We start from the raw sequence: 56552 nt of genomic DNA on the forward strand, positions 1-56552 counted from the left end.
CCACGCCCTGCTGCGCCGCCACACCGCCATCAAGCTGCTGCGCAACGACGCGGACGGCCACGGCCTGGAGCGCTTCGAGCGCGAGGTGCAGCTCACCAGCCAGCTCACCCATCCCAACACCATCGCTATCTACGACTACGGCCGCACCGCGGACGGGCTCTTCTACTACGTGATGGAGTACCTGGAGGGCGTGGACCTGGACGGGTTGCTCATGGTGGACGGGCCGCAGCCTCCCGCGCGGGTCATCCACATGCTGCGCCAGGTGTGCGGTGCGCTCGAGGAGGCGCACGGGCTGGGGCTGCTCCACCGCGACATCAAGCCCGCCAACCTGTTCCTGTGCCGGCGGCGCGGCATGCCGGACCTGGTGAAGGTGCTCGACTTCGGGTTGGTGAAGGAGGTGGGCAGCGATGACCTGTCCGCCTCGCGGGTGCACATGGTCGTCGGCACGCCGCTCTACCTGGCTCCCGAGGCCATCGTCACCCCGGGGCGGGTGGATGCGCGCGCGGACCTGTACTCGCTGGGCGCGGTGGGCTACGCGCTGCTCACCGGCAGCCACGTCTTCGAGGGCCGCACCTCGGTGGAGATCTGCTCGCACCACCTGCACACGGCGCCCACGCCGCCGGGCGCGCGGCTCGGCCGGGAGCTGCCGAAGGACCTGTGCGACATCCTCATGCGCTGTCTGTCCAAGCACCCGGATGACCGGTACGCCAGTGCCCGGGAGCTGCGCCTGGCGCTGGATGCGTGCGCGGACGCGGGACGGTGGACGGAGGAGGACGCCGAGCGCTGGTGGATGATGAACGGCTCCAACATGGAGACGGCCCGGCCCCGGAGAGACCCCTCGGGCCTCACCGGGACGCAGACGTTGGTGACGCAGTTGGTGGACCGCGTGGCGTAGTGCCGCCGCTCACTGCTCGGCGGTGAATTCGCGCCACAGCTCGAGGAAGTCTCGCGGCGTCTCCAGGTTGGGCGAGTGCCCCACGTTCTTCATGACGTGGTGACGGGCTCCCAGGAGGCTGGCGCAGCGCTTGCCCATGTCCACGGTGGAGAGGGGATCCGTCTCGCCGCTCACCACGAGGGAGGGGAGGGCGTGCAGGGCCTCGAGGCGCTTGCCGGGGGCCCAGTCCACCAGGGCCTGGATCGTGGCGAGCGAGGCGTCCCGGTGCTGCTGGTGGCCCTCGTCGAGGAGCTGCTGCCACAGGGAGTCGTCCGGGGCGCCCGGGGCCATGCCTCGCATGGCGGCCGCGAAGTAGTCGCGGTTGTCGTGGAGGGAGAGCTGGTGCGCGGGCAGGTTGTACGCCGCGGGCATTCCATCCACCCAGGCGGGGGCCAGCACGGTGAGGGTGTGCACGCGCTCCGGATGCTCGAGCGCGAGCTGCATCGCCACCGCGCTGCCGAGGGAATGGCCGATCAGGTGCACCCGCATCAGTCCGAGGGCATCGAGCAGCCCGTGCAGGTCCGCCGCGTGCGTGGGGATGCTCTGCGGGAGCGCGGGCCCACGGGTGAGACCGCGTCCGCGCAGGTCAGGGGCGATGGCGCGCAGCCCGGGCGGGAGCAGCTCCATGAAGGGCTGCCACCACAGGCTCGTGGTCCAGTTGCCGGAAATCAGCACCAGGGGAGCGCCCTGACCGCGCTCCCGGTAGTGCACCTCGAGGTCTCCAACACGCTGCATGGGCATGGTGGAGGCGAGCCTAATGGAGCGTCCACGAAGTTCGAAGATGTCCTCGTGTTGCGCATGCTCCCTCTCCCTTTGGGAGAGGGAGTAGGGCTCACAGCTCCTCGAGGAACTCGTCGTTGTACGTGTAGCGGCTGAGCCGCTTGACGAGCGCCTCCATGGCCTCCACGGGCTTCACCGCGAAGAGCATCTGGCGCATCTTCTTCACCTTCTCGTACTCCTTGTGGGTGAAGAGCTTCTCCTCCTTGCGCGTGCCGGACTGGCCGATGTTGATGGCCGGGAAGATGCGCTTCTCCGCCAGGAACCGGTCCAGCGTCACCTCGGAGTTACCGGTGCCCTTGAACTCCTCGAAGATGACCTCGTCCATGCGGCTGCCCGTGTCGATGAGCGCCGTGCCCACGATGGTCAGGCTGCCGGCCTCCTCGGTGGCGCGCGCCGCGCCGAAGATGCGCTTGGGCCGCTCCAGCGCGCGGCTGTCCACGCCGCCCGACAGCGTCCGGCCCGAGTTGTCCACTTCCTTGTTGTAGGCGCGCGCCAGCCGCGTGATGGAGTCCAGGAGGATCATCACGTCCTTGCCGCTCTCCACCAGCCGCCGCGCCCGCTCCAGCGCCAGCTCGGCCACCTTGAGGTGATCTCCCGTCGGCCGGTCCGAGCTCGAGGCCAGCACCTCGGCCTTGATGCTGCGGCGCATGTCCGTCACCTCTTCCGGGCGCTCGTCGATGAGCAGCACCATGAGGTGGATCTCCGGGTGGTTGGACACCACCGCCTGGGCAATCCGCTGCAGCATGATCGTCTTGCCCGTCTTCGGCGGCGCGACGATGAGGGCGCGCTGGCCCTTGCCGATGGGGGCGATGAGATCCAACACCCGCGTCACCATCTCGCGGTGGCCGTTCTCCATCTTGATGCGCTCCACTGGATCCACGGAGGTGAGGTCCGCGAAGTGGGGCAGCCGGCCCACCTGCTCCAGCGGGCGGCCGTCCACCTGCTCCACGCGCTGGATGAGACCCTTGTTGCCCTTGGTCTGCGCGAGCGCGTTGAGGTACTGGCCCGGACGCAGCCGGAGCTTCTGCACCAGGTTCTTCGGAATCTCCGCGTCGTCCGGCGAGGGTAGCAGGTTGCGCTTGAGCTGCCGCAGGTAGGCGTTGGGGCCCTTCACCTCGGTGTCGAGCACGCCCTCCACCGGCGCCAGCGAGGGCTGGGGCGCCGGCTGATGCTGCCTCGGCTGCCCACCCCCCGGGTGGTGCGCGTGCGCGTGCTGTGGCGGGCCTTGCGGCGGCGGCGGCTGCTGGGCCTGCTGCTGCTGCGCCATCCGCTGCTGGTACTGCTGCAGCTCCTGGGGCGTGAGGAACACCTGCTGCTGCTGGCCGTCCGGGCCGGCCACCATGCGGTAGGCCTGCCCTTCCGGGGTGAACTGCACCTGGGCACCCCGGCGGCGGCGGCGGCGGCGGCGGCGGCGGCCTCCACCCTGGCCGGGCGGGCCACCCGCGGGCTGTCCCGCTCCGGGGGCCGAGCCTTCGCCCTCGTCGGGGCCGTCATCGCCCTCGTCATCGCCTTCGTCCATGTCCGGGGGTGACTCGGCACGGGCGGCCATGGGGGTCGGGAGGTCTCGGGGATCGCGGTTGTCGGTTTCGCTCATGGTCTACGGAGTTCGGCGCGTCCCCTGGGAAGAAGTCCCCGGCCGGAGGCGCACGAGGTACGGCGGTCTGTGGGACAGAAGCCCGACGCGGGGTCTTGGGGACAGCTCGCGCCTGGCACGAGCCACCCGCCGACCGAACCGCCGGCCCCTGGAGCGTCCCGGCGGCCTGATGGCCCACCGGAAAGCGCTCCACAACATTAACAGAGGACCCGCCGGGTGCCCGGAGAATTTCGCTTCCCGTGTCCTCCTGGAGACGTCAGCGGACCCTCAGCGTGTAGGGCTGGACGGCCTTCAGTCCCGGCTCCAGCACCCAGGCCCCGTCCAGGCCCGCCTCGCGCACGAGCGCCTGCACCCCTGGCGGGAGGGCGGGTTGCACCACCGGCCCCAGGTTCAGCTCCGGAAGGGCCTCCGCGTCCACCCCGGGCTCTCCCCCCAGCGAGGAGAACAGCCCGTGCGCCTCGCCCTCCACCACCAGGTCCAACTCCTCTCCGGTGGGCACTCCGGCCCGCTTGCGCGCCGCCTCCACCGCGTCCACCAGGCCCCCCAGCCCGTCCACCAGTCCGCGCTCCTTCGCCGCGGAGCCCGCCCACACCCGTCCCCGGGCGATGGCATCCACCCTGGCCTTGTCCAGCTTCCGCTCCACGGAGACCTGGGTGATGAAGTCGTCGTAGGCCGAGTCCACCCAGGCCTGCACCGCCTTCTGTTCCGCCTCCGTCCACGGCCGCCACGAGTCGAGCACGTCGGCCATGGGCGAGCGGCTGATGGTCTCCTGGTTCACCCCCAGCTTGTCGCCCAGCAGGCCGCGCAGCGCGGGCTTGAAGTAGAAGACGCCGATGCTCCCCGTCAGGGTGGTGGGCGAGGCCCAGATCTCATCCGCGGCCATGGCGGCGTAGTAGCCGCCCGAGGCCGCCACGTCCCCCATGGAGGCGATGACGGGCTTGTGCTTCTTCGCCTCCAACACGGCGCGGTACATCAACTCCGAGGCCAGGATGTCCCCGCCGCCCGAGTCCACCCGCAGCACGATGGCGGCCACCTTCGGATCCCTCTGGGCCCGCTCCAGGGCGAGCGCCACCGTCTCCGCGCCGGCGATCGCCTCGCCCCCCACCAACGGCGGCTTGCGGCTCTTGCCTCCGGAGATGGTGCCCACCACCGGCACCACGGCGATGCGGCGGCGCCCCGTCCAGCGGCGCTCCCGCTCGTCCTTCGGCGAGTAGGTGGGATCGTACGCGGCCCCGGGCATCAGCTTCTTCAGCTTGTCCTCCAGCTCCTCGGGCAGCAGCACCCCGTCCACCAGTCCGAAATCCCTGGCCCGGGTGGCGGTGAGGATGCCGGCGCCCCAGGCCTCCCGGAGGCGCTCGGGGGTGATGCGGCGCGCCTTCGTCACCGCCGCCACGTCATGCGCCATCTGGTTGTCCAGGTAGGCCTCGACGGTCTCCCGCTGGGCGGGGCTCATGTCGCTGCGGGTGAGCTGCTCGGGGGCCGTCTTGTACTCGCCCACGCGCGCCACGTCCCAGGTGACGCCCAGCTTCTCCATCGTCCCGCCCAGGGACACGACGTGGACGGCCAGGCCGTTGATGAGCAGGGACGAGGAGGGCAGCGCGTACACCTCGTCCGCCGCCGAGCCCACGAAGTACTCCAGGTCATTCACGCTGTAGAGCACCGTCAGCACCTTCTTGCCGGCCGCGCGCATCCGCAGCACCGCCTGGTGCAGCTCCTCGGCCTTGCCCCAGTCCACGCCGGGCAGGCCGGACACCTTCAGCACCACGCCCTTCAGCCGGGGATCCTTCGTGGCCTCGTCCATCCACCGCGCCAGCCGCAGGTACGGGTCCGGCTCGGAGAAGCCGAGCAGCGACAGGGTTCCGCCCCGCTCTCTCAGCTCGTCATCCAGGTCCAGCATGGCCACCGTGCCCCCGCCGAAGTCCAGGGCCGGGTACTTCTGGCTGGAGAGCCGCACCGCCACCACATGGTCCATCCCGCCGCCCTCGGCGCCGCCACCCGCGTAGGTGAGGCCGAAGCGCGAGCTGTCCAGCGTGGCGGCCAGTTGCAGCGCCAGGGTGCGGTCGCCCCCGAGCCCATGCGACAGGCCCGCGCCCAGTCCGAAGCCGGGCACGACGGCGGCCTGCACCGTGTACGTGAGGCGCCCTTCGTCCCAGGCGCCCTCGGAAGCGAGGTAGTCCGCGCCCAACGTCACGCGCTCGCCGAAGGGCCGTACGCCCACGGCGAGGTTGTAGCGGCGGGGCAGGGTGAAGGGCCCCTCCATGGGGGCGTTCACATCCTTCACCACCGCAGCCACGGAGAGGAAGCGCGTGGGACGCACCGTGAGGCCCAGGTCGAAGCCGGACAGCCTGTCCAGCGAGGCGTCGCGCGAGGAGAGGGTGTGGTAGCCCACGCCCAGCGACAGCCTCCGCGAGCCGAGCGCCAGGCCGAAGGACGTCTTGCGGTAGTCCGGCAGCCCGCGTCCGCGCATCCACTCCATGCTGACGCCGGCACCCAGTCCGCCCAGCGTCGTGCCCAGGTAGACGCCGTCACCCAACTGGTCCCGCACCAGGTTGCGCTCGTGCAGGTAGAAGAGCTGCGCGGGCCCGACGAAGCGCAGGCCCGCCGGGTTGACGGAGAGCGCGGTGGCCTCGTCCACCAGCGCGGCGGAGGTGGGCGGCAGCGTCACCCCGCGCGGCGGCGAGGCGGGTTGGACGATGAGCCCCGTCTGTGCGAGCGCGAGGCCGGGGAGCAACAGCATCAGCGAGAGGGCACGCATGGCCCTCCGACTCTAGGCGCCGCGCTCCCGGGTACAAGCGCCGTGACTCACCAATCTTCGGTACCGTTCACTCCCTCCAGCGGATCGCCTTTCTTGGCCTTCTTCTCCTGGTCGCGCCGCTTGCCGCCACGGTCCTCGCGGTTCCACTCCTCCATGCCGTGGTTGTTCTCCAGTGGATCCGAGGACTTCACCCGCTTCTCCGTGCCGCCCTCGGCATTGTTCAGCAGGTGATTGACCAGCCGGGCCATCTCCGACTTGAGCTGGCCGAACTCGTCGCCCTGCAGCACCACGCGCCGCACGCCGAGCCGCTTGCCGTCCTTCATGTCGAAGAAGCCCAGCACCAGCTCCGTGGTGCCGCTGTCCGGAATGTCGCGCACCGTGCCCACGAAGCCCCGCTCCAGCCCGAGCGCCTTGCCCAGCCCGGCCACCGCCTGGCTGGAGGTCACGTTGGCGCGCATCACCTCGCTGGCCACCGAGTCCAGCCGGGCGTCATAGGCCTTGTAGTCGTCCGTGGGCTGCAGCGCGGCGCTCGCCTCCACGTCTTCCGGGCTCACCTCGAGCAGCTGCCCGTAGATGCGGAAGCCGGGGCGCTCCAGGCGCAGCAGGTGCTTGCCCACCGGCAGCGTGGACACCGTCAGCGGCGTGTAGCCCTTGAACTCGTTGTCGATGTAGACGCGCGCCCCGGCCGGGCGGGACTTCACCGTGGCCCCTCCGCGCAGCGCCGCGTGCACGCCCGTGGCCACCTGCACCCGGAGCGAGATGAAGTCGCGGCTGTAGCGCTTGGTGTCCAGCTCGTAGGTGGGGTTGAGCGCCATCAGATCCAACAGCGCCAGCTTCGTCTCCTCCACGTCACCGCGCTGGTACATCACCGCGGCGTAGAGCGCGGTGGCGTCACACAGCGGATTGCAGGAGGCCGTCATCGCCGGAGCCGCCTTCTGCAGCTCCTTCAGCGTGGCGCGGATCTTCAGCTCCGCCTCCTCGTACTGCTTCTTGTCGAAGGCGGCGAGGCTCTCCTCGTACCCCTGCTTGCCGCGCTTGAGCGCGACGAGCGCCTCGTCATCCTGCGGCAGGCCGAAGAGATCCTCGGGCTTGCGCAGGGTGTAGCCCTGGAACTCGGCCAGGGCCTCGTTCATGTAGCTCTCCATCTTCGGGCCGCTCGACTCGGCCGTGGGGTCCATGGGGACGAGGAGCGAGGTGATGCGCTGGGGCTTGGGAGGCGGGGGAGCCGCCAGCGCGAGGGAGGGGAGCAGCAGAAGCACAAGGGCTTTCATGACGTGGTCCTCGAGGAAGGGCCGTGGGGAGCGCTACCAACCAGCACCGAAGTTGCCGAGCCGGGCGCCCAGGGGTTTCTGGGGCTGGGATGCCAGCAGGATGCCCGCCGTGGTGGCCGCCGCCACGCCGCCCACCGCCGCCCAGAACCAGGGCTTCTTCATCACCGCGGGCAGCGCCACGGGCAGTGAGGGGCCGGGCACGTGTTGGCCGGTGAGGAAGGCATGCACCTGACGCACGGCGTCCTCGCGGCTACGGGGATCCTCTGGATGGAGCTTCACGCCGCGCAGGCGGTTCTTCTGCCGCACGTCCCAGGCATACAGCACGGCCTCGGCGCGGCCCCGGCGATCCTGCTCCACCCGGGCGAGCACCACATAGCGCGCGCCGAGCTTCTCGCCGAGCTCCGCCACTCCGGCTGGGAGCGTGTCGGACGTGAGGGCGCGGGAGGTGGACACGTCGGCGGCCAGGCGCCGTGCCTCGGCCAGGGCGGGGGTGGGCTCCAGCGTGGGGCGCAGCTCGCCGCGCTGGGAGGGCGCCACCGGCTGGAAGACGCCGAAGGGGACGTAACCGGGAAGGGTGAGCACCACGGGGTGGGGGCCGGGCGCGAGCTCCACGTCCTTCAGCGGCGTGGTGCCGAGGTTCTCGCCCTTCATCAACACCTGCGCACCGGAGGGCACCGAGTCGATGGTGAGCGTGCCGCGCGGCTGTTGGGAGAGGGCCACCTTCGCGGCGTCGAAGGCCTCGTGCACGTCCTGCCCGAAGAGCTCGGACTCGGGCTGGAGGGAGGGCGCCACGAGCTGTGCCCGGGTGAAGGCTTCCTGGGCCCCGGTGGTGTCTCCGTTGAGCAGCCGCGAGGCACCCAGGAACACGTAGACGCGGGCCAGCCGCTCCGGCTTCGTCTCCACCGGGTAGCGCTCGTAGAAGGCCGCCGCCTCGGTGAACTTCTTCGCCGCGGCCTCCGGGTCCAGGTTGTCGTAGAAGCCCTTGCCCTCATCGAAGAGGGCGTCGCCCTGCTGAAGGGACGCGGGGGGCGGAGGCGGGAAGAGGGCCGCGAGGTCCACCAGCCGCACCTCCGTCCGGGCGCCGAGCGCGGCACGCAGGTCGGTCTCGACGCGGGCGGCGGACGGGGTGGCGTCCGGCTTCGAGGGGACGGCCAGCACCGCGACGCTGCCCGACCAGGTGGGGGGCGCGGGCTGGAGGGCGGGCGCCGGAGCCGGAGCCGCGGGAGCGGCTTCCACGGGAGCGGCGGGGGCCGGTGCGAGCGTCGTCCGGGGGGCCACGGGCGCATCCGCGGCCGGAGGGGGCTCCTCGCTGGCGGGAGTCTCGGTGGACTCCCCGGCGGGGGCGCTCTGCTCGGCGGCGGGCGTCTTCTTCTTCTTCGCCTTGCGGGCCGAGGCGGACGAACCACGGCGGGGCGCGGCCTCGGTGATACCGGAGGCCGTGCCCAGCAGCAGCGCGAGCGAAAGGGCGAGGGGGGTCTTCAGTCGCACGGGGCACGATGCTAACCGAGCCAGGGGCCCGTGCACCATGCCCCGGCCGGGGCCCCTCGGCTCCTACACGTCCAGGTCCTCGACCTCGTTGGCGCTCTCCATGATGAACTTGAAGCGCGCGCTGACGTCCCGGCCCATCAAGTCATTGATGACCTGATCGGTGAGGAGCGGGTTGTCGATGGTCACCTTCAGGCTCTGGCGGAGCTTCGGATCCAGCGTGGTCTCCTTCAGCTCGTCCGGCGTCATCTCGCCCAGACCCTTGAAGCGCATGACGCTGGGCTTGGCGTTGCCCTTGGTCTTCTCGCGGATGATCCGATCCCGGTGGACCTCGTCGAGCGCCCAGTACGTCTCCTTGCCGATGTCCACCCGGAAGAGGGGCGGCTGGGCGAGGTAGATGTGGCCGTGCTCGATGAGCGGGCGCAGGTGCCGGTAGAAGAAGGTGAGCAGCAGCGTGGCGATGTGGTTGCCGTCGCTGTCGGCGTCCATCATCAGGAAGATGCGGCCGTAGCGCAGCTTGGTGATGTCGAAGTCACTGCCGATGCCACAGCCCAGGGCGCTGACGATGTCCGTGAGCTCCTTGTTGCCCACCACCTTGTCGGTGGATGCCTGCTCGGCGTTGAGCACCTTGCCGCGCAGCGGCAGCACGGCCTGGGTGCGCCGGTCGCGGCCCTGCTTGGCGCTGCCACCTGCGGAGTCACCTTCCACGAGGAACAGCTCACTCTGTGCCGGATCGGTCGAGGAGCAGTCCGCCAGCTTGCCCGGCAGGTTGAGCCGGTGGCTGACGGCCGTCTTGCGGCTGATGGCCTGGGAGGCGGCCCGGCTGGCCTCGCGGGCGCGGGCGGCCAGCGTGATGCGGGCCACCACCGACTCGGCGATGGACTTGTTGTCGTTGAGCCACTTCTCCAGCGCGGGGCGGATGACGCCGTCCACCTGGGCCGAGGTCTCCGGGTTGTTGAGGCGCCCCTTCGTCTGGCCCTGGAACTGCGGCTCCACCACGTACGTGGAGAGGATGGCCGTCACGCCCTCGCGGATGTCTTCCGCGGTGAGCGTGACGCCCTTGGGCGTGATTTCGTGCGTCTCCATGTAGTTGCGCACCGCCTTCACCACGGCGCTGCGCAGCCCCGCCTCGTGCGTACCGCCCAGGGGCGTGGGGATGCCGTTGACGTACGAGCGGATGTGCTCGTCCGTGGCCTCCGTCCACACCAGCGCGGCCTCCAGGCGCACCCCGTTGTCACGCGAGTGGTAGAAGATGGCCGTGCTGCCCGAGGGCACCACCGGCTTGCCGCGCTCGCCCACCACCTTGGACAGGTACTCGGCGATGCCGCCGTCGTGCTTGAACTCCTCCTTCACGTGCGGGGTGGCCGTCTCGTCCTTCCAGATGACGGTCATGCCCTTGTGGAGGTAGCTCTTCGCCTCGAGCCGCTCGCGGATGAGCTTCGCGTCGAACTTGAGCTTCTCGCCGAAGATCTCCGGATCCGGCTCGAAGGTCGTCGACGTGCCGGTGCCCCGGGCGGGCCCTTCCGGCTTGAGCTGGCTGGTGGGCTTGCCCTTGCTGTACGTCTGCACGTGGCGCTTGCCGTCGCGCTTGATCTCCACGACGAGCTTGCGCGAGAGGGCGTTCACCACCGAGCTGCCCACGCCGTGCAGACCGCCCGAGTGGATGTAGTTGCCCTGCTCGAACTTACCGCCCGCGTGCAGCGTGGTGAGGATGATCTCCACCGCGGGCTTCTTGAACTTGGGCATGATGTCGATGGGGATGCCTCGCCCATCGTCCACCACCGTGATGGTGCGGCTGTCCTTGTGGAGCGTGACTTCCACGGTGGACGCATAGCCGTTGATGACCTCGTCCACCGAGTTGTCGAGGATCTCCCACAGCAGGTGGTGATAGCCCGTGCCGTCGGTGCCGCCGATGTACATCGCCGGGCGCTTGCGGACCGGCTCCAGGCCCTCGAGGACCTGGATGTCCGCGCCCGTATAGGTCGTCTTCTTGGTCGTCGCCATGACAGTCTCCGGCTAGTCCTTCTTCTGCTCCGGCAGCGGGATGTAGAGGGGCGCACGCGCCACCTCCTTCACCGCGTCCTTGCGCGACATCTCGTGGCCCTTGCCACCGCGGCCCGTCACTTCGAAGCGGCCCGTGTGGAGGACGAGCTTGCGGCCCTTCTGGGTCTCGAAGGCGACCCCCGCCTCCTTGTTGCCCTGGGGGGCCACCACGAAGTCCACCACCCGGTCGCCCTCGTCCACCTTGATGACGGTGACGCCCTTGCCCGGGCCGGCCAGCTCGTTGATCTCCGCCACCTTGCACACCAGGGCGGCGGTCCGCTCGGTAAGCACGCCCACCAGGTCCTTGTCCTCCACCGGCTGCACGCCGACGATCTCATCGCCCTCGCCCGTCTTGGCGTAGCGGCGCCCGGCGCGGGTGGAGAGCTCCAGGTGCGGGGCCAGCGGGAAGCGCATGCCCATGCCCAGCTTCGTGACTCCCAGCAGCTTCTCCGGGCGCCACAGGCGGGTGTCGAGCGACAGCGCGGCGACAATCCGCTCGCCGTCGTCGAACTTGAACAGCTTCTGCACCGGGTCGCCGTACCCCGTGGAGGCCGGCACGTCGTTGAAGCGCGTGACGTAGGCGGTGCCGAAGTTGCTGAAGAGCACCAGGTTCGCCCTCAGGCTGCCGGCGAGCACCGTCATCACCGCATCGCCCTCGCGCAGACGGGTGGAGGCGGGATCCTTCACCTCGCGCACGCGCTTGATCCACCCATCGCGGGTGATGACGACGTGGGCGTCCTCGTCCGCGATGAGCGCCTCGGCGTCGAAGGTCATCTCCTCGGCGCCGCCGCGGCTCACCTTGGTGCGGCGCTTCTGCATGCCGTAGGCGGCCTTCACCTCGGCCAGCTCGTCCTTCACCGTGCCCCACAGCCGCGACTCGCTCTTGAGCAGCGACTCCAGGTCCTTGATCTGCTTGCGCTTCTCCTTCAGCTCGTTCTGGACCACGAGGATTTCCAGGCGGGCCAGCTTGTAGAGCTTCATCTCCAGGATGGCGTCCACCTGGATCTCATCGAGCTTGAAGCGGGCAATCAGCTTCTTGGCGGCGTCCTGCTTGCCCTCGGAGGCGCGGATGATGCGGATCATCTCGTCCAGGGCGTCGTAGACCTTCTCGAAGCCCTCGAGGATGTGGACGCGCTTCTTCAGCTCGTCGAGCTGGTACTGGATGCGCCGCTTGATGACCAGCAGGCGGAAGTCCAGGAAGTACTGGAGGATCTCCTTGAGCCCCAGGCGCTTGGGGGTGCCGACCTCGGGGTTCTCCGGGTTGGGCACGAGGCAGGTGAGGTTGACGTTGAAGTTCGTCTGGAGCGGCGTGTTCTTGTACAGGTACGCCATGGCCAGCTCGTGGCTGGCGTCCTTCTTGAGCTCCAGGACGATGCGCACGTCCTTGGTGGACTCGTCGCGCACGTCCACGATGAGCGGCAGCTTGCGCTCGCGGACGATCTCCCCGAACTTGGCCACCAGCGTGGACTTGTTCACCGTGTAGGGGATGGACGTGATGACGATCTGCTGGCCACCGCGCTTGAGCTCCTCCAACTCGTACTCGCCGCGCAGACGCACGCTGCCCTGGCCGGTCTCGTAGATCTCCTGCAGCTCCTTCTGGGAGTTGAGGATTTCACCGCCGGTGGGGAAGTCGGGACCCTTGACCCACTTGAGCAGCTGCTTGACGGTGAGGTTGCTGTCGTCCACGAGCGCGGTGAGCGCGTCGCACAGCTCCGCCAGGTGATGGGGCGGGATGTTGGTGGCCATGCCCACGGCGATGCCCGTGGTGCCGTTCATCAGCAGGTGGGGAACGCGCGAGGGAAGGACGATGGGCTCGGTGCGCGTGCCGTCGTAGTTGGGCCGGAAGTCCACCGTCTTCTGGCTCAGCTCGTTGAGGAGCTCGTCGGAGAGCTTCTCGAGGCGGCACTCGGTGTAACGGTAGGCGGCGGCGGCGTCGCCATCGAGCGAGCCGAAGTTGCCGTGGCCGTCCACGAGGGGGTAGCGCAGGGAGAAGTCCTGCGCCATGCGCACGAGTGCATCGTAGATGGCGGTGTCGCCGTGCGGGTGGTAGGGGCCCATGATGGCGCCGACGACCTGGGCGCACTTCTTGTACTTGGCGTCGTGCGTGAGGTTCAGGTCGTTCCACATGCCGTAGAGGATGCGGCGCTGAACCGGCTTGAGGCCGTCACGCACGTCGGGCAGGGCGCGCGAGGTGATGACGGAGAGGGCGTAGTTGAGGTAGCGGCGGCGGGCCTCATCGGCGAGCGCGGCGGGCGTGGCACCACCGCCACCGCCTCCCGCGGCCGAGGCGGTGCCATCGCCACCGCCACCCGAGGCCCCCTGCTTCTTCCGCGTCTTGTTATCCGCTTGTGCGAGCATGCTCATGTGTTCAGGTCAGGACCGTCCGTATCCCTCTGGAACGCGGGGCGCGGCTCGCGCACTCCGGGCCCGGGACGGAAGGTGATGAGCCGGCGGGAGTAGCACGGCCCACTGTGAAAGGGAACAAATTCGAGGGGTTGCGACGCCTCGGGGGTGGGGTTTCTATACATATGTTCAGGTTTTGGGGCCAGGAAATCGGGTCATGGAGGGCCTCGAAGGTGGGGTCGCCGCGCTCGCCTGCCTGGGTTGGGACCGGGACGACGGGTGGGCTCGGAGCCGTACGGAGGGTGGGAGGAGGAACCCGCCTGGAGGGCATGGACCCGCCTCCCACGGCATGGGCGGATACTGCCTCGGGGGTCTGACACAACCTGCGTGGTTCACCCACCCGGCAGGACATCAGGCGAGCGGAAGAGCGTGAGCATGGGCCTTCCGCCCTCCTGCCGAGGATGTGTGCTCCGTCTCCCTTCCGTCTCCCTGAGAGCTCGCCGCGCGCCTACTTGCTCTCGCCCCCGACGCGCCGACCGCCCTGGCGTGCCGTTCCCCAGCCGCCGCGGCGGAAGATCATCACCTTGCTGTTCGCACTGCCGCTGAGCATGCCGGGGAGGGTGGCCTGGACCGCCTTGCCGCCGGGCGGGTGATACACGACGCGCGCCTTGCGTCCCGAGGGCACGTTGTTGCTCGCGTCGATGAGCAGGAACACGGTGTTGTCCTCGATGTGGACGCGGTCCGGGTCGCGCAGGTGATCCAACTCGGCGATCAACTCCCCCTGCTCGAGGGTGCGGGCTCCGTCCGCGAGCTGCCTCACCTTCACGCGCACGTAATGGTCCGAGCTCGCGCCGGACATGTCGCGCGTGCCCTGGACGATGATGGCCAGGTCCGCGCCATTCTCGGGGGCCTTGTCGGAGAGCTTCAGGCCCGAGCGGGGGTTGGCATCCGTGTCGAGCAGGAGGGTCGCGTTGGCGCAGCGCGAGCCGCACTCCTGGCCGAACGGGGGCTTCTGGAAGCGCAGCCGCAGCGCGAAGTCACCGCCCTGGGGGCCCACCGTCGCGTCCACCACGACGGGACGCTCCTCGTCCGCCGAGGGCGTATGGCGGAAGGTGGCCCGGTCCTTGGCCATGGCGCTCGTGGCGAGCAGGGTGAGGGCCAGGGGGAGCAGCGGTCTCTTCAAGGGCGTCTCCTCGACGGGGGAAGGGGGCCGCATTCAAATGCGAAGCGCTGTTCCTCCTCAAGGGCTGCCCCCCGGCCCGCCCGTGGCGCATAGAATGGAGGGCCGGACGCCGTGATGCAGTGCGCCGCCTGGAGGATGCCGATGGAAGCTCTGTACGTGCGCCAGTTGAAGCTCGGGACGATGGACAACTTCGTGTACCTGGTGGGCCCGAAGGACTCGGACGAGGTGTTGGTGGTGGACCCCGCGTGGGACGTGCCCGCCATCGAGAAGGCCCTCGTGGAGGACGGCAAGCGCCTGGTGGGCGCCTTCGTCTCGCACTGCCACGGAGACCACACCAACGGCATCCCCGAGCTGCTCTCGAAGCATGACGTCCCCGTGTACGCCCAGCGCGCGGAGGTGGACTTCTCGGCGGACCTGCGCGATCTGGCGTCGGGGGCGCTGCGGCCGCTCGGGCCGGGGGACACCCTCACGGTGGGCGGACGGAACTTCCAGGCCCTGCACACCCCCGGGCATACCCCGGGCTCGCACTGCCTGCTGGCCCAGGACGCGCTGGTGTCGGGCGACACCGTCTTCATCAACGGCTGCGGGCGGTGTGACATGCGCGGGGGAGACCCGGAGGCGATGTACCGCTCGCTGTCCCAGGTGCTGCTCAAGGTGCCGGACAGCACCCGGCTCTTCCCCGGGCATGACTACGCGAGCGTGCCGGTGGCGGCCATGAGCGACGTGCGCCAGCACAACCCGTACTTCGCCTTCCCGGACGTGGCCTCCTTCGTGGCCTACCGGATGCGCCCGAGGCGCTGAGCGCCCCTAGCGGCGGCCGGAGAGCAGCGAGCTGCCCAGGCCCTCGGGTTTCGCGGCGCGCAGGGACCAGCGGGCGAAGAGGCCGAGCAGCGCGAGCGAGGCGAACGACCAGATCGCGGCCCAAGCCCACGAGGGCAGGGGAGTGAGGTGGGCGAGCCGGGCCGCGTCGCTGACGGAGTGGGCGGCGCCCTTCCACAGCTCCGAGCGCAGATCGACCGCCACGTAGAGGGCGGAGAAGGCGGCGAGCAGGAGGTTGAGCATGTCCACGCCCCCATCCGGGAGGTACTTCGCCGCGAGCCCCAGCACGAGCGCGGTGCCCAGGCAGAAGGCCAGGGTGATGCCGTCGCCCGCGTAGAGGACGCCCATGACGGCGAGGCCCCCGCACGCGGTGACGAGCACGAGGCGGCGCATCCGGAAGCGGTAGGTGGCCAGCAGCAGGAAGGCTCCGGCGAGCGCGCTGCCCACGTAGCCGGCGGAGTACACGGCCACCTGCGCCATCAGGCCCTGGGGCAGGTGGGACAGGCAGGCCCCCGAATCGGCCGCCGCCAGCGTGACGCGGTCCACCGCGCCTCCGGCCAGCAGGGTGGCGAGTGCGTGACCGCCCTCGTGCATCATCACCACCAGCAACTTCAGGGGCCACACCACGGGGGAGTCCCAGAAGTACCAGCCCGCGCCCAGGAGCACGAGCAGAAGGGCCACCCGGCCAGAGTCCAACTTGGAGCCGCTCGAGGTCTGCATGCGGGTCCCAGAACACGCCTGCCCCCGGGTTCTTCCAGGGGTCCACGCACTCGGACTGGGACGGCAGGAGGGTGGGCAGGCGTCACGGATGTCCAAGACGGTCGCCTGCGGGCGGAAGACGCGGTAGGGAGGGGAGCACGATGAAGAAGACGCTCCTGCTCCTTTCACTCGTGGCTGCCCCGGCCCTGGCCGGGGAAGGGAAGTGGACCCCCCAACAGGTCCTCGAACTCGACCCGGCGTGGCTCAAGGCCCAGGGGCTCCAGGTGCCGCCCGAGCGGCTGTGGGATCCCAAGCGCGGCACGGGCCTGCTGGCCGGCACGGTGAACGTGGGCGGCTGCACGGGCGCCTTCATCGCCGAGACGGGCCTGGTCATCACCAACCACCACTGCGTCTTCTCCATCATCCAGGAGCACAGCACCACCCAGCGCGACCTCATCACCCAGGGCTTCCTCGCGAAGAGCCGCGAGGAGGAGCTGCCGGGCAAGGGCTCGCGCATCCAGGTGCCGCGCAGCTTCAAGGACGTGACGAAGGAGATGTACGCCGCGGTGCCCGCGGGCGCGGATGATCTCACGCGTCAGAAGGCGCTGGAGCGCAAGGAGAAGGAGCTGGTCGCCGAGTGCGAGAAGCGTCCGGCCACGCGCTGCCGGGTGGCCAGCTTCGACGGCGGGGTGCAGTTCGTGCTGAGCGACTCGGTGGAGCTGGCGGACGTGCGGCTGGTGTACGCGCCGCCGCGCGCCGTGGGCGAGTACGGGGGCGAGGAGGACAACTGGATGTGGCCGCGCCACACCGGTGACTTCTCCATCGTCCGGGCCTACTCGGCGCCGGATGGCTCGGCGGCGAAGTACGACACGAAGAACGTGCCCTACAAGGCCGAGTTCTTCTTCCCGCTGGCCACCGAGGGCGTGAAGCCGGACGACTTCGTGATGGTGCTGGGCTACCCGGGCACCACCTACCGCACGCTGCTGGCCGAGGAGATGGCCGAGCGCCAGGCGCGCTTCTACCCGCGCGTCATCGACGTGTACGGCGAGCTCATCCGCATCCTCGAGGAGGAGGGCGAGAAGGATCCGGCGGGGAAGATCGCCGTGGCCTCGCACCTCAAGGGCATGCACAACCGCTACAAGAACTCGGGCGGGCAGCTCGCGGGGCTCAAGCGTGGGCGCATCGTGGAGAAGCAGCGCGAGTCCGAGGCGGCGGTGGTGGCCTGGGCGGAGAAGCGCAAGGAGTACGCGGGTGCACTCGCGGCCCGCTCGGAGCTGCTGTCCCTGCAGGCGGCGCGGGCGAAGACGTTCGAGCGCGAGTTCCTCCTCGACACGGTGCGCGGCGCGGTGAAGGCGCCGGCCCTGGCGGTGCTGCTGGCGCGGCTGTCTCAGGAGCGGGTGAAGCCGGACCTCGAGCGCCGGCCCGAGTTCATGGAGCGCGAGCTGCCCCGGCTGGCGGACCGGCTGGAGCGCGAGCAGAAGAACCTCTTCACGGCCGCGGACAAGCGGATGTTCCTCGCGCTGGTGCGGCGGGCGCAGGGGCTCGGCGAGGGCGAGCGCATCGCGGCGATCGACAAGCACTTCGGCAAGACGTACGACGCGAAGAAGGTGTCCGCGAAGCTCGACACCCTGTACGCGAAGACGAAGGTGCTGAACCTGGCCGAGCGCCAGAAGATGGCCGGTGAGACGGAGGCGCAGCTCCGGGCGCGGAAGGATGCGCTGCTGGACTTCGGGTTGGATCTGTCGGCGGAGGTGGTGGCGCTGGAGGAGCAGCGGGATCGGCGCGCGGGCGCGACCACGCGGCTGATGCCCGAGTGGCGCCGGGCGGTGATGGCGCACGCGGGCAAGCCCATTGCTCCGGATGCCAACAGCACGCTGCGGGTGTCGTTCGCGAAGGTGAAGGGCTACACGCCTCGGGATGGGGCCTTCTACACGCCGCAGACGACGCTGGCGGGCGTGATGGAGAAGCACACGGGCCAGGAGCCCTTCGACGTGCCGGCCAAGGTGGCCGCCGCGGCCGAGGCGAAGAAGTACGGGCCCTGGGTGGACGCGCAGTTGAAGGACGTGCCGGTGAACTTCCTGGCGGACGCGGACACCACGGGCGGCAACTCGGGCAGCCCCACGGTGAACGGCAAGGGCCAGCTGGTGGGCGTCAACTTCGATCGCGTGTGGGAGAACGTGGCGAACGACTTCGGCTACAACCCGGACGTGGCGCGCAACGTGAACGTGGACGTGCGCTACGTGCTGTGGCTGTTGGATCAGGTCGAGGATGCGGACGGGCTGTTGCGCGAGCTGGGCGTGCGCAAGGACCCCAAGGCCCAGGAGCGCCGCTGATGACGGACGGGGCCGGGAGCAACCCGCCGCCCCTGCCGGTCTTCGGACCGGAGGAGAAGGTGTGCGGCAACTGCAAGCTGTGGGCGGCGCACTCGGTGGATCACCGGGGCTGGGTGGGCGTCTGCCGGTTGCAGGCGGAGCGGGGGTTGTTCCCGCCCTCGGCGCCGCTGTGCAACAAGTTCCTGCCGCGGGGCGTGGCGGCCAAGGCGCTGCCCCCGGACTCGTCGCGGCGCGAGCGGACGGTGCGCGGCGTGGGGCCGGTGGTGCGGCGGCGGGAGCGGGACCCGAACGAAGTGGTGGACCTGGAAGGCCTGGAGCTGAACATGACGCGCGCGGAGTTGATGGAGCTGATCCGGGAGGCGGTGGGCGAGGGCGGTGAGGCGCCGCCGCTGGCCAACAAGTGGGAGGGTGGCAGCATCAAGCTGGTGCCCGGCAAGTCGGACGTGCAGGGCAAGGACCTGCCCATCGACGCCTTCTTCCACAAGATCGTCATGGTGCGCGACAAGCTGCGGGTGATGGAGCAGAAGCTCAACGCGCACCCGAAGCTGACGGACGCCGAGAAGGTGGAGATGCAGAGCTACATCACCCGCATCTACGGCTCACTGACGAGCTTCAACCTGCTGTTCCGCGACAAGGAAGACCACTTCGTGGGCTCCAAGTCGGAGGACTGATGGGGTGAGGGTGCCACGCATCCCGGGTTGCGGACCGTGGCACCCCCCCGTACTTTCACCACCGCGGCTTCACGGCTGCTGACCGCGCTCCTCCAGCTCGGCGAGGGCGCGCTGCCGGCCCCGGTGCAGGGCGCTCTTCACGGTGCCCTCCGGGATGCGCAGCATGGCGGCGATCTCCGGGTAGCTGTAGCCGCGCATCTCGCGCAGCCACAGCACCTGGCGCTGCTGTTCACTGACCTTGTCCAGGGCCTCCTCGAAGTGACGCTGCATCTCGGAGCCCACGGCCTGGGCCTCCGGGGAGGCCGGGCTCTCGGGCTCGTGCTGCAACCGCTCGCGGCGCCTGCGGGCCCGCAACCAGTTGATGCTGCTGTTCACCATCACACGGTGCAACCACGTGGAGCACGACGAGCGGCCGTCGAAGCCGCTGGGGCGTTGGGCCAGCCGGGTGAAAACGTCCTGCACCACATCCTCCGCCTCGTCCGCATCCCCCACGATGCGGCGTGCGATGGCCAGTGCCCGTGTGCGGTACTGGCGGTACAGCTCGGCGAAGGGAGGAAGGGCGATGACCGCGGCATCCATCATGTATGCCTCCTGAACACCCTCATCGGATGTCTGGAGGTGGGAACGAATGGGCCGCGAAAAGGATCTAAAGGGTATGAAAAGCGGGAGCGGACCTACTCCGTCTCTTCTTCCTGGCGGGTGAGGCCCCACTCCTTGAGCCGTTTGAACAAGGTGGAGCGTGCGACTCCCAGTTCACGCGCCACACGCTCGCGGTTGTTGTTGCAGCGGCGCAGGGCGGCCTCGACGATCTGCCGCTCCAGCTTGAGGAGCATCTGCTCCAGCGTCATGCCGGGGGGCAGCTCGGGCACGGACACGCCCGTCTCGCGGTTCACCTCCTGGTCGAAGGTGATGTCCGGGGCGTCGATGGCGTCGCCCTTGCGCAGCAGCAGGGCGCGGTGCACCACGTTGCGCAGCTCGCGGATGTTGCCGGGCCAGCCGTGCTGCTGGAGCCGCTCCATGGCGGCGGGGGTGAGGCGCACCGTCTGGCCCCGGGGCGAGTACATGCGCAGGAAGTGCTCGGCCAGACCGAGGATGTCACTGCGCCGGTTGCGCAGCGGCGGCAGGTGCAGGGGCACCACGCACAGGCGGTAGTACAGGTCCTCGCGGAAGCGGCCGTCGCGGGAGGCCGCCATCAGGTCGCGGTTGGTGGCGGCCACCACGCGCACGTCCACGTTGGACGGCTTGCTGGCGCCCACGCGTTTGATCTCCCCGCTCTCCAGGGCGCGCAGCAGCTTGGCCTGCAGGTCCACGGGCAGCTCGCCGATCTCGTCGAGGAAGAGGGTGCCGCCATCGGCCTCCTCGAAGGCGCCCTTGCGCGCGTTGGTGGCGCCGGTGAACGAGCCCTTCTCGTGGCCGAACAGCTCGCTTTCGATCAGCTCCTTGGAGATGGCGGCGCAGTTGACGGGGATGAAGGGCTTGTCGGCGCGCTGGGAGCACGCGTGGATGGCGCGGGCCACCAGCTCCTTGCCGGTGCCGGACTCGCCGAGGATGGCCACCGCGGCGGAGGACGGGGCCACGCGCTCGATGAGGTCCACGAGCTGCTTCACGGACGGATCCGCGCCGATGATGCCGTGGAAGGACAGCTCCTTGCGGGCCGGGGTGATGGGCTCGAGGACGAGGTCCGTCTGGCCCAGGCGCAGCGTGGTGGGCAGCCCCACCTGCACCTCGAAGACGCGCACCGGCCCCAACCAGGTGCCGTTGGTGGAGTTGGTGTCCAGCACGTGGAAGTGGCCATCGCGCCGGGTCACCTTGAGGTGGCGGCTGGAGATGAACGAGTCCTGGATGACGAGATCGCAGGACGCATCCTTCCCCACGGTGAAGCTGTCGGCGTTGAGCTTCTGGACGGTCTCGTTGCCACCCTGCCGGATGCGCACCTGGGCGGGCTGCCAGCGCGACGCGGAGTCGCGGGGCTGGAGCTCCGTGCGGTCGCCCACCTCGGTGGCGGCGTCGGACTGGCCGCTGCCGTGGAGCCGGAACACGGCGCGCCACTGGCCGAGCGTGATGTCCGCGCCATCGGCCAGCTCGCCCTTCTTCATGGAGGCGCCGGCCACCTGGGTGCCCTTACCGGACAGGTCCTCCAGGGTGCAGCGCTGACCGTCGAAGACGAGGGCCACCTGCCGGCGGCTCACCTCGGGGTCGGGGATGACGACGTCGCTCTTCTCGCCGCGGCCGAGCACCATCCGCTCGCGCCCCAACCCCACCCGCAGCACCTCCTCGCCTCGACGAAAGAACACCAGCTCCGGCATCGACGAACCCTCCCTCAGAAGTCAGTTGCGGGGACACTCCTAATCCGTGGAGCGACCGGCGTGCAACCCTCCGGGATGATTTTTGAGGTAGTGTTCTGGGAGATGACTCGCGGCGTCGTCCACCTGGGAGACCCGGACCGTCTCCCGGTCCGGGTCCGCCAGCGCGGGGGACTAACGCATCGGCGACTGCTGGCGCGAGGGGCCGAAGTTGGGACGGTTGAAGAAGCCGCCCAGGTGCGCCACGCGGTACTTCGGATCGCTCTTGTCCGGGGGCAGGATGGACAGGCCCGCGCCCATGATGCCCAGCCGCTTCACGAACTCCGGCTCGGCCTTCAGCTTGAACTCCATGTCCGGCTGGCTCACGTCCAGCCGCTGGCCGAACTTCACCGTGCCCGAGCCGAGGATCTCCAGGTCCTCGCTCCGGGCCTGCAGTGCCTCCACGGTGCCCAGGCCCTTGTCGATCTTGATGCGCGCGTCGATGTCACCCAGCGCGATCTTCGGCAGGTCCATGGGGGTGGGGGTGCCGTACATGGGCACCATCACGTTGCCGCCCTGGATGAGCAGGCCCTTGGTGTCCAGCGCGATCTGTCCGTTGGCCTGGCTCAGGTCCGGCTGGCCGCGCGTCTTGGGCAGGGTGAGGTCGAGCGAGCCGTTGAGCTTGCCCGTCAGGTCCACCCCGCTGAAGCCCTTGAGGTTGCCCTCGGAGGTGTCCAGGTCCGACAGCTTCACCGCCACGCGCATGTCGCCCAGGGCGCCCACGTTGCCGCTGAGGCTGCCGCCCAGCAGGTCCGCGTGGAACGCCACCCCGAGCGGCAGCAGCGCGGGCCGCACCGCCACGGAGTCGACGATGAGCGGCTCGCCCAGCTCCTCGGGGCCGGGCAGCATGGGGGTGTTGCTGGCCAGCATGCCGTGCAGCTCGGGCGTCATGCCGTTGGGCACCTTGCTGATGCGCACCTGGGTGGCCGTCAGCCCGCGCAGTCCCGGCCGCAGCGAGCCGATGCGCAGCGCGTACCCCGCGTCCGCCGCCGCGTCCACGGCGCGCTTGCGCAACGTATCGTACGGGAACGTGAGGAACAGACAGACGATGAAGGCCACGAGCGAGAACGCACCGTAGCCAAGGGCGAGCTTCCAGCGGGCGATCTTGGTCGTCTCGGCAGCCATGGTCATTGCTTCATCTTGTAGGTGGCGACGGTCGTCCAGGCCGTCAGGGTTTCCGAGGCGTCGCGCGGCTCGAGGCGCAGGCTCTTCACCTTCACCACGCCGGGCCCGCGCTCCACCGAGGACAGGAAGTCATGCAGCTTGCGCAGATCCACGTCGGTGAACGTCAGCTCCACCGAGCTCTCGACGATCTTCCCGTCCCCGATGCCCACGTCGTTCTTGGGCGTCATGTTGGGCACGGTCAGCCCCGCCTGGGTGGCCTTCTCCTCGATGTACGTCATCAGCCGCACGTCGCTGCCGGTGAGCTGCTGCTCCACGACCTGACGCTCCTGGGTGGCCTCGCGGTAGCTGGCCGCCAGCGCCTGCACCTCGCGCAGCTTGGCCAGCTTCTGGTCCGTGCGCTTGCGGTAGCCGTCCGCGCTGTTGGCGAAGGAGAAGATGATGACGAACAGGACGAAGGCCAGCACCGCGCCTCCGGTTCCCATCACCATCTGGCGCTCCCGGCCGCTCAGCCGATCGAACCAGGCCTTGGCGTCGTTGAGGAGTCCTCGAAGCTTTTCCATGTGCTAACCCTCCCCGCCCTGGGCCTGCTCGGGGCACTCCACCTGGATGTCCAGGCGGAAGGAGACCTTGCTGCCATCCTTCGTCTTCTCCACCTTGCCCTCCTTCACTTCCTTGAAGCAGCGGTGGCCGCGCAGCGCGGTGGCGATGGTGTCGATCTGCTTGGAGCTGTCGGTGAGGCCGCGCACGCTGATGCGCTCGAAGTCGATGTCGATGCGGTCGAACGTCACCTGGATGTCCGTGGGCACCCGCTGCGACATCTCCGCCAGGAGGTTGACGGCGGACATCTTCGGCAGCGCGGCGGCCGGGCTCTCCACGCCCTTGAGGCGGTTGAGCGCGATGTCGTAGTTCTTCTCGCAGGAGCCGAGGATGCGCTGGGTGACGTCGCACAGCACGGCGTCCACCTGGGCCTCGCGGCGCGCGAGCACCGAGTTGCGCACCACGCCGCTGGCGATGAGCAGCAGCAGCAGGGTGGCGGCGAAGGAGGCCAGCAGCCCCAGCTTGTCCTTCACGTAGTCGTAGTCACCCTTGAAGGCGAACTCGCCGCGGCGCAGGTTGAAGCGCGGCGCCTTGGGGCCCGAGGCCTGGCCGCGCAGCGCGAGCGAGTACGCCTGCAGCGCCGCCGGCTGCTCCGAGGCGGGCACCACCGTGGACGCCTCCTGCGGCAGCGCCAGCACGCGCACGGGCATGCCCAGGTCCTTGCTCAGCTGCTCGGCGAGGCCGGGCATGCGCGCGGAGCCGCCGCACAGCAGCACGGCGCCCACCTGCCGGCGGGTGCGCGCGGTGAAGGCCTTGAAGGACGGGCGCAGCTCGCGCAGCACCGGCTGCAGGCCGCGCACGAAGGCCGCCGCCGCCCGCTCACCATCCGGCCCCTGGGCCGTGGCCGCGCTCGCCAGCGCTCCGTGCTGCTCCTTCCAGTGGTGCGCCTCCGGCTGCGGCGTCTGGAACTCGGCGGCCAGCGCGCGGCTGAGGTTCTGCCCGCCACCGGCGAAGGTCCGGGCGAACTCCACGCCACCGCCGGGCCGGCCGATGGCCAGCGTCGAGCGCTCGTGGCCGATGTCCACGATGGCCACCGCCTCCGCGTCCGTGCCCGCGAACAGGGCCGGCTGCTGCAGCAGCAGGTTCTGGTAGGTGATGCCCGGGTGCGTCACCACGCGCGGGTCCACGCCCACCTCGTTGAGCACCTGCAGCAGCGTGGCCAGCTCCTCGCGGCGCACCACGCCCACCAGCAGCTCGCTGCCCTTGTCCTTCACCTGCGAGGCGACCTGGTAGTCGAAGACGGCCTCGCCCAGGTCGAAGGGAATCTGGCTCTCCACCTCGAAGGGGATGGTGGCCTCGATCCGCTTGGGATCCGTGAAGGGCAGGGCGAGCTGGTGGGTGACCAGCGCGGGGCCGGGCAGCGCCACCACCACCTGATCCGGGTGGTGGAACTCCGGGCGCGCCAGCAGCTCGCGCAGCGCCGTGCGCAGCGTGTCCTGCCGCTCGCCCTCATGATTGCGGCGCACCTCGGCCCAGGCCCTCACGGCCGGGTTGCGGCTATTCGCGTCGAGGAGCAGCCCCTTCACCGAGTGGCTGCCCAGGTCCAGACCTAGAATCCGGGCCATCGTTATTCCTCTCTCCAATACAGGAGCTTGCCGAGCCCATCGTCGAGCCGGACCACGGCGGTGATCGTCTTCTGGACGGACCCCGCCTCTCCCACGGACTTGATGCTGAAGGTGTTGCTCTTGTCGCCCAGCAGGCGGTTGCCGGCCACGTTGGCCTTGAGCTGGGGATTGACGGCGATGCCAGCGGACTCGATGGCGGTCACGAAGTCCGCCACGCCCATGCCGAAGAAGCTGAAGGCCCGCGCCGCGCGGATGCGGGTGATGAGCTCCTGGACGAAAACAGGGTCCCTCAACCGGGGGTCCGGCCGCGCGGGATCCGCCGCCGACAGGATGGCCATGTACATCATCATCGGGTCATCCGTGTTGACGTTGGGCTTGGAGTTGACGTCCGGGTACACCGTGAGGCGGTCCCGGAAGGCGGCCATGAAGCGGTCATTCACCCCATGCACCCGGTACAGCTCGTCCATGCTGTCGAAGCGCGCGTTCTTCGACTCGTAGCGGGGATCGAAACGGCTGTAGGGCCCGTTTTCATCCGAGAAGCCGGCGGCGAACGGGTTGACGGTGTTGTTGGGGTCGAACGCGGACTGCGTCTTGTCCTCGTCCACCCAGTCCTTGATGGCGATGACGACGTCCTGCGGCAGGACGCGCACCCCGTTGGCGTCCTCCTTGGAGAACAGGAACTCGAAGCGCTTGTCTCCCAGCAGGTCCATCAACCGCAGGGCGGTGGGCAGCGCATCACCCGTGCCCGCGTTGAGCCGGTGCAGGTTGAGCTTCTCCTCCTCGTCCTGGATGGTGGCGAGGAAGCAGCCCGAGAAGCCGCCGAAGGAGCGCCGGGAGGGACCCAGGGACAGCTCACCGCCCGCCTTGTCGTCCTCCTCGTCGAGGGGCGGCAGGGCAGGGGGGTCGTCCTTCTCCTCCTCGCCCTCGGCACCACCACCGGCGACCAGGCCCTTGAGCATGTGGCAGTCCACACGCGCCAGCTTCCACAGCTGGATGTTGAGCGAGGAGGCCGGCTGCTGTCCGCCCGCGCCCGCCCCCGCGCCCGCGCCACCGCCACCCGTCAGCTGGGAGAGCATCCCGCCGATGTTGGGGATGGGCGTCTGGTCCACCTGCTTCTGGAAGCGCAGCAGCAGCCGGGAGAGCGCCACGCCGGAGCGGGCCATGTACATGGCCTGCACCTCGTCGCGCTGGTTGGCCGCCAGCTGGAGGTCCACGCGGGTGTTGTAGGCGAACTCCGTGGCCACGACGGTGAGGATGGTGATGGCCACGACGGCGATGATGAGCGCCACGCCTCGGCGGCGGCGGTTTCCCCGCGCATCGCGGCGGGCGTTGGCCGGCCGGGCCTCTGTGTGGTGGGGGCTCGTCATCTCAGTACCTGGGTAGCTCCGTGTTGAGCATCACACGGGTCTGGGTGGTGTAGCGCGTCTCCTTGCCATTCTCGTCGAGCGCCACCAGGGTGATGCGAACACGCGTGGGCAGCTTGGACTTCAGCTCCGTGCGGCGCGTGTCCCACTCGTCCTCCCACTCCTTGCGCTCGGAGTCCCAGTAGGCGAACTCCAGCTTCTTCACTCCCTCGAAGAGCACATCCTTGGTTCCGCCCCGGTCCATCCGGCCTTCAACATTCGGATTCACCCGGCGCATCAGGTCCATGCGGCCGTTGGCCCCTCGCTCCGAGGACGTCTCGACGGAGTACTCCACGATGGCCTGGTCGGACTCCTTGGCGTCCGTGTACAGGCGCTGGTGGGCGAAGGTGGTGATCGTCAGCTTGTCCTCCTCGCCGATGAAGTTGGTGGGCCGGTCGTTCTGGTCGCGGTAGCGCTGGGCGTCGTAGCGGTCGCTCACGTACGCGGAGCCGATCTCCCGCGCCATGCGGTTCATGGCCGCGCGCAGCATGCGGTAGTGGTCGGCCTCTTCCTCCACCACTTCCTTGGCGTTGAAGCCCGTCTGGAAGGCCATGCCCACCATGGCGCCCATGAGCGCGGTGATGGCCACGGCGATCATGATCTCCATCAGCGTGAAGCCACGACGCGCGGAGCGCTTCATCGCGTGCCTCCCTGGATGGCGCCGAGCGGGTTGCTGCCCATGCGCTGCTGCAGCCAGTCCGAGCGACGCATCAGCGGCTGCCCCGTCTGCGGATTCGTCATCTGCCCGTTGGGGCCGGGCACGCCCGAGACGATCATCCCGCTGGCGGGGTCCACCCACTGGTTGTTGGCCTCGGCGGGCTGCTGGCCGCCCTGCGGCGTGAAGGCGCTGTTGCCATTGCGGTCCGAGCCGGGCCCCAGCGACACCACGTGGGTGACGAGGTCCAGGCTCTCCACCTGCGTGCCATCCCTCCAGTAGACGGTGAGGTGCACCTCGCGCACCGTCTGGGTGATCTGCTGGATCATCTGCGTGAACATGGGCTGGGCCATGCCCATCGCCGCGCCCGCCATGGGGTTGGAGGTGGCCTGCGAGGGACCGCTCTTGCCGTCCTTGCCGCCGGCCGCGCCGCCCCCGCCGAACATGGCGGCCAGGCCGCCCATGTCTCCGCCCTCGCCGATGGGCAGGTTGAAGATGGCGCCGATGAGCTGCTCGGGGGACACGCCGTCCGTCTTCGGGGCGATGATCTTCGCCCGCCACTTGAAGTTGTCCCACCCCTCCTGGGAGAAGTCGCCGGACTCCTCGTCGTCGTCGTTGGAGAAGCCCTCGTCGTAGAGCTTCTGCTCCAGGTCCGTCATCTTCGAGCGGGCCAGGAGCGTGGCCACGGTGAGCTTCTTGGAGTAGGCGTGGTTGGAGACCGCGCCGGAGTTGATGTCGAAGATGGCCATCAGCGCCAGCGCCAGGATGGCGAGCGCCACCACCGTCTCCAACAAGGTGAAGCCACGGGAGCGTCTCATGACTTGGGCACCTCCAGTGCCTCGCCGACGATCTCCACCTTACCCGTCAGCGGCGACACGGCGAGCGTCCAGACGTTGTCACCCTGGCGCACGTAGACCTGGGCCTTCTCGGTGAAGCCCTGGGGGAAGAAGTAGAGGTAGGCCACGCCCTTCTCGGCGGGCTCGCGCTGGTGCCGCGTCCACACGGACACGTTGACGCCCGCGGGCAGCTCGCGGGGCCGGACCTCCTCGGCGGTGTACTCGGAGAAGCGCGCGGCGTTCTCCACGCGGCCCTCCTCCTGGGCGAGGATCTCATCCAGGCCGGGCATGTCGTCGCTGCCGCGGGTGAAGTTGCGGCGCGGATCGCTCCGCTTCTGGCCCTTCCTCTCGTCCTCGCGGGCGCGGCTCTCCTCGCGCAGCATGTCGTCGCGGTCGCGCGAGGTGGTGACGTTGCCCGCGGCGCACTCGGCGCGGTAGCGCGTGATGCCGTCCTCGTCCTTGGGGTCGGGCAGGTCGAAGACGAGCCGGCACGTCTTCCCGCTGAGCGCGGCGGTGTCGTAGATGGAGCGGATGGTGCCCGCCAGCTCGGCGGCGGACGCCTTGGCCTTGGAGCCGGTGATGGCGCCGATGGAGATGGTGACGGCGGCGAACAGCACCGCGGCGATGCCGATCGCGATGGACACCTCGATGAGTGTCAACCCGCGCTCCCGGGCCCTGCGCCGCGCGATGCTTCCCTGTGCGGTCATTGCTCTCCCCCCTGCGCCGCCTCCTGCTGCTGAGGCGTCCCGACGATGGCGTTGTTCAGCACGCCACCGCTGATGAGATCCGAGGCGTCGCCGGTGCCGCCGGGCACTCCGTCCGAGCCGTAGGACACGATGTAGCCCTTGCCCTGATCCGACATCCGGTACTGGTAGGTGCGCCCCCAGGGATCGTTGGGGATTTCCTTGATGAGGCCCACCTGCAGGAGCGGATAGAAGTTCTCCGCCTGCGAGGGGAAGCGTCCGGTGATGCGGTGGTAGGACTTGAAGTAACCCTCCAGCCCGCGGATCTCCGCGCGGGCCTGGCGCTGCAGGGGGCTGAGCGTCCTGTCGAAGGTCAGGCTGGCGATGGCGAAGGCGCCCGCCGTGGCCAGGAGGATGACGGCGGCGACCAGGAGCCGCCCCACGCGGGACGGGCGCGCCGTCTCTTCATGCTGCTGCTGCGTGGGAGCGTGCTCGGGGGTCATGGTGCCGTCTCCTGACTACTTCTTGCCCGCGTCGCGCGAGGAGATGTCCGCGTCGGGACCCTCGCCGCCCTGCGTGCCGTCGGCGCCGTAGGACATGAGCACGGGCTTGCCGCCCTCGTTCATGTACACGTACTCGTTGCCCCAGGGATCCGTGGGGATCTTCTCCAGGTTCTGCGTGTCCACCAGCGCCTTCAGGCCGGTGCCCGTGTCGGGGTACTTGCCCTTCTTCGTGTAGTAGAGCTTCAGCGCGTTGTGGATGTTGGCGATGTCCAGCCGGGCCGTGTCCTGCTTGGCCTCGTCCAGCTTGGGAATCACCGCCACGCCCACGGCGGCCATGATGAGACCGAGGATGGTGATCACCACCATGATCTCGATGAGGGTCATGCCGCGGCGGCGGCGCTGCTGCTTCGTCTTCTTGTCGCTCATGGTCATTCCTCTCGTGACTTTTCGGCAAGCCACCGGGCCGTTATCGGGTTGTCTCTGTCAAAATGTCGTGCGGCGGGGAGGTGCCGCCGGCCGTGTCGGCCTGGGAGTCGGAGGCGTACAGGGTCACCCCCACGGTGAGCAGCGCCGCCGTCAGGGCGAGCAGCGCCACGAGGGTGACGCGCTGGATCCACCGGTCGAGCGTGTGGTTCATCGGGAAGCCTCCGTTACCGGATGGCCGAGTTCACCTGCAGAATCGGCATCAGGACCGAGAAGGCCACGAATGCAATGATTACGCCCATGAACACGGTGAGCAGCGGCTCGAGCATGGAGGTGAGGGCGCCGATGCGCACGTTCACCTGGTTCTCGTAGCTGTCCGCCACGGACAGGAGCATGTCCTCCAGCTGGCCGGAGCGCTCGCCGATGGCGATCATGTGGTACACGAGCGGCGGAAACTCGCCCGAGCGCTTGATGGGGGTGGCGATGCTCTCGCCCTCGCGGATGGCGTCGCGGGCCTTCTCCACCACGTTGGCCAGGATGGAGTTGGTGATGACGGCCCGGGTGATGTCCATGGCCGTGAGCAGCGGCACGCCGCTCTTGAGGAGCGTGGCGAGCGTGCGGGCGAAGCGCGAGATGGCCAGCAGGCGCAAGAGGCTGCCGAAGATGGGCGCCTTGAGGGCGAAGCGGTCCCACGCCGGCTTGCCCTTGGGGCTGCGGAAGTAGGTGGTGGCCGCGAAGATGATGCCGAAGATGGCGGGGAAGATGATGAACCACCAGTCCCGCAGGAAGTTGCTGCCCCAGATGAGCATGCGGGTGGTGATGGGCAGGGTGGCCTTCATCGTGGTGAAGATCTTCGTGACCTTCGGGATGACGACCACCATCAGCATGGTGAGGATGCCGGCGCCCACCAGCATCATGATGGCGGGGTAGGTCATCGTGCCGATGATCTTCTGCTGCAGCTTGGACTGGCTCTCGGTGAAGTCGGCCAGCCGCAGCAGCACGGCATCGAGCGCGCCCGAGTGCTCACCGGCGCGAATCATGTTCACGTAGAGCGAGCCGAAGACCTTCTGGTGCACCGCGAGCGCGTCCGCCAGGGAGGCGCCCTCGTTCACGCGGCTCTTCACCTCGGAGAGGATGATCTTCAACCGCTCCTTCTCCACCTGGTCCACCAGGGCGGAGAGGGACTCGACCAGCGTCACGCCAGCGCCCAGCAGGGTGGCGAGCTGGCGCGTGGTGATGGCGATGTCGTCGGTGGTGATGCGGCCGCGGGCCATCTTGCCGAAGTTGACCTCGCGGTCCGCCTGGGCCGCGTTGGCGCCCTTGCGCACGGCGGCACGGCCGCCCTCGGCCTGGCCGAGGACCTCCGTGAGGAACTTGCCGTCCTTGCGCAGCTGCGAGCGCAGGGTCTTCGGCGAGTCCGCCTCCAGCATTCCACGGATGGGTTTTCCGGCCTGATCAAGGGCCTTGTACTCGAAGACTGGCATGGTGGGTCGCGGAGTAGAACCGCGCCCCGGGCCTCTCCCTTCCGGGATAGGTGGGGCGCGAGTCCGTTAGAGGTCTTCCTGCGTGATGCTGAGCACTTCGGCGATGGTGGTCTCGCCCAGGGCGATCTTGCGCGCGCCATCGTCCAGCAGGGTGAGCATGCCGTGGCTCATGGCGGCCTTCTTGATGGTGGAGGCGTCCACGTTCTTCAGGGCCAGCTGGCGCACGCTGTCATCCACCAGCAGCAGCTCGTAGATACCGGTGCGGCCGCGGTAGCCGTTCTGGTTGCACGAGGGGCAACCGGCGGCCTTGTAGATCTTCTCCACCCCGTAGCGCTCCTTGAGCAGCGCCCGGTTGAGGGTGAGCTCCTTGAGCTCCTCGTCGGTGGGCGAGTACTGCACCCGGCAGTCCGGGCACACGCGGCGCACCAGACGCTGGGCGAGCACGGCCGTGAGCGAGGAGGCCACGAGGAAGGGCTCCACGCCCATGTCCACCAGACGGGTGATGGCACTGGCCGCGTCGTTGGTGTGCACCGTGGAGAACACCAGGTGGCCCGTGAGCGAGGCCTGGATGGCGATCTCCGCCGTCTCCTTGTCGCGGATTTCGCCCACCATGATGACGTCCGGGTCCTGGCGGAGGAAGGAGCGCAGGCCCTGGGCGAACGTGAGGCCGATCTTCGGGCTGATGGCCATCTGGCCGATGCCCTTGAGCTGGTACTCGACCGGATCCTCGACGGTGAGGATGTTGAGGTCCGGGGTGTTGATGCGCGAGAGCGCGCCGTAGAGCGTGGTCGTCTTGCCGCTACCGGTGGGGCCCGTCACCAGGATGATGCCGTGCGGGCGGCGGATGACGTGCTCCATCTGCGCGAGCATCTGCGACGCCATGCCCAGCTCGGTCAAGTCCAGCAGCGTGGTGTTCTTGTCCAGCAAGCGCATGACGATGCGCTCGCCATAGGTGGTGGGGATGGTGGACAGACGGATGTCGATGTCGCGTCCGGCCAGCTTGATGCGGATGCGGCCGTCCTGGGGCAGGCGCTTCTCCGCGATGTTGAGCTGGCCCATCACCTTCACGCGGCCGATGATCGCGTTCTGGTAGCGCTTGGGCGGCTTGATGATCTCCTGCAGCACGCCGTCGACGCGGAAGCGCACCAGGAGCTCGCGCTCCATGGGCTCGATGTGGATGTCGCTGGCGCGCTCCTTGGCGGCGCGGAAGAGCACGGAGTTGATGAGGCGGATGATGGGCGCCTCATCCCCCTCGTCGTTGAGCAGGTCCTTGACCTCCTCGATCTCCTGGGCGAGCGAGTCGAGGTCCGTCGCATGCAGCTCGTCCACGAGCTGCTCGGCCTCGTTGGTGGCGCGGTCGTAGACGCTGTTGATGGCGTCCACGATGGTGGAGGCGAGCGCGATGCGCGGGTGGATGTCCCGGCCCAGCAGCATGCGCGCGTGGTCCAACACGGTGGTGTCCAGCGGATCCGCCACCGCGAGGGTGACGCCATCTCCTTCCACGGAGAGGGGGAGGATGCGCGCCTGCTTGGCGAAGTTGATGGGCATCCGCTTGATCAGCTCGGCGTCCACCTCCTCCAGGAAGATGCGGGCGAGGTAGGGCAGATCCAGCTGGAGGCCGAGCGCCTTGGCCACGTCCTCCTCGCTGATGACCTTCATGCCCACCAGGACCTCGCCCAGCCGGCCGCCCTTCTCGGCCTGGAGCTGGAGCGCCTCCTGCAGCTTGTCCTCCGTGAGGCCAGAGGTGTGGCGGAGGATCTCCCCCAGGGGCCGGCCGCACAGGAAGGCGGGGCCATGGGAGACGACCTGGGTGGCGGCGTCTGCCGCGGGCTTGGCGAGTGGGGCGTCAGCGAGCAGGCTCATGTTCTATCTCTCGTCCCCGGTGTCCGGCTGGATGCGCAGGCGCTCCGGGTCTTCGGGCGCGGGCGGAGGCTGCACGGGGACCGGCTCCGCCGCCGGAGTCAAGGAACCCCCTTCGGACGGCGAGACTTCCCCACCGGTGGAAGAGGGCTGCGAGGAGCCGGCCGCCGGTCCGCCCGGCCGCAGGACGCGCTCGCCGGGCTGGCCGGGACCGCCGTTCTCCACCTTCTGCTCCTCGGTGGCCAGCACCCGGCGCATGCGGCCCAGGGGCCCGCTCTTGCGGCTGAAGTCCACCGGCACGTCGTAGCCGGCCACCTGGCCGTAGAACTGCTCCACGAACTGCTGCCGCTCGGCCATCTTGCGCTCGAAGATGCGCCGGAAGTCCGACTGGTCCCGGATGATGTGGGGCGTGAGGAAGAGCAGCAGGTTCGTCTTCGTCTTGCGCTTGTTCGTCTGGCGGAAGAGGTGGCCCAGCAGGGGCACGTCACCCAGGATGGGCACCTTGGCCACGGACTCCAGGACGCGCTCCTGCATGATGCCGCCGATGACCACCGTCTCCTGATCCTTGGCCACCACCGTCGTCTTGGCGCTGCGCTTGGAGGTGGTGGGGCCGAGCACGGGATCCGTGGAGGCGATCTCCTCCGTCTGCTCGGAGATGGTCATGCGGATGTAGTCGCTCTCGTTGATCTGCGGCTTGACGGTGAGCTTGAGCTCCACGTTCTGGCGGGTGATGGGCGCGAAGAAGCTGCCCAGGCCGCCCAGGCCGCCGAGCAGCGACGGGGTGACGCCGCCATTGGTGCCGGGGGTGCCCAGGCCGCCTCCCAGCGAGGAGGGCGAGAAGCCGGACTGGAAGGGCACGTTCTGGCCCACGGTGATCTCCGCCTCCTCGTTGTCGCTGGTGAGGATGTGCGGGGTGGAGAGCACGTTGACGTCCGAGCTCTGCTGGAAGGCGTGCAGCACCACGCCGAAGGCGGGGATGTCGATGCCCAGGTTCTTCAGCTCGGGGATGACGGGGCCCTGCAGGCCGGCGAGGAAGCCGCCGAACTGGGCCAGGTTGGCGAGCGAGAAGGACGGGGGCAGGCCCTGGGTGGTGTACTTGGTGCCGAGGATGCCGGAGCCGGTGCCCAGCGGGGTGCCCAGCGAGTAGCCGCTGTGCAGGTTCAGCCCGAACTCGTTGTTGCGGTCCAGGTTGACCTCCATGATGACGGCCTCGACGAACACTTGGCGCCGCGCCTTGTCCAGCTCGCGGATGACGCGCACCAGGCTGCGGTAGTCGCTCTGGCTGGCGATGATGACGAGCGAGTTGGTGCCCTTGTCGGCGGAGATCTTCACCTCACCGGCGAACAGCTCGGCGGAGCCGCCCGAGGTGCCACCGGGGCGGGGCACGCCCGGAGGAGGCGAGGGGATGGGCGTGCGCGGACGGCTGGAGGTGCCCTGCGACAGCGTCTGCAGCGTGCTGGCGATCTCCTCCGCGTTGGCGTTCTCCAGCGGGTAGACGTTGATGCGCTCGGTGCCGGCGGTGGGGATGTCCAGCTCGCGCACCATGCCCTGGATGCGCTCGAAGGCGGCGGGGCTGGCCACGACGATGAGCTTGTTGGTGCGCTCGTCGGGGATGATCTGCGAGAACGTCACCGGACCGCCGGAGCCGCTGCCGCCCTCCTGGCTGGGCATGGGGATGGCGTCGGGGCCGCCGGGGGGCATGACGGCGGGAGGGCCGCCGCGGTTGGCGCCGGGACGGCCTCCGCCGCCCTTCTGCTCGAAGAGCTTCTGCACCGTGGCGGCCACGTCCGCGGCGGTGGCGTACTGCACCTGGATGATGCGCACCTCGTCACTGGCCGCGCGCGTGTCCAGCTGCTCGATGATGCGCTCGAGCCGGTGCACGTTGGAGCCCACGTCGTTGATGATGACGATGTCCGGCGGGTACGGGATGGTGTCGCCGTCCTTGGACACCAGCTGCTGCAGCACCCCGCGCAGAGGCTCCACCTCCACGTTCTTGATGCGGAACAGCTTGGTGATCATCTGCTCGTTGGTGGTGTACGCCGCGTCCGGATCCACCAGCGTGGGGATGGGGTTCTGCTTGGCGGCGCGCTTGTCCACGATCTTCAGGAAGCGCCCGTGCTGGTAGACGGACAGGCCGTTGGCATCCAACGCCGCGAGGAAGGCGGCGTAGAACTGATCCGCGTCCACCTCCACGCGCCCGTTCTCCGGGCCGATGATGGAGATCTTCCCGCGCACGTTCTCCGGGAGGATGAACGTCCGGCAGGTCGCGTCCGACACGGTCTGCACCAGCTTCTCGATGTCCACCTTGTCGAAGTAGATGCCGTAGCGGGCGCGGCGGCGGACCTCCTCGCACGTGGGCGTCCGACGCACGCCCGTGCTCCCGCCTTCAGGGGACGTCTGCGGGGTGATCTCCCGCTCGGCGGGGGTGCCCGCGGGCGGAGGTGAACCGGGGGCGCGCTGCGCCAGCGCGGGCGCGGCGATCGCCAGGCACAGCAGGAGCAACCAGGACGGAAGCGTCTTCATGGAGGGGCGGGGTAATGCGGGGTTAGCGGATGGTGTAGTTCTTGCGGACGCTCGAACCGTTGCGCTCCAGCTCGATCTCGATGCGCGAGGCTTCCTTCAGCTTGGTGTAGACCTCGAGGGCCTTCTCCGGGCTGTTGAGCTCGAAGCCGTTGATGCGCTTGATGACGTCACCGTTCTGGACGCCGATCTTCGAGTAGATGGAGTCGGGACGGATGGAGAAGAGCTTGAAGCCCTGGGCCTGGCCGTCCTTGAAGGCCGGCACGATGCGCGCCTGCATGGCCACGTCGTTGAGGTTGGCCAGCGTGCGATCGATCTCCGCTCGAGGCACCTCGTAGTCGTTCTCGCTCATGGCGCGGATGCCGCTGCCATTGGGAGGGGCCTGCACGGCGGGCCCGGCGGGCAGCGGCGGCGGGGTGTAGGAGGCCACGGCGGCTCCGTCACCCGGCTGGTTGTCGATGTATTCCTTGCGGCCGGCGTTGATGATGATGACGCGCTCGCGCTCGATGTCGATGACCTCGGCGCCCTGGATCTGGTCACCCACCATGTACGTGGTGGAGCGCTGGTTGTTCATGTCCTGGATGGAGGACACGGACCACATCTTGTCGCTGGCCACCAGGGTGCCCAGCAGCTTCACCCGCAGACCGCTCTTCACGGGAGCGGCGTTGGGATCCACCTCGGGCGGGCCGGAGGGCTCGGCCACCACGGGGTCGGGCTCGGGGATGGCGATGCCGGTGAGGTCCGACAGGCGCTTGAGATCCAGCGAGGCCAACGTCACCGTGGGCTTCGCCTTCTGCCGTGCTGACACCTCGCCCGACGGCAGGGGAGTCATGGCGGACTCGACGAACAGGTTCACCGTGCGCGCCGCCAGCAGAGCGACGAGCAGGATGAAGACCAGGTTCACGGTCCAGAAGTACTTGCGGAAGAAGAGTTCCATCACGCGTCCAGAGAGGGCCTACTCGGGATTGAGCAAGCGGGGTGCCACCCGCGAAGGGGGGCGGGCAACCCGAGCCTTACAGCCAAGTCCTTGATTTCATTCCGGAATAAGCCGGGCCGCTGGTGGCAGGAGCGGACGCCGTGGCGCCGTGGGACAAAATGTCAGCGGCCGAGCAGAGAGCCTGACGGGCTGTCACTCGGCGGGGGGCGAGCCGGGGCCCTCGCCGGTGCCGGGCGTCTCGGAGGCCTCGCGCTCCAGCTTGCGGTAGATGGTGCGGGCGGCGATGCCCAGCAGGCGGGCGGCCAGCGTCTTGTCGCCCTTGGTGTGCCGCAGGGTCTCGTGGATCACCCGGCGCTCGATCTCCTCCATGGGGGTGCCGATGGGGATGACGAGTTGTCCGGCGGAGCCGAGGGGGCCCTTGCGCACCGTCTCGGGCAGATCTCCCACCTCCAGGACGTCCGACCGGGCGAGCACGACGGCGCGCTCCACGGCGTGCTCCAGCTCGCGCACGTTGCCGGGCCAAGCGTAGTTCTCCAGGGTGCTGAGGGCCTCGGGGGAGAAGCCGCGCAACACCTTGCCATTCTTGGAGGCGAAGCGGCGCAGGAAGGCGTCGGCCAGCAGGGGGATGTCCTCGCGGCGGGAGGCGAGGGCGGGGATGCGCACCTCCACCACGTTGAGGCGGTAATAGAGGTCCTCGCGGAAGCGGCCCTCGGCCACCTCGCGCTGCAGATCCTTGTTGGTGGCGGCGACGATGCGGACGTCCACCTTCACCGTCTGGGTGCCACCCAGGCGCTCGAGCTCGCCCTCCTGGAGGACGCGCAGGAGCTTCACCTGGGCGGACAGGGGCATCTCACCCACCTCGTCCAGGAAGAGGGTGCCGCCACTGGCGCGCTCGAAGCGGCCCTCGCGGCGGGCCACGGCGCCGGTGAAGGCCCCGCGCTCCACGCCGAAGAGCTCCGCCTCGAGGATGCTCTCCGGGAGGGCGCCACAGTTGATGGCGACGAAGGGGCCCTTGGCCCGGTTGGACTGCTCGTGCAGGGCGCGGGCGGCCAGCTCCTTGCCGGTGCCCGACTCACCGAGCAGCAGCACGGTGGCGGTGGAGGGCGCGGCCTGGCGCAGGGTGTCCATCATCGCCCGGAAGGCGGGGGACTGGCCGACCATGGAGCGCCCGCCGGTGCTGCCCATCTCCGCGAGCTTCGCCTTGAGGACGCGGTTCTCCGCGGCGAGCTCATGGCGCTCCAGGGCCTTCTGGACGGACTTCACCAGCGAGTGGCGCTTGAGGGGCTTGGTGATGAAGTCGTAGGCGCCATCCTTCATGGCGGCCACGGCGGTCTCCACGGTGCCGTAGGCCGTCATGAGGACGACCTCGACGTCCGGGCGGATGGTGCGCGAGGCCTTGAGCAGCTCCTGCCCGTCCATGCCGGGCATCATCAGATCCGTCACCATGACGCTCACCTCGGGGCGGCGCAGCAGCTCCAAGGCCTCGGTGCCGTTGCTGGCGGTGAGGGTCTCCAGGCCCTCGCGCTGGAAGATGCGCGAGACCGAGTCGAGGTTGGCCCGGTCGTCGTCGACGACCAGGACGGTGGTGGGCGGTGTCGTCATGGTGCGGGCTGCCTTGCAATCCTTATTCCGAATCCTCGGCCAGGAGGGGGCCACTCATCCGGCCGATGTCCTCGCGGTTCACCTTGTCCAGGTTGAACTTCCTGGCGCTGGAGATCATCCGGGCCACGGTGGGCTCGAACTCGACGGGCCCCTCCTTCTTGAAGCGCAGGAAGTTGATGCGGGCCACCACGAAGTTCTTGAGGTAGGGGCTCTGCAGGCCCCGGGCCTTGAGGCCGTCCACCACGGTGACCACGGCGTCGTCCAGCTCCAGGAGCTTGTCGGCGCGGGCCTCGCGCACCCGGAGGGCCTCGGCCATGGGCAGGTCCAGGAAGGACTCGGCGCGCTTGATGAAGGGGTGGTAGGCGCCTCCGGAGATGCGCGGCCGCTTCTCGTAGGCGGCGCCCAGGGTGAGGAAGGCGGGCTCCTCGAAGAGGTGGGCGAACTCGGACTCGCGCCCGGCCCGCGCCCCGGTGAGGCCCCGGTGCATGCGGATGACCTCGAGCGAGCGCTCCTTCAGGTTGTGCGCTTTCTCCGTGTTGAGGGCGAGGATTTGGTAGGCCACGTCCTCCTCGGGCAGCACCAGCGCCATGATGGACTTGCCGCCCAGCAGCTTCGAGGCCTGGAGCCGGTGGTTGCCGTTGGGCGTCCAGTACCGGCCCTCCTTGCGGATGGCGATGATGGGATCCAGGAACCGGTCCAGGCGCTCCATGGCGCCGGCCAGCCGCTTCACGTGGGGCTCGGACACGTCGCGCTGGTAGGGCGTGGGCTCGACCTTGTCGATGGGCAGGGCGGCGAACACCACCGTGTGCGCGCCGAGCGGATCCCGGTAGACGCTCAGCACCTGGCCGCCGTCCTCCTGGATGCCCTGCACCAGCTCGACGGGAGGCGTGGCGGCCTCGCTGGCCACCTCGGCGGCCGTGAGTCCCTTGGACGCGGGCTCGGCCTTCTTGCGGCGGGGCCGGCGCGTCGTGGTGCGGGTGGCTGCCTTCTTGCGCGGTGACTTCGCTGCCATGGTGTTCCCCCTTGTCGAGGCAGGGGCAACCTAGGCGATCGCCACGGCGCGGGGCAGGGGAAACGACTCGGGAAGTCATGCGCTCGAAGGAGTCCTGAGCCGAGACGTGTTCAGCCCCAGGCACAACGGCGCCGCGCACAGCCATGGCAGGACCTCCACCGCGGGCAGGGTGGCACTCATCGCCCGCGCGCCTCGTCTCCACGGAGGACCATGCACGAGCTGAACACCCTGGCCACGAGGCTGTTCTTCTCGTCCTCGACGTCACACTCGATCAGCCCGAGCGTCCGCGTCCGCTTCACCACACGCCCGGTCGCCCGGAGGCGCGCGTTCCAGATGGGCTTGAGGAACTTCGTCGTGAGATCGAGCGTGGTGAAGCTCTCCTCGTCCTCGAGCGTCGTGGCCATGGAAGCGCCCATGGCGAGATCGGCCAGGTCACAGATGACGCCCCCGTGGAGCGTCCCCATGGGATTGGCCTGGCGCGCCGAGGCGTCGAGCTCGACGACGACACGGCCTGTCTCGGCACTGGTGAGCAGGAGGCCCAGCAGCTTCGCGATCGGAGGAGGTGGTGCCTCTCCTCGCATGATCCGCTCGAGAGCCTGGAGGTGCCGCGTGGACTTGGGAGCGGAGATTCGGCCGTTCATGACTTCTCCTCGTTCGGGTGCAGACCCTTCTTTGTATTATGGTCATAATATGAAATGGGATGCGGTTCCAGGGAATCGACGGGGAGGCAGGAGCGTGCTCAGTCGAGGAAGCGGCGCTCCCATCGACGCATGTCCTCCTGGGTGAAGCCGCTCCAGGGGTTCTGCCGATGATGGAGCCATGGCTCCAGGATGCGCGCCAACTCGCGGTGCAACGGCAGTTCGCGCCCCTCCTCGGTATCGCCAGCCTCGGGCCAGTCCCCCAGAGTGACGACGGCTCGCTCACCTTCCAGTTCCCGCACGGAGATATCCGGAGAGGACAGGCGGGCACGTAGACCCGAGGCCCCACCCAGCTCGCCAAGCACCGGCTGACCCAGGAAGGTCAGCCAGTAGGCCCCCCGCACCCGTGTGCCAATGTCCCAGGCGGTGTCTTCCAGGGTCTGGATGTTCATTCCAGGGTAGCGAAAGCACCACGGACGGAGTTCCGCTGAGCCGCCGGGGAGTTGCATCAAGGAATTGAATGCAAGGCTGGCGTGACCGGAGTTGAAGGGGAGCGGCGTTGCCAGTTCCAGCGCCAACTCACGGACGTGGGCGGGTCCATGCGTCTCCAGGTATTCGGGAGGAAGGCAGAAGGAGACCGCGCACACCGCGCCCGGGTTGTTCACGAACAAAGGGGAGTCGAGCGACTTGCCGTAATAATCGAAGGCATATTGGCTGACACCACTCGGAGTCTCTCGCAGTCTGAGGATGGGGCTGCTTCGCTCCTGCAACTTGAGACGGGTGAGGTTCCAGCCCGCATCATCGAGTTCCTGCCAGTCCCCCTCCGGGTCCACATACCAGCCAAGCGCTTGTTGTCCCACCGCGCGCGAATACGTTTCCAGTGAACGCATCACCGCCCGGGCAATCTCCTCGTGGGAGCGGCGCATGTAGAAACAAATGCTCACGCCCTCACGTGCCACGAGCACCCCCTGCTTCGTGTGGAGCCTTATTTCTGGGATTCGAGCCACCGGATGATTCCTCGTATCGGTGCGATCAGGTTGGGCCCTACCTTCAAGATCTCCAAGTACATCTTCCCCTGGGTCGAGCCTGCGAAGGGTCCTTTCTCATACTCTCTCCAGGTGGGCTTGTTTGTGTCGGGGCAAGGGAACTTGAAGTCGTAGACGGCCAGGGCCTCGAGCGGATTGCCCGAGTGGATGACGATGTCGGGCACGATCGTCCCCTCGAGTTCGTTGCCGCACCCCTGCTGCAGGAGGGTTCGTGCCTCCTCGCGGCTGACCAACTGCTTCTGCCCGGTCTGGGGGTCGTAGCGGTATCGCGGCTCCCGGCTGAAGCGCCCTGGAATCAGTTCGCCCAGTTTCTCCTCCGCGCACTGGAGGGCCAGGGCATGCTTCTCCGTGCCCAAGTGCATGGCCCGGGTCATTCTTCTTCCACACGGGTCCGTTCCTGATACCTCCTCCTGGCATTGCTTGCGTGAGGGGCTGTTGCCGCTGAATCGGCGGCGGTTGACCTGGTCATTCGCCCAATCGACGCACTTCTCCAAGGAACTCTCGATGTCGGCCTGCGTGTTGGAGTCCAGCACTCGCAGCGTGGCCCCTACGGAGACAATCTCGGCAGCTCCCTGGATGGTGGGGACCACAGCCTCCTCGCCTGCCACGCGAGCACAGTAGTTCGGGTTCTGCCGACAGGCGCTCGTGGCCGAATCCAAGGCAGGACCCGCAGAGCCGAGGGCTGACACCAGCAAGATGGTTGTGAGCACGGCTGGCTTCACCCGAGTCATCAGTGGAAACGACATGACGTCCTCCAGGAGTTCATTTCAATCAGGGGACAACGCCCAGGCGCTACTTTTCAGCTCCGTCCTGCACCGCACTTTTTCATAGGACATGTTCGCCCGCGCCGTGAGAGCCACGCTCGCGCTAACCCGTTAGCGGCGAGGCCTTCATCGTGTCCACCATGTGGCGGATGAAGGCACGCACGCGGTGGGGCACCTGCCCGCCTCCGACATGGACGGCGTGGATCAGCTCCAGGTCGCCCGGGTTGTACTTCTCCAGCAGGGGGACGAGGCGGCCGGCCTTGAGCTCCGCGGCCACATGCCACAGGGACAGGCGGCCGATGCCCACCCCGTTCAGCAGCATCTGCTTCAGGGTCTCGCCGTTGTTCACCAACACGCTCCCCGCGACGACCCGTTGAGTGATGCCGCCTGCCTCCCGGAAGGGCCAGCCACTGCGGGCGCGCCGGAAGTTGAAGGTCAGGCAGTCGTGGTGCCGGAGCTCGTCGGGCGTCTTCGGCGTGCCCTTGCGCTGGAGGTAGGCGGGTGAGGCGCAGATGACGCGGCGGCTCTGCCCGAGCTTGTGCGCGAGCAGCGCGCTGTCGGGCAGGTCGCCCGTGCGAATGGCGACATCGGTCTTCTGGGCGAGCAGGTCCACCACGTCATCGGTCAAGCTGAGATCGACGATGACGTCGGGGTAGCGCGCGAGGAAGGCGGGAAGGGCGGGGACGACGAACTGGGAACCAAAGGGAATCGACGCATTGACGTGCAGGCGGCCCCGGACCGCCCCCGCGGCGGCGGCCTGCTCGGCGTCGTTCAGCTCCTGGAGGATGCGCTGTCCCGCCCGGTAGTAGGCCTCTCCTTCCTCGGTGAGGCTCAGCGCGCGGGTCGTCCGCATGAAGAGGCGGGCGCCGAGCCGCTTCTCGAGCCGGGTGATGAGCTTGCTGACCGCCGAGGGAGTGAGGCCCACGCTCCTGGCGGCCGCGGAGAATCCGCCCTCCTGTACCACCCGCAGGAAGACCTCCAGCTCTCCGGAGCGCTCCATGAGGATGCGCGCCATTCGTGAATCCCGTTCACAAGTATTGCGACCATCCTGCGAATAGTCGTCCCGGTACGCAAGGGTTATTCCATCTGCACCACGGCACGGCTCACGCCGCCCCTTCCTCCACCCCGACTGGGAGCTCTCATGGACCTGCAATTGAACAAGAAGACCGCGCTGGTCACTGGCGCCACAGCTGGCATCGGCCTCGAGATCGCGCGGACGCTGGCGGCCGAGGGCGCCGAGGTCCTCATCACCGGCCGCTCGCGGGCCAAGCTCGATCAAGCGGTGGAGGACATCCGCGCCTCCGGAGGCAAGCACATCCGCGGCGTGCTGGCGGATGCGGCGACCGCCGAGGGCGCGGCCTTGATCCAGAAGGAGGCGAGCGGCGTCGACATCCTCGTCAACAATCTGGGCATCTACGAGAGCAAGCCCTTCGCGGAGATCACCGATGCCGACTGGCTTTCCTACCTCCACGTCAATGTGATGAGCGGTGTGCGGCTGTCGCGGGCCTACTTCCCGGGCATGCTGAAGCGCAACTGGGGACGCATCATCTTCATCTCCAGCGAGTCCGCGCTCACCATTCCTCCGGACATGATCCACTACGCGACGACCAAGATGGCGCAGCTCTCCATCTCGCGAGGTCTCGCCAACCTGACGAAGGGGACGAAGGTGACGGTCAACTCGGTGCTCCCGGGACCCACGCACTCGGAGGGCATCGTCGACTTCCTGCGCAGCGTGTCCAGCGAGCCCGAGGCCCCGGCCGACAAGATCGTGGCCGAGTTCTTCGCCAGACACCGGTCGTCCTCGCTCCTGCAGCGGATGATCGAGCCGGGGGAGATCGCCAGCCTGGTCGCCTATCTGGCCAGCCCCCTGTCCGCCGCGACGAACGGCGCGGTGCTCCGCGCCGAGGGAGGCCTCGTCACCACCCTCAGCTGAGGTGGACCGCCCGCCAGCGGCAGCAGCCGGCAATGGCCAAGGCGAAGCAGGCGGAAACGGCGGCAACCGGCACGAGCCACGGCGACCGCCGTGCCCCGGGAACCCGCGAAGCAGCAGCCCGCGGGTTCCTGGAGCCACCGCCCGTCAGGGCTTCAGGTACGGGCCATCCGAGCCCACCTTGCCAGGCGCCGGGTTGCCGGGCAGGTCGAGCACATACACGCGGAGGTTGCCCTTGCCGGTGACGCTGGCCGTCAGCGAGCCGTTGGTCACGGTCTTCACATCACCGGTGATGGCGTCCTGGTAGGTCCCATTGGGGATGCCGCTGAAGGTGGCTCCCCCGGAGACGGTGACGAGCGCGAAGCTGTCCACGCCCCTGGCCGCATCGGTGAAGCGCCGCTTGAAGGCCATGGTCCCCGTGACGCCCTCGGTCGAGTACTGCCCCTTCTGGAGCGCGGGAATCCTACGGCGCAGCTGGTTGAGGCGTTGCAGATGCTTGACCAGCGGCTTGCCGAGCGTCTCCGAGACCTTGCCGGAGGCGCTGCCCACCACTCCGTAGTCGGAGGCCGTGACGCTGCCCTCGAGGTTGTCGCCGTAGTAGGCGCGGCCGGTGGTGGCCAGCGGGCAGGTGGGGCCGCAGTCGATCTGTTTGCCCGCCTGGAATTCGATCTCCGAGCCGTAATACAGCGTGGGGATGCCGCGGAAGGTCCACATCAGGCTCATGTTCTCGGCCCAGGCGTCGGTGCCTCCGGCGTAGCGGGTGCCGGACTTGTTGGGGCCGTAGTCGTGCGAGTCCACGTACACCACGTTGTAGGTGGCGTCGTTGTAGCTGTCGTCCGAGTCCTTGCCGTTCCAGAAGGCATTGCTGGCCTCGCCGAAGTTCATGTGCATGCGCATGTCGATCACGCTCATGCCGGAGAACTGGCTGTGATCCGGAGCGTGGTACAGGTTGCCCTGGAGGAAGGCATTGGTGGACGTGGGCTGGTTGGCCGTGCCCTGGGTCTGCTCGTAGTTGTACTGCTCGAGCGCGGCCGCGGTGTCATCCGCGCTATAGGTCTTGCGCTCCTTCCACGTGAAGAACTGCGCCGAGTGGTTGGGCGAGCCGCGGTTCCACTTGTCGTTCACGAACGCGCCCACCTCGCCGAACATGAAGAAGTCCCGGCCCTTGGCGCCGAACTTCTCCTCGGCGTGCTGGTGGGCCGCCGGCAGCAGGCGCCGGTTCCAGGTGACGCGCGGAATGTGGACCGCCGTGTCGATGCGGAAGCCGTCCACGCCCATGTCGATGTACTTGTTGTAGACGTCCACCAGGAACTGCTGCACCGGCGTGCTCTCGGTGTTGAAGTCCGCCAGGTCCTCGTGAATCCAGCAGCTGCGCGAGTCCTCGCCCTCCCAGTTTCCGATCCAGCACTGGTGGAAGTACTGCGAGGGGAACATGCCCGAGGTGGGGTTGGGCCACTGGCAGTTGTAGAGCTTGTAGCCCTCGGCGCTGTAGCCCCCCGTGGGCACGCCCCAGTTGCGGCACGTGTTGCCCGCGGGCTCGGACGTCGACCACAGGTCCCCGTTGTAATAGGACTTCCCGCTGGTGGGCTCGACGGTGAGCCCGTCATAGGTGAAGCCGGAGACGGGCGCGTCGTAGTACCAGCTCCACTGGCTGTCGCGCACCCCGTAGACCTTGGCGCTCCACAGCCCCTTGGCGCCCCAGCGGCTGGAGTGGTTGTAGACCACGTCCTGGATGATCTTGATGCCCTTGGCGTGGGCCGCGTTGATGAGATCCTGGTAGGTGGCTCCCGCGGACTCCAGGCGCGGATCCACCTTGTGGAAATCCCAGCCGTGATAGCCGTGGTAGTCGTAGTCCGAGCGGTTGAGCACCACGGGGGTGATCCAGATGGCGGAGAAGCCCAGGGCCTTGATGTAGTCGAGCTTCTGGATGAGGCCCTTGAAGTCACCGCGGAACATGGGGTCGTTGTTGGCGGCGTTGCCCGACTTGACGTGCATGCTGCCCCCGCGGTTGTTGGACGAGTCGCCATCGTAGAAGCGCGCGGTGAGCACGAAGTAGATGGAGTCCTCGCGGATGTCTCCGCCCAGGGGTTCTCCCGGAGGAGCCGGAGGCGGCGCGTTGCCGGTGGTGGCCGACACCGAGGCACTGGCGGAGGACTTGTTGCCGGCCGCGTCGAAGGCCTTCACGGTGTAGCTGTAGGCGGTCTGGGCCGTCAGGCCGGTGTCGCTGTAGCGGGTGAGCGAGGTGGTCCAGGTCTGCGTGCCCTGGGTTCCCCCGGTGCGCACCAGCTCGTAGCCCGTGACGCCACGGTCATCGGTCGAGGCGCTCCAGGAGAGGTTGATCTGCGTCCCCGAGGCCGTGGCGATGACGCCCGAGGGAATGGACGGCGCGGAGGTATCCGGCGGCAGCGTCACGCACGGAGTGGAGGCATTGGCGGTGACGACACCCTCCCTGACGGTGATCAGCCCCGTGCCCAGGGAGTAGTCCGTGCCGTTGTTGTTGTCCCAGGTGGTGCCGTTGTTGAACGCCGCCTTCATGCCGGTGGCCGGGCCCAGGTCCACGGTCTTCTTCACCCAGTCGGTGCAGGCGGTCTCGTTCATGGCGACGCCGGGCACGGCGGTCCACGCGCCACCGGTGGGCGCGTAGTGGATGTTGACGGCGGTCCAGGCGCGGGTGCGCGTGTAGTAATAGACCTCGGCCTTGTTGCCCGCGGGGGTGGTGACGGACAGGGCAGGGCTGGCGGCGGACACGTTGCCCGCTGCGTCCACGGCCCTCACGGTGTAGCTGTAGGCCGTGGAGGGGATGCGTCCGGTATCGGTGTAGCTCGTGTTGGTGGCCGAGCCGATGAGCGTGCCCGCGCGGTAGACGTCGTAACGGACCACGCCCACGTTGTCGGTGGAGGCGGTCCACGAGAAGGAGATGGACGTGGACGTCACCGTGCCCGCGGTCAGCGCGCCCGGCGCGGTGGGCGCCTGGGTATCGGCGGCACACGGAGAGCCCGTGTTGGCCAGGAGCTGGCCGTTCTTGACCTGGTGGGTGCCCGTCGTGGGGATGACGTAGTTGGCACCCGACTGGTTGTTGAGATTGTCCCAGCGGTTCTGGCCGTCGGTGAAGACCGCCTGGAAGGTGGTGGCCGAGCCCGTGGTGATGACCCTCGTCACCCAGTTCGTGCAGGCCGCGCTCATCGCGTTGCCCGGCACGGCCGTCCAGGTGCCACTGGCGTCGTGATGGATGTAGGCGGACGTCCAGGCCTTGTAGGGCGTGTAGTAGTAGACCGTCGCCGTGCCAGCGAGCGCGGGGGCGCTCGAGACCGCCAGGATCAACGCACACAGCGCTGATCCTCTCGTGAAGAGCTTCATGGGGTTCTTTCCTTTGCGTACCGGGGGAAAACGCGGACAGCCCGGAAAGATTGAACGATTCCCCTCCACTTCGGGAGCACGAGATGGAGCCGCCAGGGTCTCCGGCCCGCCCGGGGGGGTGCTTGACGGAGTCGGTATTGCGAATTATTCTCAATTGCAACTTGGGGCCACGTGGTGTGGCCCTTCGTCGTGTGAGCCTCGAATGATCGTCTGCCTCTGCCATGTCGTCTCGGACCGAACCATCCGCGCCCGCATCTCCGAGGGAGCCCGGAGCGTGGAAGCCATCGGGCAGGCCTGCCGGGCGGGCACCGGGTGTGGGGGTTGCCAGGAGCAGATCGCGGATCTGATCAAGGAGTGCCGTCAGGGTGCCAACGCCCGTTCCGCCTGCCGGGACGGTTGTGCGGTGCCCGCGCTGCAACTAGCGTCCCCGGCCCTATGAAAGGCAACCCCCAGATCATCGACCTGCTCAACGAGATCCTCACGACCGAGCTGACGGCCATCAACGAGTACTTCCTCCACGCGCGCATCGCGGAGAACTGGGGCTACGAGCGGCTGCAGAAGAAGATCTACGAGGAGTCCATCGGCGAGATGAAGCACGCCGACCGGCTCGTGCGGCGCATCCTCTTCCTGGGGGGCCTGCCCAACCTGCAGCGCCTGGGCAAGGTGAACGTGGGGGAGACGATCCCCGAGATGCTTCGCCTGGACCTGGAGCTGGAGCTCGGCTCGCAGAAGCGCCTCAACGAGGGCATCGAGCTGTGCCGCACGCTGGGGGACAACGGCAGCCGGGAGCTGCTGGACACCATCCTCGAGGACACCGAGGAGCACATCGACTGGCTCGAGGCGCAGCTCGAGCTGATGAAGCAGGTGGGCGAGGCGCACTACCTCGCCCAGCAGATCAAGAAGGACAGCTGAGCGTTCCGCTCAAAACCCCTGCCAGATGAAGTCCAGCGTCGGGAGGAAGTCGTTGCTCCGGACGCGGACGCGCTCGCTGAAACCATCGGCGCCCTCGAGCACGCGAGTGGCGCCCTGGTCCGCGTTGGCCCACAGGACGCCAGCGGTGAGGCGGCTGTGCTGGAAGAGGGCGATGTCCACGCCCACGTGGGCCGTGAGCACCAGCGGGGACACGGAGGCGATGGGCCCCTCGTCCTGGCCCGAGGCGATGAGGTGGCCCTGGGAGCCGGTGACGTAGAGGTTCAGCTCTCCGCGCAGGCGCAGGCGGTCGTTGAAGGCGTGGTCATAGGCGCCTCCCACCCGCGAGCGGAAGCCCGTGAGCGGTGCCGCGAGCACGAGATCCAACGGCGTGAGGAAGGAGTTGAGCGGCGTGGCGCTGTTGGGGCCGAGCGGAACCCGGAAGGCCGCCTCCGCCCGGAGCGTCCACACGTCGTGCTCGAGCACGTTCCCCGAGAGCAACAGCCCCGCCCGCGGAATCAGCATCCACCCGATGTCGTTCTGGCTCGTGTCCCAACTGGGGAAGAGGTAGCCCTTCACCAGCCGCATGGCGAGCGTGGGCATGGACAGTCCGGCCTCGGCCGTCAGCCGCAGGGGCGAGCGCAGCAGCGCGAAGCGGGCATCCACGTGGGGCGCCACGAAGAAGAGCAGGGGATGGGTCTGGAGCTCGACGCTGTCGTGGAACGCGATGCGCAGCGGGTTGAACACGCCCACGCTCCAGGAGCCCCGGGGGCCCACGTCCGCGGTGTCCCGGGCCGGCATCGGTTGCGCGAGGGCCCCGGTGCTGCCCATCAGGGCGCTGCACAGCAGTACCGCCATCAACAGGGCTCTCATGGCAGCCTCCAGGTACCGGCGACGGGGGCATGATCGGACAGACGGCTGGCATCGCTCTGGACCCCGAGACGCCCGGGCCCCTGGATGACGTCCGTGTCCGTCCACACCTCGCCCTTGCGGATGAAGAGATAGTCCAACGTGCGGTTCCACGTGCCACGCACGCCCTGGTCATTCACGCTGTCCGGTCCGAGCACCGAGTGCGTGAAGAAGGGCCGCTGGTTCTCCTCGCCCACGCCGTAGCGGGCCAGGGAGATGGAGGGCTCGAAGTCGTCATGGAAGCGCTTCATCACGCTGGGCGTGTAGGGCGGCTGCTCGTAATCGCTGCCCTTGCTGCTCTCGCGCTCGTCCAGGAAGCCCGAGAGCCTCATCTTGCCCTCACAGGACCCGGGGGTCCCCGCCGCCGCGCGCTCGTCGCAGACGGGCGGCAGCTCGTTGAAGTCTCCTCCAATCACCCAGGGCAGCGTCTCCGCCCGGAGGACGTCATATATCTGTTGGATCTGCTTCTGCTTGGTGCCGTCCTGGTCATACGCCTCGGTGTGCACCACGTACGCGGCGATGGTCCGGCCGTTGCCCACGTCCACCTCGGCCCGGCCAATGGCTCGCTTGATGTAGAACGTCGACGTCACCGGATCCTGATCCGTGCGGTCCTGCTGCCGGATGCGCTCGGCCTTGGTGATGGGGTAGCGCGAGAGGATGGCGTTGCCCAGGTTGATGCGGCCCACGCCCTCGGACGGCACGTAGCGCGAGTCCCACGTGGACATGTAGGCCGCATAGCGGAGGTTCGTGTTCTCCAGCAGGAAGCGCACCTGGTCGATGTAGGCGCTGCGCTTGGAGTCGACCTCGATCTCCTCCGTCATGAGGATGTCCGGGTCGTACTCGCGGATGAGCGCCGCCACCCGGGTGAGACAGTCCGTCACCTCTGACTCGGACATCTGGACGCGGTCTCCCCAGAAGTCGAACCAGAAGTCGATGCGGCAGGCACCGTACTTCACGTTCCACGCCATCACCTTGAGTGAGGTGGGGTTGGCCACCGGTGCGGGGTGCTCGGCCCGGGCCTTGTACCGGGGAACGTCTTCCCGGGTGAAGGACAGCGGGTCGGCCACCCATTCGCAACTGGCCAGCAACAACGGGAGGAGGAACAACGGGAGCGTTCGTCTCATGCGGGGCGCGAAGATACTCCGCCCGGAGTACCGGGGCAGGAGATACGCCTGCACTGTGCTGAGCCGCGGCTGCGCTCGACTCAGGAGGGCAGGGTGAAGCGGTAGGCGACCTCCATGTCGCCCCGGCTGAAGCCCTTGCCCACCTCGTGCGGAACTTCCTTGCTGCTCAGGTAGGAGAGCCCACCGGACGCGAAGCCCATCACCGACAGCTCGAAGTAGATGTGCGGCCGGGGCACGCCCGTGATGCGCAACTCCAACACGTTCCCCTGGAGCTGCGCCGTCAGCTCGCCCTGGGTGAAGTAGCCCTTCCAGATGCCCGGGGTGAACATGGCGAAGCGCTGGTACTCTCCCTTGCTGAAGAGTGGCTTGAGCTGGCCCAGGCTCAGCGCGTACTCGGCGGACTTCACGCCGTACTTCCAGTAGGCCTGCGGATCCCCCGCGTAGAACTGCTGGGTCATGGCGTCGTTGAGCCGCAGGAAGGCGTCCGCCGGAATGCGCGTCACCGGCATTACCGGCTGGGAGAAGATGGGGTCCCTCTGCGCCTGCTCGGCGAGGAACGCGCGCCACGTCGCCGTGCCGAAGGTCTGCTCCGCGTGGGCCTGCCGGGCCAGGAACGCAACGCCTTTGACTTCCATTCGTGAGCCTCCCCTGCCGCCCGGCTGCCCTGGTTCCACTCGGACACGGACGGCTCTCCCTCCATTTTGCGCGGATTCGCGTCCCCGGGCGATACGCAACGCGAAAATTCGGCTTTCCCTCCAATACGAGGGAACGCATGGGATGGCAGGTGGATGCCGGCGCCGGGCCCCTCGAGGCCACGGCGCCGGCGAACACCCTTGCCGCTACGGGTGGAAGTAGATGTTGTCGATGAACATCGTGCCGCCGTTGGGCGCGATCAGGACCATCTGGGCCAGGTGGTGCCTGTTCGCCAGACCCGGGAAGTCGCTGGCCAGCGTCAGCTCATAGGACAGCCAGGTTCCGGCGGAGAGCGGCGGCGTGGAGTCGGCCGTGAGGGTGGCGATTCCCTCGGTGTCGTCGCCACCGGGGCCGCTGTAGACGCCGTCGGGCCCGAAGTCGACCAGCTTCACCTGGAAGTTGGTCGTGTTGTCCGGCGTCCACAGGTCCAGGTGCATTTTGGTGAGCCCCCGTCCCTCGGCGTCGATCTGGTTGGCACCGCTGGTGCCGTAGAACTCGACGCCGATGTAGGTCGCCGAGGGGCTGCTGAAGACGTACTTGAGGGGGGCGGCGCTGCCCTCGCTGGTGGTGAGGGTGAACGGCTCACCACCGGACCCGGCGCTCCAGCTCGTCCGCCACGTGTCCACCTTGGCGCTCTGGTCGGAGGCCGTGCCCGAGTAGCCGCCCGGCCCGGAGCTGTAGAGCGAGTACACGGACGCCCCGGCCGCATGGGAAGGCGTGGGAGGCAGCGTGGCCGGTTGGCTCGGCACGCCGGTGACGGTGATGGCGAAGGAGCCGCTGGCCGTCACGTCACCCAGCCGGGCGGAGATGGTCACCGGGCCGCCCGCGGCCACGCCGGTGATGACGCCGCTGCTGTTGACCGAGGCGATCGCCGCATCGGACGAGGTGAAGTCGAAGAAGGTGTTGGCCACCGGCTTCAAGGTGACGGGGCTGCCCGGATCGCCCGCGACGGTGAAGACGGCCTGGTTCTGGCTCGCGTCGATGGGGCGGGTTCCGGCCGTCGCGACCGACGCCGTGTTGGCGTTGCCGTTGCCGATGGAGGCCGTGGCCGCGCCGAGCACGCCGGAGCCGAGGTGCTCGTAGATGACGTCTGCGAGGTAGAGGGTGTAGCCGTCGGGTGCGTCGGCGACGTGGAAGAGGCCCCCCACGTTCTTGTACCGGGCCGGGTTGGGGATGGGGAGGGTGTACTTGCGCCACGCCGTGGTGAGCTCGAGCGAGGTCCGCTCGCTGGCGAAGCCGGTACCGGAGCCGGTGCCCGCGTCGTTGCCGATGCCCGTCACGTTGAGCGTCTCGGCCTTGCTCGCCTTCGCCCAGAAGGTCAGCGCGTTGTAGGCGGAGAGGTCCCGGGGCGTCGAGGTGACCCAGGCGCCGCCGGAGTACGTACCGGTGCTGGTGACCTGGAAGTGGATGACCTTGCGGCCGTTGAAGGTCTCGGTGGCGTCGACGGTGACGTTGTTGGCGGCGCCGCCGAAGTCCGCGAAGGACACGCCCGTGCCATAGCCGTCATAGAAGACGATCTGGTTCGCGTCGGGCGCGGTCGATGCCGCGGTGACCGACACCTCCAGCGTCGTGGTCTTTCCCCCCGCCGCTGCGGTGAGGGTCGCGCTCCCCACCGAGACGCCGGTGACGACGCCGGAGGTGCTCACGGTGGCGATGCCCTCCGCGTTGGAGCTGAAGGTCACGCCCGTGGTCAGCGGCCGGCTGGAGTCGTCGCTGTAGGTGCCCGTCACGGTGAGCTGGAGCGTGCCGCCCTGGACCACGGAGGCCGGGCTCGGGCCGAGCGCGATGGACGAGAGCGTCGGTCCCGAGGACGCGCTGACCGTCACGGTGGTGGAAGCGCTCTTGCCGGAGACGGTGGCGGTGATCCGGGCCGTCCCGGCGGCGACGGCGGTCACCCGTCCACCCGGGCTGCTCACCGTGGCGGTGGCGGGGGTGTCGGAGGCGAAGGTCGCGTTCGCCGTGACGCTCTTCGTCGAGCCATCGCTGTAGGTACCGGTGACGGTGAGCTGCTGGGTGGCACCGGCGGACAGGGTGATGCTGGGCGGGGTGACGCTCACCCCCGTCAGCGTGGCGGTGGGCTTCTCAGCCGGGTCGCACGCCGTTTGTACGACAACCGTCAGAAGCAACAGCGAGGACACGACCAGGCGATTCCGTGGGGTCATCACGCAATTCACGCTCCGGCGAAGGTGGGGTGCTGCGGAAGTGGCTGCGACGGGGCGGGCGCCTTGCACGGTGCTCCCTGTGCCCCTCGAGCAACTTTCTTTGATACCCGAAGAAAGTAACAACCAAAAAATCACGATGTCAAACATGTGCCTCGTCCTCGCCGCACGCGCGGCTCGACGCGGTTCGTCATGACGCGGAGCGCAAGGGGTGGTGCGGATGTTAGGGTGCCGCCCGCCCTATGCACCCTTCACTTCTCTCGCGGATGTCCCTGCTCCTGCCCCTGCTGCTCGTCCTCTCCCTGGGCGCGAATGCCTGCAAGAGCGCGGCGGCCTTGCGTCAGGAGCCTCGAGCCGCTTCGACTCCCGTGGAACCCTGGCGTTATGCGCGGATGGACGTACGGGACAGCGAAGTCCCCGCCCGTTTCCAGGCACCCCTGCCGGACCTGTCCCGAGGAGAAGAGAACGCCTGGACACCGGAGCATCCTCCTCGCTCGTACGTGACGGATGCCCTGTGCGCGGGGGAGCCCGACATGGGCGAGCGGCTGGTCGCGTCGGTGGATCGAGCGGTGGCCTCGGGGGCCAGGAGCCCGGAGGTTGTCAGGGCCTACGCGAACCTCTTCTCCGAGTGCGGCATGGGGCGCTGCGCGTGGGCGCGTGGCGTGGTGCTCGATGCGAAGCGCTCCGCCGCCGCGCGCGAGGTGGTCTGGTTCGGGCTCGCCCGGTGCGACGAGCCGGAGGCGGAGGCCCTCTTCGAGGCGCAGGAGGCCCCCGCCTTCGCCTCTATCTCCTATCTGGACGCACGGCGCTGGCGCGTCTACCCCGCTCGTCCTCCGGCGCCGTTCTCGCCGAAGCTGGAGCGCGCGGCGGCCGAGGTGGTGCGCCGGGAGAAGGAGGCCCCGTACTTCATCAACGCCCGGACGGCCGCCATGCTGCTCGGGGAGACGGATGCTCCGGGCGCTGCGGAAGCGCTCCTGAAGCTTCATGCGGAGACGGCCGACGCCTCGCTCCGCGACACCCTCGCGGCGGCGATGTTCCGGCAGAGCCATCCCAAGGCGCGCGCCCTCTTCCAGGCCCTGTGCGCCCAGGGCCGCGAGCCCCTGTGCGAGCGCAACGAGCCCTCGCGTCCGGAGGCTCCCGCCGACCCGCGCGAGCAGCTGCGCCAGGAAACGCTCTCTCCCGATGAATTCGCCCGGCGGGAGGAGGTTCCGCGCGCCGAGCGCATCGAGCTGCTCGCCGGCTGCGCCAGCGCGCCTTCCGAGAAGGACTGGCGCGTGGCTCGCTGCCTCGAAGCCCTCGCGACGCTGTCGCGCGAGAAGGCCGTGGAGGTGGCGAAGACGAGGGACCGCGGGGCCGTGCCGGAGGGGATGCGGGACACGGTGCGCGCACTCACGCGCTTCCCTGCCTCCGGGGCACTCGGAGCCTACCTGGATGGGCTCGGCCTGACGGCTGTTCCGGGCAAGGCCGTTGCCGAGGAGTCCGCTTCCACCGCGGAGGAAATGCTCCTCTGGAGAGGACGGGCCCTCGTCTTCGATACGGAGACGGGCATGTTCCCCAACGCGCACGACTCCCTGCTGCGGGAGCTGTCCGCGCTCGCTCCCGGCGCCCTGACAGGTGTTCTCTTCGAGGAGGTGCCGCCCACGTTGGAGGAGGAAGAGGCCGGCAAGGGCTCCTACCGGCTCATCGCCTGGGGCGGGGGCAAGCGCTACGAGACGAGGGCCCAGTCCTACGGGGACTGGTACGACGTGGAGGCGGTGCTCACGTTCCTCAACGCGCTGGCGCGGGCGCGGGGCAGCGAGGTGCGTTGGCTCGCATTGGCGACGACCGACCAGGTCGCGCATGTGGTGGCCGGGCCCTCCCAGGCCCTCTCCAGCTTGCTGAAGGCGGGCCTGGTGCGTTCCGGTGGTGCCGACGAGGCCCGGAGCGAGGGGCGCGAGTTCGAGGAAGAGGTGCTCCGCCAGCTCCAGCAGGAGGGCGCCACGCTCGCGAAGTAACCTGGCAGGCCCGTACCCCCGCTGAGCAACCGGGCGGGCGAGGGCCGAGCGGGCGGGTCCTCCCTCCCCAGGCGTGGGGAGCTTCCCCACCCTCAGAAGGCGGAGGAATGAAATGCAAATGGACTCGGCGCCCGACGTGCTCTTGCCTGAGGAACCCACGCGACGCGATGGGCGTCACGAGGCGAAGATCGAGCGGATCGCGCGGCAGTTGCGGCAGCGGACGAGCACGCGGCCCGTGTCCTTCAAGAAGAAGACACCTCCGCATCAGGTGCCCAAGCGCTACGACCAGCGGCGGGCCGACGAGAAGATCGACCTGAGCGACCTGGACCAGATCCTCGAGATCGATCCCGTGGCGATGACGTGCACGGCCGAGCCCGCGGTCACCTTCGAGCAGGTGGTCCGTGCGACGTGGCGCTACGGGCTCGTGCCCATCATCGTCCCCGAGCACAAGACCATCACCCTCGGAGGCGCCGTCGCGGGGTGCTCCATCGAGTCCATGTCCTTCCGGGAGGGCGGCTTCCACGACACGTGTCTGGAATACGAGATCATCACCGCGAAGGGAGAGGTGCTGCGCTGCTCTCCGCATGAGAACCCGCTCGTGTTCCAGATGATCCACGGTTCGTTCGGGACGCTCGGTGTGCTCTCGAAGCTGAAGTTCAAGCTCATCCGCGCCGCGCCCTACGTGCACATGACGTACGAGACGTACGCCACGCTCGAGGCCTTCCAGCAAGCCATCTGGCGCTACTTCAACGCCCGGGATGTGGACTACCTCGACGGGCAGATCTTCTCCCCGGCGAAGCACGTGCTGTGCGTGGGCCGCTTCGTGGAGCGCGCCCCGTACGTGAGCCGCTACGACTGGCTCAAGGCGTATTGCGAGAGCATTCCCCGCCGCGCGGAGGACTACCTCACGCTCTACGACTACCTCTACCGCTACGACCGGGGCGTCACCCACGTGTCGCCCAGGAGCCTCGTGGGCCGGGCGCTGTTCGGCAAGCTGGTGCACTCGGACAGCGTGCTGAGGGCCGCGGAGCGCTTCCACCGCTTGCTGCCGAAGAAGAACCCGCCGGTCATCGTGGACGTGTTCATCCCGTTCTCGCGCACGGCCGAGTTCATGGACTGGTACCACCGCGAGATGCACTTCTACCCGGTGTGGTGCGTGCCCTACCGGCGGATGTGGGACTACGAGTGGCAGACGCCCCGCTGGTGGGCCGGCGTGAAGGATCCCCTGTTCCTTGACCTCGCGGTCTACGGGCTCGAGCAGCAGCCGGGCCGCAACATCTACAAGGAATTCGAGGACGAGCTGCAGCGGGTCAACGGCACCAAGACGCTCATCTCGTACAACTACTACGACGAGCAGACCTTCTGGAGCATCTGGAACAAGGAGACCTGGCAGGCCGTGAAGCAGAGGACGGACCCGGACAACATCTTCCGCGACCTCTACACGAAGACGTGCCGGGCAGCGCTCGGACTGGGAGAGCAGCCGCCCGGCTCCGGGGCCCCGGTGCACTGAGGCCCCGGCCGTGCGTCGCGCTCAGCCCTTCTTGGCCGGGCTCACGGGCACGGAGACCAGCGTGTTCTCCCACGAGAAGTTGAGCGCGGTGCCCTTCTCATCGAAGGCGATGGTGAAGGCCTCGTAGGTGTCCGCGCTCTTGGTCACCGGCACGTCCACGCGCAGGACGTCATTGTCCTTGTTGTACTTGTAGGCGCCCCACTGGCCCACGTCCTTGTTGACGATGAGCGTCCACTTGTCCGCCTGGGGAATGGTGAAGAGCGCGTAGGTACCCGCCGGGAGCTTCTTGCCCGCGAGCTCGATGTCGCCCGTCGTGGTCAGCTCGGTGGCGGAGTTCGCGCCCAGGCGCCACACCTCGCCATAGGGCACCAGCTTGCCGAAGATGACCCGCTTCTGGCCCGTCTTCGGATCCTGGATGCGGGGCGAGTGGTACGTCACCTTCACGTACGTGGTGTCATCCAGCTTCTTCGCCGCCATCTGCATGGGGCTGACGGGAGCCTTCGCGGGCGGAATGCTCTTCTGCGCCAGCGCGGGGGTCGCGGCGAGGACGACGAGCGCGGCAAGGGTCGGAAGGGTGAGTCGATGATTCATCATGGGTGATGCCCTCTTGGGTGAAGAGACAACGGAAGACGCGCGCCCGGAACATTGAACCGGGCCGCTCATTCCCGGGGACTACCGTGTGCCGTCACGCAGGCCCAGCACGACGACGGCCCACTCGTCCGTGGCGTCCCGGTAGGTCTTGATGGGCTCGAAACCGGCTCGGGTGTGGGCCCGCATCGAGCGCGTGTTGCGCGTGGCCACCTCCGTCACGGTGCAGTCGAAGCGTGCGCCGTAGCTCGCGCGGTGCTCGCGGTAGAGCGCGTCGAACACGCCCTGGCCCCGCCAGGCCTCGGCCACGCACACCTGGCCCATCACGTAGTAGCGGTACTCGCGCAGCGGCCGGCCGCGCCAGCTCAGCGTCTCCAGGAGCTGGAACAGGGGCTCCAGGATGGGAACGAAGGCACGTGCCTCCACCGGCATCACCAGCGCATAACCCGCGAGCGTGTCCCCATCCTTCGCGAT

At 68.6% G+C, this 56552-nt stretch carries 47 protein-coding genes (2 of these 47 cut by a window edge); 9 read left to right on the top strand and 38 right to left on the bottom strand.

What is annotated here, in order from left to right; all coding sequences use genetic code 11:
• Nucleotides 1–895 carry the 3' portion of a serine/threonine-protein kinase gene (locus tag VFZ09_RS19525; protein ID WP_329729118.1) on the top strand. Its footprint begins 881 nt before the window's first position, so 895 of the gene's 1776 nt are visible here — the last part of the coding sequence; the start codon falls outside the window, past its left edge; its stop codon occupies nucleotides 893–895.
• A gap of 9 nt (nucleotides 896–904) precedes the next feature.
• Here VFZ09_RS19525 and VFZ09_RS19530 read toward each other — a convergent pair whose 3' ends face one another.
• From VFZ09_RS19530 to VFZ09_RS19565, 8 genes are all read right to left on the bottom strand, one after another.
• Nucleotides 905–1675: an alpha/beta hydrolase gene (locus VFZ09_RS19530; RefSeq protein WP_329729119.1), complete on the bottom strand. Its 771-nt coding sequence runs from the start codon at nucleotides 1673–1675 to the stop codon at nucleotides 905–907.
• Between the two features lie 91 nt (nucleotides 1676–1766).
• Entirely contained in the window at nucleotides 1767–3308 is a 1542-nt protein-coding gene (gene rho / locus VFZ09_RS19535; RefSeq protein WP_329729120.1) for a transcription termination factor Rho, read from the bottom strand.
• Nucleotides 3309–3564: 256 nt separating this feature from the next.
• Complete coding sequence (sppA, locus tag VFZ09_RS19540) at nucleotides 3565–6063, bottom strand: signal peptide peptidase SppA (protein ID WP_329729121.1); 2499 nt, start codon at nucleotides 6061–6063, stop codon at nucleotides 3565–3567.
• Nucleotides 6064–6110: 47 nt separating this feature from the next.
• The gene (locus VFZ09_RS19545) at nucleotides 6111–7334 is read right to left on the bottom strand and encodes a PEGA domain-containing protein (RefSeq protein WP_329729122.1); all 1224 of its coding nucleotides are present in this window, start codon (nucleotides 7332–7334) and stop codon (nucleotides 6111–6113) included.
• Nucleotides 7335–7367: 33 nt separating this feature from the next.
• Entirely contained in the window at nucleotides 7368–8822 is a 1455-nt protein-coding gene (locus VFZ09_RS19550) for a PEGA domain-containing protein (protein ID WP_329729123.1), read from the bottom strand.
• Between the two features lie 63 nt (nucleotides 8823–8885).
• The gene (locus VFZ09_RS19555; RefSeq protein ID WP_329729124.1) at nucleotides 8886–10823 is read right to left on the bottom strand and encodes a DNA topoisomerase IV subunit B; all 1938 of its coding nucleotides are present in this window, start codon (nucleotides 10821–10823) and stop codon (nucleotides 8886–8888) included.
• A gap of 12 nt (nucleotides 10824–10835) precedes the next feature.
• Nucleotides 10836–13220: a DNA topoisomerase IV subunit A gene (locus VFZ09_RS19560; RefSeq protein WP_329729125.1), complete on the bottom strand. Its 2385-nt coding sequence runs from the start codon at nucleotides 13218–13220 to the stop codon at nucleotides 10836–10838.
• A gap of 493 nt (nucleotides 13221–13713) precedes the next feature.
• Nucleotides 13714–14388 carry a hypothetical protein gene (locus VFZ09_RS19565; RefSeq protein ID WP_329729126.1) on the bottom strand — a complete coding sequence of 225 codons (675 nt, stop codon included), beginning with the start codon at nucleotides 14386–14388 and terminating at the stop codon, nucleotides 13714–13716.
• Nucleotides 14389–14529: 141 nt separating this feature from the next.
• On the opposite strand from VFZ09_RS19565, the gene VFZ09_RS19570 reads away from it, so the two are divergent.
• Nucleotides 14530–15189, top strand: coding sequence for an MBL fold metallo-hydrolase (locus VFZ09_RS19570; protein WP_329729127.1), 660 nt, complete (start codon nucleotides 14530–14532; stop codon nucleotides 15187–15189).
• Nucleotides 15190–15195: 6 nt separating this feature from the next.
• Here the strand turns inward: VFZ09_RS19570 and VFZ09_RS19575 are convergent, their stop codons facing one another.
• A complete protein-coding gene (locus VFZ09_RS19575; protein ID WP_329729128.1) occupies nucleotides 15196–15927 on the bottom strand; it encodes a M50 family metallopeptidase in 732 nt (243 codons plus the stop codon).
• Between the two features lie 140 nt (nucleotides 15928–16067).
• On the opposite strand from VFZ09_RS19575, the gene VFZ09_RS19580 reads away from it, so the two are divergent.
• The gene (locus tag VFZ09_RS19580) at nucleotides 16068–18239 is read left to right on the top strand and encodes a S46 family peptidase (RefSeq protein WP_329729129.1); all 2172 of its coding nucleotides are present in this window, start codon (nucleotides 16068–16070) and stop codon (nucleotides 18237–18239) included.
• A complete protein-coding gene (locus VFZ09_RS19585) occupies nucleotides 18239–18910 on the top strand; it encodes a hypothetical protein (protein WP_329729130.1) in 672 nt (223 codons plus the stop codon). The genes VFZ09_RS19580 and VFZ09_RS19585 overlap by 1 nt, the downstream gene beginning before the upstream one ends.
• A 69-nt stretch (nucleotides 18911–18979) precedes the next feature.
• Here VFZ09_RS19585 and VFZ09_RS19590 read toward each other — a convergent pair whose 3' ends face one another.
• The 22 genes from VFZ09_RS19590 to VFZ09_RS19695 all read right to left on the bottom strand — a co-directional run bounded on the left by VFZ09_RS19590 (nucleotide 18980) and on the right by VFZ09_RS19695 (nucleotide 41920).
• The gene (locus tag VFZ09_RS19590) at nucleotides 18980–19489 is read right to left on the bottom strand and encodes a sigma-70 family RNA polymerase sigma factor (RefSeq protein ID WP_329729172.1); all 510 of its coding nucleotides are present in this window, start codon (nucleotides 19487–19489) and stop codon (nucleotides 18980–18982) included.
• 95 nt (nucleotides 19490–19584) lie between these two features.
• Nucleotides 19585–21216 (bottom strand): sigma 54-interacting transcriptional regulator, encoded by a 1632-nt coding sequence (locus VFZ09_RS19595; protein ID WP_329729131.1) that lies wholly within the window; start codon nucleotides 21214–21216, stop codon nucleotides 19585–19587.
• A 171-nt stretch (nucleotides 21217–21387) separates the two neighbouring features.
• Nucleotides 21388–22377 carry a type II secretion system protein GspN gene (gspN, locus tag VFZ09_RS19600; RefSeq protein ID WP_329729132.1) on the bottom strand — a complete coding sequence of 330 codons (990 nt, stop codon included), beginning with the start codon at nucleotides 22375–22377 and terminating at the stop codon, nucleotides 21388–21390.
• A gap of 2 nt (nucleotides 22378–22379) precedes the next feature.
• The gene (gspM, locus tag VFZ09_RS19605) at nucleotides 22380–22937 is read right to left on the bottom strand and encodes a type II secretion system protein GspM (RefSeq protein ID WP_329729133.1); all 558 of its coding nucleotides are present in this window, start codon (nucleotides 22935–22937) and stop codon (nucleotides 22380–22382) included.
• Nucleotides 22938–22940: 3 nt separating this feature from the next.
• Complete coding sequence (locus VFZ09_RS19610) at nucleotides 22941–24539, bottom strand: type II secretion system protein GspL (RefSeq protein WP_329729134.1); 1599 nt, start codon at nucleotides 24537–24539, stop codon at nucleotides 22941–22943.
• A 2-nt stretch (nucleotides 24540–24541) separates the two neighbouring features.
• The gene (locus VFZ09_RS19615; protein WP_329729135.1) at nucleotides 24542–25906 is read right to left on the bottom strand and encodes a type II secretion system minor pseudopilin GspK; all 1365 of its coding nucleotides are present in this window, start codon (nucleotides 25904–25906) and stop codon (nucleotides 24542–24544) included.
• A 1-nt stretch (nucleotide 25907) separates the two neighbouring features.
• Nucleotides 25908–26582 carry a type II secretion system protein GspJ gene (locus VFZ09_RS19620; protein ID WP_329729136.1) on the bottom strand — a complete coding sequence of 225 codons (675 nt, stop codon included), beginning with the start codon at nucleotides 26580–26582 and terminating at the stop codon, nucleotides 25908–25910.
• On the bottom strand, nucleotides 26579–27415 hold the full coding sequence (locus VFZ09_RS19625; protein ID WP_329729137.1) for a prepilin-type N-terminal cleavage/methylation domain-containing protein: 837 nt from the start codon (nucleotides 27413–27415) through the stop codon (nucleotides 26579–26581). Before VFZ09_RS19625 ends, VFZ09_RS19620 begins: the two co-directional genes overlap by 4 nt.
• A complete protein-coding gene (locus VFZ09_RS19630) occupies nucleotides 27412–28140 on the bottom strand; it encodes a type II secretion system protein (RefSeq protein WP_329729138.1) in 729 nt (242 codons plus the stop codon). Before VFZ09_RS19630 ends, VFZ09_RS19625 begins: the two co-directional genes overlap by 4 nt.
• A complete protein-coding gene (locus tag VFZ09_RS19635; RefSeq protein WP_329729139.1) occupies nucleotides 28137–28619 on the bottom strand; it encodes a type II secretion system protein GspG in 483 nt (160 codons plus the stop codon). Before VFZ09_RS19635 ends, VFZ09_RS19630 begins: the two co-directional genes overlap by 4 nt.
• 15 nt (nucleotides 28620–28634) lie before the next feature.
• Entirely contained in the window at nucleotides 28635–29051 is a 417-nt protein-coding gene (gspG, locus tag VFZ09_RS19640) for a type II secretion system major pseudopilin GspG (RefSeq protein ID WP_329729140.1), read from the bottom strand.
• A 34-nt stretch (nucleotides 29052–29085) separates the two neighbouring features.
• Nucleotides 29086–29256, bottom strand: coding sequence for a hypothetical protein (locus VFZ09_RS19645; RefSeq protein WP_329729141.1), 171 nt, complete (start codon nucleotides 29254–29256; stop codon nucleotides 29086–29088).
• Between the two features lie 13 nt (nucleotides 29257–29269).
• Entirely contained in the window at nucleotides 29270–30526 is a 1257-nt protein-coding gene (gene gspF / locus VFZ09_RS19650; RefSeq protein WP_329729142.1) for a type II secretion system inner membrane protein GspF, read from the bottom strand.
• Nucleotides 30527–30592: 66 nt separating this feature from the next.
• Entirely contained in the window at nucleotides 30593–32389 is a 1797-nt protein-coding gene (gene gspE / locus VFZ09_RS19655; RefSeq protein WP_329729143.1) for a type II secretion system ATPase GspE, read from the bottom strand.
• 3 nt (nucleotides 32390–32392) lie between these two features.
• Nucleotides 32393–34909: a type II secretion system secretin GspD gene (gene gspD / locus VFZ09_RS19660; RefSeq protein ID WP_329729144.1), complete on the bottom strand. Its 2517-nt coding sequence runs from the start codon at nucleotides 34907–34909 to the stop codon at nucleotides 32393–32395.
• A gap of 22 nt (nucleotides 34910–34931) precedes the next feature.
• Entirely contained in the window at nucleotides 34932–35843 is a 912-nt protein-coding gene (gene gspC / locus VFZ09_RS19665) for a type II secretion system protein GspC (RefSeq protein ID WP_329729145.1), read from the bottom strand.
• A 192-nt stretch (nucleotides 35844–36035) separates the two neighbouring features.
• Nucleotides 36036–37445 carry a sigma-54 dependent transcriptional regulator gene (locus VFZ09_RS19670; protein ID WP_329729146.1) on the bottom strand — a complete coding sequence of 470 codons (1410 nt, stop codon included), beginning with the start codon at nucleotides 37443–37445 and terminating at the stop codon, nucleotides 36036–36038.
• A gap of 22 nt (nucleotides 37446–37467) precedes the next feature.
• Nucleotides 37468–38457, bottom strand: a complete 990-nt coding sequence (locus VFZ09_RS19675; RefSeq protein ID WP_329729147.1) for a ParB/RepB/Spo0J family partition protein — start codon at nucleotides 38455–38457, stop codon at nucleotides 37468–37470.
• A 176-nt stretch (nucleotides 38458–38633) separates the two neighbouring features.
• Nucleotides 38634–39098: a PaaI family thioesterase gene (locus VFZ09_RS19680; RefSeq protein WP_329729148.1), complete on the bottom strand. Its 465-nt coding sequence runs from the start codon at nucleotides 39096–39098 to the stop codon at nucleotides 38634–38636.
• Between the two features lie 98 nt (nucleotides 39099–39196).
• Nucleotides 39197–40039 carry a DUF3396 domain-containing protein gene (locus VFZ09_RS19685; RefSeq protein ID WP_329729149.1) on the bottom strand — a complete coding sequence of 281 codons (843 nt, stop codon included), beginning with the start codon at nucleotides 40037–40039 and terminating at the stop codon, nucleotides 39197–39199.
• A gap of 41 nt (nucleotides 40040–40080) precedes the next feature.
• On the bottom strand, nucleotides 40081–40887 hold the full coding sequence (locus VFZ09_RS19690; RefSeq protein WP_329729150.1) for a hypothetical protein: 807 nt from the start codon (nucleotides 40885–40887) through the stop codon (nucleotides 40081–40083).
• Between the two features lie 121 nt (nucleotides 40888–41008).
• Nucleotides 41009–41920, bottom strand: coding sequence for a LysR family transcriptional regulator (locus VFZ09_RS19695; RefSeq protein ID WP_329729151.1), 912 nt, complete (start codon nucleotides 41918–41920; stop codon nucleotides 41009–41011).
• A gap of 126 nt (nucleotides 41921–42046) precedes the next feature.
• On the opposite strand from VFZ09_RS19695, the gene VFZ09_RS19700 reads away from it, so the two are divergent.
• Nucleotides 42047–42838, top strand: coding sequence for an SDR family oxidoreductase (locus tag VFZ09_RS19700; protein WP_329729152.1), 792 nt, complete (start codon nucleotides 42047–42049; stop codon nucleotides 42836–42838).
• Between the two features lie 144 nt (nucleotides 42839–42982).
• On the opposite strand, the gene VFZ09_RS19705 is transcribed toward VFZ09_RS19700, so the two are convergent.
• Nucleotides 42983–46192 (bottom strand): carbohydrate binding domain-containing protein, encoded by a 3210-nt coding sequence (locus tag VFZ09_RS19705; RefSeq protein WP_329729153.1) that lies wholly within the window; start codon nucleotides 46190–46192, stop codon nucleotides 42983–42985.
• 202 nt (nucleotides 46193–46394) lie between these two features.
• On the opposite strand from VFZ09_RS19705, the gene VFZ09_RS51660 reads away from it, so the two are divergent.
• Nucleotides 46395–46631 (top strand): (2Fe-2S)-binding protein, encoded by a 237-nt coding sequence (locus VFZ09_RS51660; protein WP_414640719.1) that lies wholly within the window; start codon nucleotides 46395–46397, stop codon nucleotides 46629–46631.
• Nucleotides 46628–47104: a bacterioferritin gene (gene bfr / locus VFZ09_RS19710; protein ID WP_329729154.1), complete on the top strand. Its 477-nt coding sequence runs from the start codon at nucleotides 46628–46630 to the stop codon at nucleotides 47102–47104. Before VFZ09_RS51660 ends, bfr begins: the two co-directional genes overlap by 4 nt.
• Before the next feature lie 9 nt (nucleotides 47105–47113).
• Here bfr and VFZ09_RS19715 read toward each other — a convergent pair whose 3' ends face one another.
• The 4 genes from VFZ09_RS19715 to VFZ09_RS19730 all read right to left on the bottom strand — a co-directional run bounded on the left by VFZ09_RS19715 (nucleotide 47114) and on the right by VFZ09_RS19730 (nucleotide 51989).
• Nucleotides 47114–47974, bottom strand: coding sequence for a hypothetical protein (locus tag VFZ09_RS19715; protein WP_329729155.1), 861 nt, complete (start codon nucleotides 47972–47974; stop codon nucleotides 47114–47116).
• On the bottom strand, nucleotides 47971–49134 hold the full coding sequence (locus VFZ09_RS19720; protein WP_329729156.1) for an endonuclease/exonuclease/phosphatase family protein: 1164 nt from the start codon (nucleotides 49132–49134) through the stop codon (nucleotides 47971–47973). The genes VFZ09_RS19715 and VFZ09_RS19720 overlap by 4 nt, the downstream gene beginning before the upstream one ends.
• A gap of 80 nt (nucleotides 49135–49214) precedes the next feature.
• The gene (locus tag VFZ09_RS19725; protein WP_329729157.1) at nucleotides 49215–49769 is read right to left on the bottom strand and encodes a hypothetical protein; all 555 of its coding nucleotides are present in this window, start codon (nucleotides 49767–49769) and stop codon (nucleotides 49215–49217) included.
• A gap of 204 nt (nucleotides 49770–49973) precedes the next feature.
• Nucleotides 49974–51989: an Ig-like domain-containing protein gene (locus tag VFZ09_RS19730; protein ID WP_329729158.1), complete on the bottom strand. Its 2016-nt coding sequence runs from the start codon at nucleotides 51987–51989 to the stop codon at nucleotides 49974–49976.
• Between the two features lie 239 nt (nucleotides 51990–52228).
• Between VFZ09_RS19730 and VFZ09_RS19735 the strand changes: the two genes are divergently transcribed.
• Nucleotides 52229–53980 (top strand): hypothetical protein, encoded by a 1752-nt coding sequence (locus VFZ09_RS19735; protein ID WP_329729159.1) that lies wholly within the window; start codon nucleotides 52229–52231, stop codon nucleotides 53978–53980.
• Between the two features lie 112 nt (nucleotides 53981–54092).
• Complete coding sequence (locus tag VFZ09_RS19740; RefSeq protein ID WP_329729160.1) at nucleotides 54093–55490, top strand: FAD-binding oxidoreductase; 1398 nt, start codon at nucleotides 54093–54095, stop codon at nucleotides 55488–55490.
• Between the two features lie 21 nt (nucleotides 55491–55511).
• Here VFZ09_RS19740 and VFZ09_RS19745 read toward each other — a convergent pair whose 3' ends face one another.
• A complete protein-coding gene (locus tag VFZ09_RS19745; RefSeq protein ID WP_329729161.1) occupies nucleotides 55512–56084 on the bottom strand; it encodes a DUF2911 domain-containing protein in 573 nt (190 codons plus the stop codon).
• 78 nt (nucleotides 56085–56162) lie between these two features.
• A protein-coding gene (locus tag VFZ09_RS19750) for a GNAT family N-acetyltransferase (RefSeq protein WP_329729162.1) crosses the window boundary here: on the bottom strand, nucleotides 56163–56552 show its 3' portion. Its footprint extends 189 nt past the window's final position; 390 of the gene's 579 nt are visible here — the last part of the coding sequence; its start codon lies beyond the right edge, outside the window; its stop codon occupies nucleotides 56163–56165.

Origin of the sequence: Archangium sp. (genome assembly GCF_036277355.1) — a bacterium.
Classification (GTDB): domain Bacteria; phylum Myxococcota; class Myxococcia; order Myxococcales; family Myxococcaceae; genus Archangium.

What these genes read in the sequence shown, in the direction of transcription:
- VFZ09_RS19715 (WP_329729155.1), bottom strand. Translation starts at nt 47,974, where the DNA reads ATGAGAGCCCTGTTGATGGCGGTACTGCTGTGCAGCGCCCTGATGGGC.
- VFZ09_RS19610 (WP_329729134.1), bottom strand. Translation starts at nt 24,539, where the DNA reads ATGGCCCGGATTCTAGGTCTGGACCTGGGCAGCCACTCGGTGAAGGGG.
- VFZ09_RS19580 (WP_329729129.1), top strand. Translation starts at nt 16,068, where the DNA reads ATGAAGAAGACGCTCCTGCTCCTTTCACTCGTGGCTGCCCCGGCCCTG.
- gspE (WP_329729143.1), bottom strand. Translation starts at nt 32,389, where the DNA reads ATGAGCCTGCTCGCTGACGCCCCACTCGCCAAGCCCGCGGCAGACGCC.
- VFZ09_RS19700 (WP_329729152.1), top strand. Translation starts at nt 42,047, where the DNA reads ATGGACCTGCAATTGAACAAGAAGACCGCGCTGGTCACTGGCGCCACA.
- gspD (WP_329729144.1), bottom strand. Translation starts at nt 34,909, where the DNA reads ATGAAGACGCTTCCGTCCTGGTTGCTCCTGCTGTGCCTGGCGATCGCC.
- VFZ09_RS19680 (WP_329729148.1), bottom strand. Translation starts at nt 39,098, where the DNA reads ATGAACGGCCGAATCTCCGCTCCCAAGTCCACGCGGCACCTCCAGGCT.
- VFZ09_RS19590 (WP_329729172.1), bottom strand. Translation starts at nt 19,489, where the DNA reads ATGGATGCCGCGGTCATCGCCCTTCCTCCCTTCGCCGAGCTGTACCGC.
- VFZ09_RS19625 (WP_329729137.1), bottom strand. Translation starts at nt 27,415, where the DNA reads ATGAGACGCTCCCGTGGCTTCACCTTGTTGGAGACGGTGGTGGCGCTC.
- VFZ09_RS19735 (WP_329729159.1), top strand. Translation starts at nt 52,229, where the DNA reads ATGCACCCTTCACTTCTCTCGCGGATGTCCCTGCTCCTGCCCCTGCTG.
- rho (WP_329729120.1), bottom strand. Translation starts at nt 3,308, where the DNA reads ATGAGCGAAACCGACAACCGCGATCCCCGAGACCTCCCGACCCCCATG.
- VFZ09_RS19690 (WP_329729150.1), bottom strand. Translation starts at nt 40,887, where the DNA reads ATGTCGTTTCCACTGATGACTCGGGTGAAGCCAGCCGTGCTCACAACC.
- VFZ09_RS19645 (WP_329729141.1), bottom strand. Translation starts at nt 29,256, where the DNA reads ATGAACCACACGCTCGACCGGTGGATCCAGCGCGTCACCCTCGTGGCG.
- VFZ09_RS19545 (WP_329729122.1), bottom strand. Translation starts at nt 7,334, where the DNA reads ATGAAAGCCCTTGTGCTTCTGCTGCTCCCCTCCCTCGCGCTGGCGGCT.
- VFZ09_RS19560 (WP_329729125.1), bottom strand. Translation starts at nt 13,220, where the DNA reads ATGCTCGCACAAGCGGATAACAAGACGCGGAAGAAGCAGGGGGCCTCG.
- VFZ09_RS19695 (WP_329729151.1), bottom strand. Translation starts at nt 41,920, where the DNA reads ATGGCGCGCATCCTCATGGAGCGCTCCGGAGAGCTGGAGGTCTTCCTG.
- VFZ09_RS19705 (WP_329729153.1), bottom strand. Translation starts at nt 46,192, where the DNA reads ATGAAGCTCTTCACGAGAGGATCAGCGCTGTGTGCGTTGATCCTGGCG.
- VFZ09_RS51660 (WP_414640719.1), top strand. Translation starts at nt 46,395, where the DNA reads ATGATCGTCTGCCTCTGCCATGTCGTCTCGGACCGAACCATCCGCGCC.
- VFZ09_RS19720 (WP_329729156.1), bottom strand. Translation starts at nt 49,134, where the DNA reads ATGAGACGAACGCTCCCGTTGTTCCTCCTCCCGTTGTTGCTGGCCAGT.
- sppA (WP_329729121.1), bottom strand. Translation starts at nt 6,063, where the DNA reads ATGCGTGCCCTCTCGCTGATGCTGTTGCTCCCCGGCCTCGCGCTCGCA.
- VFZ09_RS19585 (WP_329729130.1), top strand. Translation starts at nt 18,239, where the DNA reads ATGACGGACGGGGCCGGGAGCAACCCGCCGCCCCTGCCGGTCTTCGGA.
- VFZ09_RS19675 (WP_329729147.1), bottom strand. Translation starts at nt 38,457, where the DNA reads ATGGCAGCGAAGTCACCGCGCAAGAAGGCAGCCACCCGCACCACGACG.
- VFZ09_RS19595 (WP_329729131.1), bottom strand. Translation starts at nt 21,216, where the DNA reads ATGCCGGAGCTGGTGTTCTTTCGTCGAGGCGAGGAGGTGCTGCGGGTG.
- VFZ09_RS19635 (WP_329729139.1), bottom strand. Translation starts at nt 28,619, where the DNA reads ATGACCCCCGAGCACGCTCCCACGCAGCAGCAGCATGAAGAGACGGCG.
- gspN (WP_329729132.1), bottom strand. Translation starts at nt 22,377, where the DNA reads ATGGCTGCCGAGACGACCAAGATCGCCCGCTGGAAGCTCGCCCTTGGC.
- VFZ09_RS19740 (WP_329729160.1), top strand. Translation starts at nt 54,093, where the DNA reads ATGCAAATGGACTCGGCGCCCGACGTGCTCTTGCCTGAGGAACCCACG.
- VFZ09_RS19630 (WP_329729138.1), bottom strand. Translation starts at nt 28,140, where the DNA reads ATGACCGCACAGGGAAGCATCGCGCGGCGCAGGGCCCGGGAGCGCGGG.
- gspF (WP_329729142.1), bottom strand. Translation starts at nt 30,526, where the DNA reads ATGCCAGTCTTCGAGTACAAGGCCCTTGATCAGGCCGGAAAACCCATC.
- VFZ09_RS19670 (WP_329729146.1), bottom strand. Translation starts at nt 37,445, where the DNA reads ATGACGACACCGCCCACCACCGTCCTGGTCGTCGACGACGACCGGGCC.
- VFZ09_RS19555 (WP_329729124.1), bottom strand. Translation starts at nt 10,823, where the DNA reads ATGGCGACGACCAAGAAGACGACCTATACGGGCGCGGACATCCAGGTC.
- gspC (WP_329729145.1), bottom strand. Translation starts at nt 35,843, where the DNA reads ATGGAACTCTTCTTCCGCAAGTACTTCTGGACCGTGAACCTGGTCTTC.
- bfr (WP_329729154.1), top strand. Translation starts at nt 46,628, where the DNA reads ATGAAAGGCAACCCCCAGATCATCGACCTGCTCAACGAGATCCTCACG.
- gspM (WP_329729133.1), bottom strand. Translation starts at nt 22,937, where the DNA reads ATGGAAAAGCTTCGAGGACTCCTCAACGACGCCAAGGCCTGGTTCGAT.
- VFZ09_RS19615 (WP_329729135.1), bottom strand. Translation starts at nt 25,906, where the DNA reads ATGACGAGCCCCCACCACACAGAGGCCCGGCCGGCCAACGCCCGCCGC.
- VFZ09_RS19745 (WP_329729161.1), bottom strand. Translation starts at nt 56,084, where the DNA reads ATGATGAATCATCGACTCACCCTTCCGACCCTTGCCGCGCTCGTCGTC.
- VFZ09_RS19725 (WP_329729157.1), bottom strand. Translation starts at nt 49,769, where the DNA reads ATGGAAGTCAAAGGCGTTGCGTTCCTGGCCCGGCAGGCCCACGCGGAG.
- VFZ09_RS19570 (WP_329729127.1), top strand. Translation starts at nt 14,530, where the DNA reads ATGGAAGCTCTGTACGTGCGCCAGTTGAAGCTCGGGACGATGGACAAC.
- gspG (WP_329729140.1), bottom strand. Translation starts at nt 29,051, where the DNA reads ATGACCATGAGCGACAAGAAGACGAAGCAGCAGCGCCGCCGCCGCGGC.
- VFZ09_RS19730 (WP_329729158.1), bottom strand. Translation starts at nt 51,989, where the DNA reads ATGACCCCACGGAATCGCCTGGTCGTGTCCTCGCTGTTGCTTCTGACG.
- VFZ09_RS19530 (WP_329729119.1), bottom strand. Translation starts at nt 1,675, where the DNA reads ATGCCCATGCAGCGTGTTGGAGACCTCGAGGTGCACTACCGGGAGCGC.
- VFZ09_RS19620 (WP_329729136.1), bottom strand. Translation starts at nt 26,582, where the DNA reads ATGAAGCGCTCCGCGCGTCGTGGCTTCACGCTGATGGAGATCATGATC.
- VFZ09_RS19575 (WP_329729128.1), bottom strand. Translation starts at nt 15,927, where the DNA reads ATGCAGACCTCGAGCGGCTCCAAGTTGGACTCTGGCCGGGTGGCCCTT.